General features: G+C 74.5%; 52 protein-coding genes and 1 pseudogene (1 of these 53 only partly in view). 31 read left to right on the forward strand and 22 right to left on the reverse strand.

Features of this window, described 5'->3' with window-relative positions; genetic code table 11:
• Window positions 1-187, reverse strand: a pseudogene (locus ACFYU0_RS05435) (cytochrome ubiquinol oxidase subunit I); the annotation flags it as partial.
• Window positions 188-293: 106 nt separating this feature from the next.
• On the opposite strand from ACFYU0_RS05435, the gene ACFYU0_RS05440 reads away from it, so the two are divergent.
• Both ACFYU0_RS05440 and ACFYU0_RS05445 read left to right on the forward strand, forming a co-directional pair.
• Complete coding sequence (locus tag ACFYU0_RS05440) at window positions 294-857, forward strand: RNA polymerase sigma factor (RefSeq protein WP_389298008.1); 564 nt, start codon at window positions 294-296, stop codon at window positions 855-857.
• Window positions 850-1872, forward strand: a complete 1023-nt coding sequence (locus tag ACFYU0_RS05445) for a CU044_5270 family protein (RefSeq protein WP_389298010.1) — start codon at window positions 850-852, stop codon at window positions 1870-1872. Before ACFYU0_RS05440 ends, ACFYU0_RS05445 begins: the two co-directional genes overlap by 8 nt.
• A gap of 282 nt (window positions 1873-2154) precedes the next feature.
• On the opposite strand, the gene ACFYU0_RS05450 is transcribed toward ACFYU0_RS05445, so the two are convergent.
• Window positions 2155-2520 carry a nuclear transport factor 2 family protein gene (locus ACFYU0_RS05450; protein ID WP_389298011.1) on the reverse strand — a complete coding sequence of 122 codons (366 nt, stop codon included), beginning with the start codon at window positions 2518-2520 and terminating at the stop codon, window positions 2155-2157.
• A gap of 173 nt (window positions 2521-2693) precedes the next feature.
• Here ACFYU0_RS05450 and ACFYU0_RS05455 point away from each other — a divergent pair, with 173 nt between their 5' ends.
• The 6 genes from ACFYU0_RS05455 to ACFYU0_RS05480 all read left to right on the forward strand — a co-directional run bounded on the left by ACFYU0_RS05455 (window position 2694) and on the right by ACFYU0_RS05480 (window position 7146).
• Entirely contained in the window at window positions 2694-2987 is a 294-nt protein-coding gene (locus tag ACFYU0_RS05455) for a hypothetical protein (protein WP_351673224.1), read from the forward strand.
• Between the two features lie 158 nt (window positions 2988-3145).
• Window positions 3146-4234, forward strand: coding sequence for an S-(hydroxymethyl)mycothiol dehydrogenase (locus tag ACFYU0_RS05460; protein ID WP_389298013.1), 1089 nt, complete (start codon window positions 3146-3148; stop codon window positions 4232-4234).
• Window positions 4234-4863: an MBL fold metallo-hydrolase gene (locus tag ACFYU0_RS05465; protein ID WP_389298015.1), complete on the forward strand. Its 630-nt coding sequence runs from the start codon at window positions 4234-4236 to the stop codon at window positions 4861-4863. The genes ACFYU0_RS05460 and ACFYU0_RS05465 overlap by 1 nt, the downstream gene beginning before the upstream one ends.
• 100 nt (window positions 4864-4963) lie before the next feature.
• Complete coding sequence (locus tag ACFYU0_RS05470; RefSeq protein WP_389298016.1) at window positions 4964-5878, forward strand: SDR family oxidoreductase; 915 nt, start codon at window positions 4964-4966, stop codon at window positions 5876-5878.
• A gap of 205 nt (window positions 5879-6083) precedes the next feature.
• Window positions 6084-6779, forward strand: a complete 696-nt coding sequence (locus tag ACFYU0_RS05475) for a L,D-transpeptidase (protein ID WP_351673216.1) — start codon at window positions 6084-6086, stop codon at window positions 6777-6779.
• 181 nt (window positions 6780-6960) lie between these two features.
• Window positions 6961-7146, forward strand: a complete 186-nt coding sequence (locus ACFYU0_RS05480) for a hypothetical protein (protein ID WP_351673214.1) — start codon at window positions 6961-6963, stop codon at window positions 7144-7146.
• 109 nt (window positions 7147-7255) lie between these two features.
• Here the strand turns inward: ACFYU0_RS05480 and ACFYU0_RS05485 are convergent, their stop codons facing one another.
• The gene (locus tag ACFYU0_RS05485; protein WP_389298018.1) at window positions 7256-8641 is read right to left on the reverse strand and encodes a S1 family peptidase; all 1386 of its coding nucleotides are present in this window, start codon (window positions 8639-8641) and stop codon (window positions 7256-7258) included.
• A gap of 141 nt (window positions 8642-8782) precedes the next feature.
• The gene (locus tag ACFYU0_RS05490) at window positions 8783-9613 is read right to left on the reverse strand and encodes an SAM-dependent methyltransferase (protein WP_351673211.1); all 831 of its coding nucleotides are present in this window, start codon (window positions 9611-9613) and stop codon (window positions 8783-8785) included.
• Between the two features lie 202 nt (window positions 9614-9815).
• Here ACFYU0_RS05490 and ACFYU0_RS05495 point away from each other — a divergent pair, with 202 nt between their 5' ends.
• Window positions 9816-10994: an aminotransferase class I/II-fold pyridoxal phosphate-dependent enzyme gene (locus ACFYU0_RS05495; RefSeq protein WP_351673209.1), complete on the forward strand. Its 1179-nt coding sequence runs from the start codon at window positions 9816-9818 to the stop codon at window positions 10992-10994.
• A 58-nt stretch (window positions 10995-11052) separates the two neighbouring features.
• Window positions 11053-11436, forward strand: a complete 384-nt coding sequence (locus ACFYU0_RS05500) for a PPOX class F420-dependent oxidoreductase (protein ID WP_351673207.1) — start codon at window positions 11053-11055, stop codon at window positions 11434-11436.
• 77 nt (window positions 11437-11513) lie between these two features.
• Here the strand turns inward: ACFYU0_RS05500 and ACFYU0_RS05505 are convergent, their stop codons facing one another.
• A complete protein-coding gene (locus tag ACFYU0_RS05505; protein WP_351673205.1) occupies window positions 11514-11930 on the reverse strand; it encodes a zinc ribbon domain-containing protein in 417 nt (138 codons plus the stop codon).
• 183 nt (window positions 11931-12113) lie between these two features.
• The gene (locus ACFYU0_RS05510; protein ID WP_389298022.1) at window positions 12114-12836 is read right to left on the reverse strand and encodes a TetR family transcriptional regulator; all 723 of its coding nucleotides are present in this window, start codon (window positions 12834-12836) and stop codon (window positions 12114-12116) included.
• 161 nt (window positions 12837-12997) lie between these two features.
• Between ACFYU0_RS05510 and ACFYU0_RS05515 the strand changes: the two genes are divergently transcribed.
• The 3 genes from ACFYU0_RS05515 to ACFYU0_RS05525 all read left to right on the forward strand — a co-directional run bounded on the left by ACFYU0_RS05515 (window position 12998) and on the right by ACFYU0_RS05525 (window position 15278).
• Window positions 12998-13840 carry a hypothetical protein gene (locus tag ACFYU0_RS05515; RefSeq protein ID WP_389298024.1) on the forward strand — a complete coding sequence of 281 codons (843 nt, stop codon included), beginning with the start codon at window positions 12998-13000 and terminating at the stop codon, window positions 13838-13840.
• 72 nt (window positions 13841-13912) lie between these two features.
• On the forward strand, window positions 13913-14656 hold the full coding sequence (locus tag ACFYU0_RS05520) for a peptidoglycan-binding protein (protein ID WP_389298025.1): 744 nt from the start codon (window positions 13913-13915) through the stop codon (window positions 14654-14656).
• A 139-nt stretch (window positions 14657-14795) separates the two neighbouring features.
• Window positions 14796-15278, forward strand: coding sequence for a flavin reductase family protein (locus ACFYU0_RS05525; protein ID WP_389298027.1), 483 nt, complete (start codon window positions 14796-14798; stop codon window positions 15276-15278).
• Window positions 15279-15318: 40 nt separating this feature from the next.
• Here the strand turns inward: ACFYU0_RS05525 and ACFYU0_RS05530 are convergent, their stop codons facing one another.
• The 5 genes from ACFYU0_RS05530 to ACFYU0_RS05550 form a co-directional block, all read right to left on the reverse strand.
• Window positions 15319-17706, reverse strand: a complete 2388-nt coding sequence (locus ACFYU0_RS05530) for a SpoIIE family protein phosphatase (protein WP_389298882.1) — start codon at window positions 17704-17706, stop codon at window positions 15319-15321.
• Between the two features lie 116 nt (window positions 17707-17822).
• Window positions 17823-18197, reverse strand: coding sequence for a hypothetical protein (locus tag ACFYU0_RS05535; RefSeq protein WP_351673195.1), 375 nt, complete (start codon window positions 18195-18197; stop codon window positions 17823-17825).
• Window positions 18198-18654: 457 nt separating this feature from the next.
• Window positions 18655-19572: a MurR/RpiR family transcriptional regulator gene (locus ACFYU0_RS05540; RefSeq protein WP_351673238.1), complete on the reverse strand. Its 918-nt coding sequence runs from the start codon at window positions 19570-19572 to the stop codon at window positions 18655-18657.
• An 81-nt stretch (window positions 19573-19653) separates the two neighbouring features.
• Window positions 19654-21360, reverse strand: coding sequence for an ArnT family glycosyltransferase (locus tag ACFYU0_RS05545; RefSeq protein ID WP_389298029.1), 1707 nt, complete (start codon window positions 21358-21360; stop codon window positions 19654-19656).
• 354 nt (window positions 21361-21714) lie between these two features.
• Window positions 21715-22362, reverse strand: coding sequence for a nucleoside/nucleotide kinase family protein (locus ACFYU0_RS05550; RefSeq protein ID WP_389298031.1), 648 nt, complete (start codon window positions 22360-22362; stop codon window positions 21715-21717).
• Between the two features lie 119 nt (window positions 22363-22481).
• Here ACFYU0_RS05550 and ACFYU0_RS05555 point away from each other — a divergent pair, with 119 nt between their 5' ends.
• Entirely contained in the window at window positions 22482-23222 is a 741-nt protein-coding gene (locus ACFYU0_RS05555) for a beta-phosphoglucomutase family hydrolase (RefSeq protein WP_351673191.1), read from the forward strand.
• A complete protein-coding gene (locus ACFYU0_RS05560; RefSeq protein WP_351673189.1) occupies window positions 23219-25561 on the forward strand; it encodes a glycosyl hydrolase family 65 protein in 2343 nt (780 codons plus the stop codon). The genes ACFYU0_RS05555 and ACFYU0_RS05560 overlap by 4 nt, the downstream gene beginning before the upstream one ends.
• Before the next feature lie 31 nt (window positions 25562-25592).
• Here ACFYU0_RS05560 and ACFYU0_RS05565 read toward each other — a convergent pair whose 3' ends face one another.
• Entirely contained in the window at window positions 25593-25976 is a 384-nt protein-coding gene (locus ACFYU0_RS05565) for a BlaI/MecI/CopY family transcriptional regulator (protein WP_351673187.1), read from the reverse strand.
• A 108-nt stretch (window positions 25977-26084) separates the two neighbouring features.
• Between ACFYU0_RS05565 and ACFYU0_RS05570 the strand changes: the two genes are divergently transcribed.
• Entirely contained in the window at window positions 26085-27590 is a 1506-nt protein-coding gene (locus ACFYU0_RS05570) for a hypothetical protein (RefSeq protein WP_389298033.1), read from the forward strand.
• Between the two features lie 101 nt (window positions 27591-27691).
• The gene (locus tag ACFYU0_RS05575) at window positions 27692-28171 is read left to right on the forward strand and encodes a DUF5709 domain-containing protein (RefSeq protein ID WP_389298034.1); all 480 of its coding nucleotides are present in this window, start codon (window positions 27692-27694) and stop codon (window positions 28169-28171) included.
• A gap of 172 nt (window positions 28172-28343) precedes the next feature.
• Here the strand turns inward: ACFYU0_RS05575 and ACFYU0_RS05580 are convergent, their stop codons facing one another.
• Window positions 28344-28550 carry a hypothetical protein gene (locus ACFYU0_RS05580; protein WP_351666221.1) on the reverse strand — a complete coding sequence of 69 codons (207 nt, stop codon included), beginning with the start codon at window positions 28548-28550 and terminating at the stop codon, window positions 28344-28346.
• Between the two features lie 219 nt (window positions 28551-28769).
• Between ACFYU0_RS05580 and ACFYU0_RS05585 the strand changes: the two genes are divergently transcribed.
• Both ACFYU0_RS05585 and ACFYU0_RS05590 read left to right on the forward strand, forming a co-directional pair.
• Entirely contained in the window at window positions 28770-30611 is a 1842-nt protein-coding gene (locus tag ACFYU0_RS05585; protein WP_351666223.1) for a glycoside hydrolase family 15 protein, read from the forward strand.
• Between the two features lie 119 nt (window positions 30612-30730).
• Entirely contained in the window at window positions 30731-30964 is a 234-nt protein-coding gene (locus ACFYU0_RS05590) for a hypothetical protein (protein ID WP_351666225.1), read from the forward strand.
• 75 nt (window positions 30965-31039) lie between these two features.
• Here ACFYU0_RS05590 and ACFYU0_RS05595 read toward each other — a convergent pair whose 3' ends face one another.
• From ACFYU0_RS05595 to ACFYU0_RS05615, 5 genes are all read right to left on the reverse strand, one after another.
• Window positions 31040-33766 carry a SpoIIE family protein phosphatase gene (locus tag ACFYU0_RS05595; RefSeq protein WP_389298035.1) on the reverse strand — a complete coding sequence of 909 codons (2727 nt, stop codon included), beginning with the start codon at window positions 33764-33766 and terminating at the stop codon, window positions 31040-31042.
• Between the two features lie 275 nt (window positions 33767-34041).
• Window positions 34042-34365, reverse strand: coding sequence for a YkvA family protein (locus tag ACFYU0_RS05600; RefSeq protein WP_351666229.1), 324 nt, complete (start codon window positions 34363-34365; stop codon window positions 34042-34044).
• Window positions 34366-34414: 49 nt separating this feature from the next.
• A complete protein-coding gene (locus tag ACFYU0_RS05605; RefSeq protein WP_389298037.1) occupies window positions 34415-35719 on the reverse strand; it encodes a hypothetical protein in 1305 nt (434 codons plus the stop codon).
• 410 nt (window positions 35720-36129) lie between these two features.
• Window positions 36130-37494, reverse strand: coding sequence for an FAD-dependent oxidoreductase (locus ACFYU0_RS05610; protein WP_389298039.1), 1365 nt, complete (start codon window positions 37492-37494; stop codon window positions 36130-36132).
• A gap of 189 nt (window positions 37495-37683) precedes the next feature.
• Entirely contained in the window at window positions 37684-39189 is a 1506-nt protein-coding gene (locus ACFYU0_RS05615) for an NlpC/P60 family protein (protein ID WP_389298041.1), read from the reverse strand.
• A gap of 460 nt (window positions 39190-39649) precedes the next feature.
• On the opposite strand from ACFYU0_RS05615, the gene ACFYU0_RS05620 reads away from it, so the two are divergent.
• Complete coding sequence (locus ACFYU0_RS05620) at window positions 39650-41662, forward strand: DUF1996 domain-containing protein (RefSeq protein ID WP_389298883.1); 2013 nt, start codon at window positions 39650-39652, stop codon at window positions 41660-41662.
• Between the two features lie 121 nt (window positions 41663-41783).
• On the forward strand, window positions 41784-42416 hold the full coding sequence (locus ACFYU0_RS05625; RefSeq protein WP_351666237.1) for a GNAT family N-acetyltransferase: 633 nt from the start codon (window positions 41784-41786) through the stop codon (window positions 42414-42416).
• 49 nt (window positions 42417-42465) lie between these two features.
• On the opposite strand, the gene ACFYU0_RS05630 is transcribed toward ACFYU0_RS05625, so the two are convergent.
• Window positions 42466-43176 carry a lipoprotein gene (locus ACFYU0_RS05630; protein ID WP_389298042.1) on the reverse strand — a complete coding sequence of 237 codons (711 nt, stop codon included), beginning with the start codon at window positions 43174-43176 and terminating at the stop codon, window positions 42466-42468.
• A gap of 202 nt (window positions 43177-43378) precedes the next feature.
• Between ACFYU0_RS05630 and ACFYU0_RS05635 the strand changes: the two genes are divergently transcribed.
• Window positions 43379-44704: a lipase family protein gene (locus ACFYU0_RS05635; protein WP_389298044.1), complete on the forward strand. Its 1326-nt coding sequence runs from the start codon at window positions 43379-43381 to the stop codon at window positions 44702-44704.
• Window positions 44705-44719: 15 nt separating this feature from the next.
• Here the strand turns inward: ACFYU0_RS05635 and ACFYU0_RS05640 are convergent, their stop codons facing one another.
• Window positions 44720-45361 (reverse strand): class I SAM-dependent methyltransferase, encoded by a 642-nt coding sequence (locus tag ACFYU0_RS05640; protein ID WP_389298046.1) that lies wholly within the window; start codon window positions 45359-45361, stop codon window positions 44720-44722.
• A 123-nt stretch (window positions 45362-45484) separates the two neighbouring features.
• Between ACFYU0_RS05640 and ACFYU0_RS05645 the strand changes: the two genes are divergently transcribed.
• The 8 genes from ACFYU0_RS05645 (at window position 45485) to ACFYU0_RS05680 (ending at window position 51547) form a co-directional block, all read left to right on the forward strand.
• A complete protein-coding gene (locus ACFYU0_RS05645) occupies window positions 45485-45943 on the forward strand; it encodes a flavodoxin family protein (protein WP_389298048.1) in 459 nt (152 codons plus the stop codon).
• A 208-nt stretch (window positions 45944-46151) separates the two neighbouring features.
• Window positions 46152-48359, forward strand: a complete 2208-nt coding sequence (locus ACFYU0_RS05650; protein WP_389298050.1) for an acetoacetate decarboxylase family protein — start codon at window positions 46152-46154, stop codon at window positions 48357-48359.
• Between the two features lie 34 nt (window positions 48360-48393).
• A complete protein-coding gene (locus tag ACFYU0_RS05655; RefSeq protein ID WP_389298052.1) occupies window positions 48394-48735 on the forward strand; it encodes a hypothetical protein in 342 nt (113 codons plus the stop codon).
• Window positions 48732-49037 (forward strand): acylphosphatase, encoded by a 306-nt coding sequence (locus tag ACFYU0_RS05660; protein WP_351666249.1) that lies wholly within the window; start codon window positions 48732-48734, stop codon window positions 49035-49037. The genes ACFYU0_RS05655 and ACFYU0_RS05660 overlap by 4 nt, the downstream gene beginning before the upstream one ends.
• Before the next feature lie 113 nt (window positions 49038-49150).
• Complete coding sequence (locus ACFYU0_RS05665) at window positions 49151-49648, forward strand: hypothetical protein (RefSeq protein ID WP_351666251.1); 498 nt, start codon at window positions 49151-49153, stop codon at window positions 49646-49648.
• Between the two features lie 191 nt (window positions 49649-49839).
• Window positions 49840-50526, forward strand: a complete 687-nt coding sequence (locus ACFYU0_RS05670; RefSeq protein WP_389298055.1) for a hypothetical protein — start codon at window positions 49840-49842, stop codon at window positions 50524-50526.
• On the forward strand, window positions 50523-50810 hold the full coding sequence (locus tag ACFYU0_RS05675; protein WP_389298057.1) for a BON domain-containing protein: 288 nt from the start codon (window positions 50523-50525) through the stop codon (window positions 50808-50810). Before ACFYU0_RS05670 ends, ACFYU0_RS05675 begins: the two co-directional genes overlap by 4 nt.
• The gene (locus tag ACFYU0_RS05680; protein ID WP_389298059.1) at window positions 50807-51547 is read left to right on the forward strand and encodes a metallophosphoesterase; all 741 of its coding nucleotides are present in this window, start codon (window positions 50807-50809) and stop codon (window positions 51545-51547) included. Before ACFYU0_RS05675 ends, ACFYU0_RS05680 begins: the two co-directional genes overlap by 4 nt.
• A 19-nt stretch (window positions 51548-51566) precedes the next feature.
• On the opposite strand, the gene ACFYU0_RS05685 is transcribed toward ACFYU0_RS05680, so the two are convergent.
• A complete protein-coding gene (locus ACFYU0_RS05685) occupies window positions 51567-52925 on the reverse strand; it encodes an MFS transporter (protein WP_389298061.1) in 1359 nt (452 codons plus the stop codon).
• 313 nt (window positions 52926-53238) lie between these two features.
• Here ACFYU0_RS05685 and ACFYU0_RS05690 point away from each other — a divergent pair, with 313 nt between their 5' ends.
• Entirely contained in the window at window positions 53239-53619 is a 381-nt protein-coding gene (locus ACFYU0_RS05690) for a DUF6343 family protein (RefSeq protein WP_351666257.1), read from the forward strand.
• Between the two features lie 292 nt (window positions 53620-53911).
• Here ACFYU0_RS05690 and ACFYU0_RS05695 read toward each other — a convergent pair whose 3' ends face one another.
• A protein-coding gene (locus tag ACFYU0_RS05695; protein ID WP_389298063.1) for an aldo/keto reductase crosses the window boundary here: on the reverse strand, window positions 53912-54879 show its 3' portion. The gene runs 22 nt beyond the window's last position; the window shows 968 of its 990 coding nt (coding positions 23-990); its start codon lies off the right edge, out of view — the gene reads right to left on this strand; the stop codon is at window positions 53912-53914.

The following is a 54879-nucleotide window of genomic DNA, read 5'->3' on the forward strand; positions in this document are numbered from 1 at the left end:
CCTGGTTGAACTGCTCGTTCGACATGATCTGCAGGCCCGGACGGGCCAGCTCGGCGCGCATCAGCAGCGCCATCACGCCGCCGATCAGGAAGAACCCGAACGCGGTGACCAGGTAGAGCGTCCCGATCGTCTTGTGGTCGGTGGTCGTCAGCCACCGCACGGCCCTGATGTCTCTGATCCTCTTCACGTCCCGCCTGTGTCGGCGGGCGCCCCGTCGGTCACACTCGGACGGCGCGAGAAGGATCACGGAAGAGGGGTGTGACGATCCGGCCGGTGCCGGACAAGAACCGGACATGAGCAACGACGAGATCTTCGCCGCTGCCTATCGCGAGCACTACTGGGCGGTCAGCCGCTATGTCGCGAGGCGGCTGCGGGGGCGGGCCGACGAGGTGGAGGAAGTGGTGGCGGAGGTGTTCACGGTCGCCTGGCGCCGCCGGACCGACCTGCCCGCGACGCCGCTGCCCTGGCTGTACGGGGTGGCCCGGAACTGCCTGGCGAACGCGGTACGCGGCCAGGGGCGCCGGCGCCGGCTGGTGGACCGGATCGGCAACGACGAGGCCGCGCACGCCCGGCACGTCGCGGCCGGCCCCGACGCGGACGCCCCGGGCGCCTGGGTGCACGAGGCCCTGGACCGGCTGTCCCCGGCGGACCAGGAGGTGCTGCGCCTGGCGGCGTGGGAGGAGCTCGGCGCCGAGGAGATCGCGGTCGCCCTCGGCTGCGGCAGCCGGGCCGCCGCCATGCGGCTGCATCGGGCCAGGAACCGGCTGAGGGCCGAGATCGACCGGCTGCGGCCCCCGGTCGCGGCCGCGACCGCCCCAGCCGACGCGACCCCCCGCGAGGACGAACGACATGGCTGACGAACTCGAACTCCTGCGCCGCGCCGACCCGGTGCCGCACGACGGCCCCCGCTTCGCGGACGGCCCGCTGGACGAGCGCGCGGAGCAGGACCTCCAGCGGCTGCTGCGCGAACCCCGGCCAGGGCGCCGCGTCCGGCCGCTCCGGGCGCTGCCCGTCCGCGCCGGGCGAGCCCGGCTGGTCTGGGGACTCGCCGCCACCGTCGTCGTCCTGGGGATCGCCGTCAACGCCGTGCTCGGCGACCCGGGCGCCCCGCGGGCCGTGGCCGCGCCGCGGCCGCTGACGGTCCACTCCGGCGCCGCGCCCGTACCCCTGCGCGACATGGCCGCCCTGGCCGACGCGGCCGCGGCGGCGGGCTCCCCAACCCTGCGCAGGGGCACGCATGTGCAGACGTGGAGCCTCGGCATGAGCGACGGCGAGCCGCCCGTCACCCTCCCCGAGGAGCGGGTGGTGCGCTGGCGGGCGGACGCGAGCCGCACCGAACTGGTCGTGGCGACCGACCCGCGCCGGCCCGGCCGCCCCGTCGTCACCGACGAGGGCGACGAGCCGCACCTGGTGGCGGACGGCCAGGTGATCAGCCGGACCACGTACCCGCCGACGTGGAGCGACGCCCCGCCCGACGCGCCCCCGCCGCACGCCGCCGCGCGCCTGCGCGTCTACCTCACCGAGATCGCCCGGCCTCAGGCCGACCGCGGCACGGACGCGCTGACCACCGCCGAACTGCTCGACGCGGTCGCGGAACTGCTCGACCACTGGACCCTCGGCGCCCGCGAGTCGGCGGCCGTCGTGCGGCTGTTCGCGCAGACCGGGGGGCTCAGGCCGGCCGGCGAGGTGACCGACCGCCTCGGCCGCCCCGGACGCGCGTACGTCCACGACACCGAGGGCGTCCGGCGCATGCTGATCCTGGAACCGCGCACCGGGGCCGTCCTCGGCATGGAGGACACCTTCACCGAGGACGTCCCGGAGTACGGCGTGAAGGCCGGTGCGGTCATGGACTACAGCGCCTGGATGCGCTGACCGCGTCCCCGGCCCGCCCCCGCGGCGCAACGGTCGCCGGCGGCCCGCACCGCCCGGGTCACCGGAGCCGGATCCGCCGCCGGGTGCGGGCCGGGCGCGGCAGCGCGGGGCGGGGACCGGGGCGCACGGCCCGCAGGAGCGACCGGACGACGGCGGCGGACAGGTGAACACCCGCGGCGGACACCGGCGCCGACCGTCGCGGGCGGGCCCGCCCCAGTGCCGCCCGGGCCGAGAAGGTCCAGGTCAGCCGCGCGCCGACCTGGACCCTCGCGGTCTTCCTCCCTACTCGTCCCACGCCTGAATCAGAATCTGCTCGGCGATCTTGCCATCGCGCAGGGTGATCATCGACTCCGCGAGGACCCGGGTACCGTCGCCGTACTCGCAGGACTCGCAGTAGGCGGCGTGGTCGCCCTGGACGACGCACCGGTCCAGCCGGTGCGTCATGTCGCGGCTGTAGACGTCGTCGAGCATCGCCGCGATCTCGCCCCTGCCGCGCAGGATCTTGGGGTGGCTCGGCTGGGTGTTGCGGTCGATGATGCGGATCTGCGCGTCGTCCGCGTAGAGGGACAGCAGGGTGTTCCCCGTCGTCCCCTCTATGCCCCGGCGCAGTGTCTCGGTGTCGAAGCTGGAGCCTGTCGCGGTGCCCATGGTGTGACCTCCTTCAGGCGCCCGCGGCCCGGCGGAGAAGGGCGGCGCGAGCCCCATCTCCGAGGCTCCTCCGCCCCGGCGGGCTCGGCAAGCGCAGCGGGCCCGGTCCGCCTGACGAGTGAGCGCCGCCGCACACCCGTGTCCGGCCGGGGCCCGGCGCCGTTGCTGAGGACATGATCTCAACACGACGTATCGTCGCCGCCGTCGGTCTCGCCGCCGGGTTCGCGGGCCTCGCCGCGCCCATGGCCAGTGCGGCCGACAAGAGCGCCCCGGAGCGGATCAGCCCGCTGTCCGCGGTGGACTCGCTCGCCACCACCGGCATCCCCGACGACCAGCAGGGCCAGCTCCCGAAGGTCTCCGAGCAACTGGGCGGGCTGAACCAGCTCGGCTCGTCCGACGGACTGGGACAGCTGGGCCGGCTCACGGACCTGGTCGCCCCCGCGACCGGTCTGCTCCCCGGCCTCTAGGCCCGCCCCGCGGTCCGGGGGCGTCCCGCCGGGCGGCCCCGGACCGGCCCGGCGGACCGCCGGGCCGAAAGATCCACTCTTCCGGTCGTGGTCCGTGCCGCCACCCGAGGTTCGCGCGTAGGGTCGCACCGAACGCACTACGAGGAAGGGGCCGGACCATGGCGCAGGAAGTACGCGGCGTGATCGCACCGGGGAAGGACGAACCCGTACGGATCGAGACGATCGTGGTCCCGGACCCGGGGCCCGGCGAAGCCGTCGTACGCGTCCAGGCCTGCGGCGTCTGCCACACCGATATGCACTACAAACAGGGTGGCATTTCGGACGACTTCCCCTTCCTGCTCGGCCATGAGGCCGCCGGTGTCGTGGAGTCGGTCGGCGAGGGCGTCACGGACGTGGCCCCGGGCGACTTCGTCATTCTCAACTGGCGTGCCGTGTGCGGGAACTGCCGGGCCTGTCTGCGCGGCCGGCCCTGGTACTGCTTCAACACCCACAACGCCGAGCAGAAGATGACGCTGGCCGGCACCGGGCAGGAACTGTCGCCGGCGCTGGGCATCGGTGCGTTCGCCGAGAAGACCCTGGTCGCCGCCGGGCAGTGCACCAAGGTGGACCCGGCCGTCTCGCCGGCCGTCGCCGGACTGCTCGGCTGCGGTGTCATGGCCGGCATCGGCGCCGCGATCAACACCGGCAACGTGGGCCGCGGCGACTCCGTCGCCGTCATCGGCTGCGGCGGCGTCGGCGACGCGGCGATCGCCGGGTCGAACCTCGCCGGCGCGGTGCGGATCATCGCCGTCGACATCGACGACCGCAAGCTGGAGAAGGCCCGCACACTGGGCGCCACCCACACCGTCAACTCCAAGGAGAGCGACCCGGTCGAGGCGATCCGCGAGCTGACCGGGGGCTTCGGCGCCGACGTCGTGATCGAGGCGGTCGGCCGTCCCGAGACCTACCGGCAGGCCTTCTACGCCCGCGACCTGGCCGGCACCGTCGTCCTCGTCGGCGTGCCCACCCCGGAGATGAAGCTCGAACTGCCGCTGCTGGACGTCTTCGGCCGCGGCGGCTCCCTGAAGTCCTCCTGGTACGGCGACTGCCTGCCCTCCCGCGACTTCCCCATGCTCGTCGACCTGCACCTCCAGGGCCGGCTGCCGCTGGACGCGTTCGTCACCGAGACGATCCAACTCGACGAGGTGGAGCAGGCGTTCGAGCGCATGCACCACGGCGACGTGCTGCGCTCGGTGGTGGTCCTCTGATGACCGTGCGCATCGAACGCCTGGTGACCTCGGGCCAGTTCAGCCTCGACGGCGGCACCTGGGACGTCGAGAACAACGTGTGGATCGTCGGCGACGAGCGGGAGGTGATCGTCATCGACGCCGCCCACGACGCCGAGGCGATCGCCCGGGCCGTCGACGACCGGCGCCTGACCGCCATCGTGTGCACCCACGCCCACAACGACCACATCGACGCCGCCCCCGCGCTCGCCGAGCTGACCGGCGCCACCATCTGGCTGCACGCCGACGACATGCCGCTGTGGCGGCTCACCCACCCGGAGCGCGAGCCCGACCGGCACCTCGTCGACGGACAGGTCATCGAGACCGCGGGCGCCGATCTGACCGTCCTGCACACCCCCGGTCACGCGCCCGGCGCCGTCTGCCTGTACGACCCCGGACTCGGGGTCGTCTTCACCGGCGACACCCTCTTCCAGGGAGGTCCCGGCGCCACCGGGCGCTCGTACTCCCACTTCCCGACGATCATCGGCTCCATCCGGGACCGGCTCCTCACCCTCCCGCCGGAGACCAAGGTCCTCACCGGGCACGGCGAGTCCACGACCATCGGGGCCGAGGCGCCCCACCTGGAGGAGTGGATCAAGCGCGGCCACTGACGCCCCACCGCCGAGAGGTGGCGGAAAGGTGACAGGAGATGTCCGGCTTCCCGGTGAGAGTGGACGGCGACAGCAGTCGTACACGAACAGGAGGCCGGACATGTCAGGTCCGCTGCGGGGCAGGGTCGCACTGGTGGCAGGGGCGACCCGGGGCGCGGGACGGGGCATCGCCACGGAACTCGGCGCGGCCGGGGCGACCGTCTACGTCACCGGACGCAGCACCCGCGCCCGCCGCTCCGAGTACGACCGCCCCGAGACCATCGAGGACACCGCCGACCTGGTCACCGAGGCCGGCGGACACGGTGTCGCCGTGCCGGTCGACCACCTCGACCCGGCCGCGGTGCGGGCCCTGGTGGAACGCGTCGACCGCGAGCAGGGCCGCCTGGACCTGCTGGTGAACGACATCTGGGGCGGCGAGAAGCTCTTCGAGTGGAACACCCCGGTGTGGGAGCACGACCTGGACAACGGGCTCCGGCTGCTCCGCCTCGCCGTCGAGACGCACGCGATCACCAGCCACTTCGCGCTGCCGCTGCTGCTGCGCCGGCCCGGCGGCCTGGTGGTCGAGCTCACCGACGGCACCGCCGACTACAACCGCGAGACCTACCGCGTGAACCTCTTCTACGACCTCGCGAAGGCCTCCGTGCTGCGCATGGCCTTCGCCCTGGGCCACGAGCTGGGCCCGCGCGGCGCGAGCGCGGTGGCGCTCACCCCCGGCTGGATGCGCTCGGAGATCATGCTGGAGGCCTTTGGCGTGCGGGAGGAGAACTGGCGCGACGCCCTCGACCGCGAACCGCACTTCGCCATCTCCGAGACCCCGCGCTACACCGGCCGCGCCGTGGCCGCCCTGGCCGCCGACCCCGGGGTGTCCCGCTTCAACGGGCGGTCCCTGTCCAGCGGCGGGCTCGCCCGGGAGTACGGCTTCACCGACCTGGACGGCAGCCGGCCCGACGCCTGGCGGTACCTCGCCGAGGTGCAGGACCCGGGGCGGCCGGCCGACACCACCGGATACCGCTGATTCCGGGGGGCCGCCCCCGGCAGGGCCCGTGGCCCCTGGAACGCCGCTCCCCGAAGCCCCCCTGTTTCACCGTTTCGTCACAGCCTGGCCGGAACCACAACCCTCCGGCGTCCCGGCAGGTCTAGTAAACGGAAACCGCGGGAATCGCGATGGGAACCACCCGGGGACACTTCCGGGCGCAAGGGGACAAGGGGAAGAGGCCGACATGGGGGACATGCGCAGACGCGGTGTCGTCGCACTGGGCGTCACCGGGCTGGTGGCGCCGCTCACACTCGCCTTCACCGCGGCGCCGGCCCAGGCCGCGAGCTGCACCACACAGGCGGGGCCGTACCAGAAGCAGGTGGAGAAGTTCCTCGGCCGCCCGGTCGACGGCAAGCAGTCCACCACCGACTGCAAGGCCATACAGGCCTTCCAGAACAAGCACGGCATCACGCCCAACATCGGCTACGCCGGTCCCGTCACCTGGGGCGTGATGGATCTCATGAACAAGCAGAAGGCCGTCGGGAACAACCCGAACAAGGCCGGCAAGTGCCCGGTGAACAAGGGCCGGATCGCCTGCGTGAACCTCACGCTCCAGCTCAGCTGGATCCAGGACGGCAGCCGGCTGGTCTACGGGCCGGTGCCGGTGCGCACCGGCCGCAACGGCTACGAGACCCGCACCGGTCTGAAGAAGATCTACTGGCGGGACATCGACCACGTCTCCACCATCTACAACGTGTCGATGCCCTACAGCCAGTTCTTCGACGGCGGCCAGGCCTTCCACTCGGTGGGCCTGAGCATGTGGAACCCGCCCGGTTCGCACGGCTGCGTCAACATGACCACCGCCACCGCCAAGAAGTACTGGTCGCTGCTGAAGAACGGCGACGACGTCTACGTGTACGGCCGCAAGCCGGGCACCTGAGCCACCGGGGTGGGCGGCGCTGTGATCCCGATCACTGCGCCGCCGGCCGCGGGAGCACCGGGCCCGGTGGCCCGGCGCGGCAACTCGCGTGTCCGCCCCGCTCATTGACGTGATGAGTAACACGGTCCGATATGTCCACATCGAGGGTGCTTGCTCACAGCGCCTTCACGTCGAGCGGCATATGCTTCACAACATGTCCACCACTGTTGCAACCGCCTCCGAGCGATCGGCCGCGGAGGTCAACGAGGAGATCAGGGCCCTGTGGCGCCGGTCGGGCGGGACACTGACCACCGAGCAGCGCGCGGAGTACCAGCGCCTCGTGATGGAGTGGGCCCTGGCGGCCCCGCAGTCAGACCAGGCTGCCTGAACCGACCCGGCGGCCTCCCGGCCGTACCGCCAAGGGCACCCGTGAGCGTACGGGTGCCCTTCTCGTCGTACCTCCCGGAGCCGAGCGGCTCCCGTCCACCGCCCTCCGGTCAGCCCCACGTCGCCGAGTAGTGCCGCTGGTACGCCTTGCGGTCCTGCTCGGACCGGATGTACCGGGTCGCGACGAGGGCGATCACGCTGCCCGCGACGACCAGCAGCCCGGGTCCGACGTTCCGGGTGTCCGTGATCCGCGCCAGCAGGGTCCGGCCCTCGGAGCCGCCCGTGACCGGCGCCGAGGAACCCGGTGAGGCGGCACTCGGCGCGGCACCGCCCCCCGCGGCCGGGGCGGACGGAGCGGGGGAGGCCGCCGCGCCCTGGCCGCCGGCGGTGTTCCCCGCAGAGACCAGGAGCTTGACGTTCAGCGCGGTCAGCGCCCTGGTCACGGGCTGGAAGAAGGTCGTACCGCCCGTGGTGCAGTCGCCGCTGCCGCCCGAGGTGACGCCCAGCGCGACGCCCTCGGAGAACATCGGACCGCCGCTGTCGCCGGGCTCGGCGCACACATCGGTCTCGATGAGCCCGGTGACGGTGCCCTCCGGGTAGTTCACGGTCGCGTTCAGGGCGGTCACCTGGCCGTCGTGCAGCCCGCTGGTGCTGCCGCTGCGGAACACCCGCTGGCCCACCGACGGATCGGCCGCCCCGGTGATCCGCACACCCTTGCCGCCGCCGACCGCGACCACGTCCGCACCGGGACCGGCCCGGCCGGAGTCGTACTGGACGAGCGAGAAGTCACTGCCGGGGAAGTCGCTGCTCACCGTGCTGCCCAGGCGCCGGTCGCCCTGGTCGTCGGCGAACCAGGTGGACCCGGAGGGCCCGCAGTGGCCGGCGGTGAGGATGTAGTCGCGCCGCCCGTCGGTGACGTTGAACCCCGCCGAGCAGCGGCCGCCCGTGGACAGGATCGGCTGCGCCCCGTTCAGCCGCGCGGTGAAGGCGCCCGGGGTGCGCTCCATGTGCACGAAGCCCCCGATCCCGGCGGCCACCCGGCTCATCCGGGACCAGTCGCCCGCCGACACCGTGCGGTCGGCCCGCACCACGACCCGGTTGGTGCGGTAGTCCACCGCCCACGCGGTGCCGCTGACCCGGGGCGCCGAACGCAGCGTGCCGGTGGCCGACCTGAGCTCGTCCATGCTGTGCCGCACGACCTTCGCCTCGGCCCCGGCCCCGCGCACCGTCCGCGCCGCGTCCGCGTCGGTCACCGCCACGACCGGGCGGCCGTCGGGGCCGATCCAGTTCCCCGCGGTCCGCGCCGTGCCGAGCCGCGCCACCAGCGCGGCCCCGGGGTCACCGGCCGTGCCCGTGGCGGCGAGCGGACGGACGGACGCCGGGGGAGTCTCGCTCGCCATGGCGGCCTGTGCGACCATCGCGCCTCCCAGCAGGAGTCCGCCGACCGCCGCCAGCCGTGTCACCCGCCTCACGACCCGTCGTCGTGCGTGCCTCATGCATGGCTCCCGAACACCGGACGCGCGATGCCCGTACCGGCACCGCGAGGGCCCCGACCGGCGTGGGGCGCCCGGCGTTCAGTACGCGGCCCGGCCCGGCGGCGTTCACCGGCGGCGGCGATCCACCCGGTCCGGGCCCGCTCAGCCCTTGCGCGCCACCCCGCCGAACATGGCCACCTCCTCCGGCTCCGGGCCGGCGTCGTCGTCCGGGCGCCAGCGCGAGCACGACACCACGCCCGGCTCCAGCAGCTCCAGACCGTCGAAGAACCGGACCACGTCCTCCGGCCTGCGCTGGGTCAGCTTCGGAGTGCCGTGCTCGTTCCAGAACCTGACGGCCTCGTCCACGTCCGGCATCGCCGGGCTGGTGACGGTGTGCGACAGCACCAGGTGGCTGCCGGCCGGCAGCCGGTCGGTCAACTGCCGCACCAGGCCGTACGGGTCCTCCTCGTCGCCGATGAAGATGACCACGCCGAGCAGCATCAGCGCCACCGGCTTGCTGAAGTCCAGCGTTTTGGAGGCGTGTTCGAGGATCGCGTCGACATTGCGCAGATCCTCGTCCAGGTAGTCGGTGCGGCCCTCCGGCGTGCTGGTGAGCAGCGCCCGGGCGTGCGCGAGCACCAGGGGATCGTTGTCGACGTACACGATCCGCGCGTCCGGCGCGATCCGCTGGGCGACCTCGTGCGTGTTGTCGGCGGTGGGCAGCCCGGTGCCGATGTCCAGGAACTGCCGGATGCCCGCCGCGCCGACCAGGTGCCGTACCGCCCGGCCCAGGAACAGCCGGTCGGCGCGCGCGTAGTCGCCGATGCCCGGGTGGAGCCCGCGGATCTGGTCGCCGGCCGCGCGGTCGACCTCGTAGTTGTCCTTGCCGCCGAGCCAGTAGTTCCAGATCCGGGCCGTGTGCGGCTGTCCCGTGTTGATGCGGGCGCGCAGCGACACGGCCACGTCGTTGGTGGCTGCCGGGTTGTCGGTCACGTGGGTCAGCTCCTGGTCGCCTGATGAATGAGGTGCACCGGTCAAGACGCAATCTAGACGCCCGAGTTGGCCCACGCGGCGACACCCGGGTATTCCGCGGGGCCCCGCACCGGGGCGGCCGCCCGCGCTCCCCGCACCACGCGCCCCACCTGTCCGGCCTGCCCCGTTTCCGCACCGACCGCGGCCGCCTATGTTGAGCCCCATGACCAGCATCCCGCACGGCACACCAGGCGAACCCGACCCGCTGCGCGCCCTCGGCCTCGAACGGCTGCGCCGTCGTACGAGCATGAAGTGGCGCACCTACCCGGAGGACGTGCTGCCGCTGTGGGTGGCGGAGATGGACGTTCCGCTCGCCGGGCCCGTGGTGCGCGCCCTCACCGACGCGCTCGCCCTGGGGGACACCGGCTACCCCGTGGGCACCGCCTACGCCGAGGCGCTGGCCCGCTTCGCCGCCGAGCGCTGGAACTGGGACGGCATCGACGTCGGGCGCACCGCGATCGTCCCGGACGTGATGCTCGGCGTGGTCGAGATGCTGAAGCTGGTCACCGGCCCCGGTGATCCGGTCGTCGTCAACTCGCCGGTGTACCCGCCGTTCTACCAGTTCGTCACCCACCTGGACCGCCGCGTGGTCGAGTCCCCGCTGGGCCCCGGCGGGCGCATCGACATCGACCGGCTGGAGCGGACGTTCCGGGCGGCGGCCGCGGGCGGCGGCCGGTCCGCGTTCCTGCTGTGCAGCCCGCACAACCCCACCGGCACGGTGCACACGGCCGCCGAGCTCGCCGCCGTCGCGGACCTCGCCGAGCGGTACGGGGTCCGGGTCGTCGCGGACGAGATCCACGCGCCGCTCGTCGCCCCCGGCGCCACCTTCGTGCCGTACCTGAGCGTGCCCGGCGCCGAGCGCGGCCTGGCGCTGATGTCCGCGTCCAAGGGCTGGAACCTGGCCGGTCTGAAGGCCGCGCTCGCCCTCGCCGGACCCGGCGCCGCCGGGGACCTGGCGAGCATGCCCGAGGAGGTGAGCCACGGCCCCAGCCACCTCGGCGTGATCGCCCACACCGCCGCGCTCGACGAGGGCGGCGCCTGGCTCGACGCCCTGCTCACCGGGCTCGACGGCAACCGGCGGCTGCTCGCCGGACTGCTGGCCGAACACCTCCCGGCGATCCGCTACGACCCGGCCGAGGCGACCTATCTGGCCTGGCTCGACTGCCGTGCCCTCGGCCTCGGCGACGACCCCGCCGCGGTGTTCCTGGAGCGCGGCCGGGTCGCGCTCAGCTCCGGCCTGCCGTTCGGCACCGGCGGCGCGGGGCACGCCCGGCTCAACCTGGCGACCTCGCCGGAGATCCTCACCGAGGGGGTGCGCCGGATGGCCGCCGCCGCGGCCTGAGGCCACCGGCCGGACGCACATGTGCCCGAACGGCCCGTGGGCTCCTAGACTGCCGGGCATGGACGACTCACGGACGGACCGCCTCGCCGCCGGCAAGTACCTGCTGGTCACCAGCTACCGCAAGGACGGCACCCCGGTCGCCACCCCCGTATGGGTGGTCCGGGACGGGGACGGCCTCGGCGTGTGGACGACCGCCGACAGCTGGAAGGTCAAGCGGATCCGCCGGCGCGCCGACGTCCTCGTGGGTCCCTGCGACGTGCGGGGCCGTCCCACCGGCGGGCAGGTCCCGGCCACCGCCGAGATCACCGACGCGGCCACCACCGCCCGCTACCGCGCCCTCATCGCGCGCAAGTACGGCATCGTCGGCCGGCTCACCCTGCTGGGCAGCCGGCTGCGGCGCGGCACGGACGGCACGGTCGGCATCCGGGTGACCTTCGGGTGACCCTCGGGTCCTGAGCGGGCCGCCGTCCCCGGCTGCCGGGGCGGCCGTCCCGCGGACGCGGGGAAGCCGCCGGGGCGTCAGCTCCAGGCGCGGTAGGGCTCGTCGACCAACTGGAAGACCGGCTCGCCGCGCACCGGGTCCTTGGCCGTGGACAGCCGCACCCGGTCCCCGCTGTGTATGCCGATCGGCGGGCCCATGACCCGGCCCCGTACGACGAACCCCTCGCTCATCTCGATCAGCGACACGTTGCGCGCCGCGGGGGTGTTCCGGTGCACCACCGTGGAGTGGCGCACCGTGCCGGTGCCCTCGCTGCGCTCGGTGCGCAGTTCGCTGCCCTGGCACACCGGACACAGCAGCCGGTGGTACATCGCGGTGCCGCACCAGGTGCAGCGCTGGAAGGTGATGGCGTCCTTGGAGTCCGCGGCGACGGGTTCGAGGAGGCCCGTCGCGGAGCCGGCCACCGGAATGGAGGTGCTTGCTGAGTGGTGGTACACGCTGGTCAACTCCCTGCGCTCGGCCGGAATCCCGCATGCCCGGCCTGAGCCGCGCACGTCTGCGCACGGCCGCGGTGCCACCGTGCACGCCCACAGGCTATGGCACTCAGTGTCACTCGTAAAGGCACTCCGTACCCCGAATCTGTAAAGGTCCGGTGTGCCGCGGCGGTGCGCCCCGGAGGGTCAGGCGCGTCCGGCCAGCGCCTCGAACTCCTGCACGACGCGCCACAGCGGGGCGGCCCGGCGGGCCACCAGCACCACCACGTCGTCGGGCCGTTCGCCGCCCGGCAGCCCGGCGGGGCCGACCCGCACCGGCTCGGCGAACGCGGCCTGCACATGGCCGAGGGCGTGGTCCACCTCGGCGCCCGCGTCGCCCCTGCCGTCCGAACGCAGCCAGGAGCGCAGGGCGTTGTTGTGCGCGGCGACCACGGCGGCCGCGACCACGTCGGCGTGCAGCGTGCCGTCCGGCCGCCCGGCGAAACGGCGCCGCAGGTACTCGGCGAGCGCGCGCTCGTAGCGCCACACCACCGACAGCTCGTAGGCGCGCAGCCCGGGCACCTGCTTGGTGAGCCGGTAGCGCTGCACGGAGAAGGTCGGGTTCTCCGCGTACATCCCGAGCACCAGGCGGGCCGCGTCGCACACCCGCCGCACCGGTTCCGCGTCGGCCGCGCTCGCGGCGAGGAACGCGGTCATGTCGGCCAGGCAGCGCTCGTGGTCGGGGAAGACCACGTCCTCCTTGGACGGGAAGTAGCGGAAGAACGAACGCCGGCCGACCCCGGCCAGCGCCACGATGTCGTCCACGGTGGTCTGTTCGTACCCGCGTTCCAGGAAGAGCTGGAAGGCCGCCGCGACCAGGGCGTCCCGCATCGGCGGCTTCGCGGCCGGCGCCGCGCTGCTGGAACTCATGAACGGGAACGTAGCACCAGAATCCGATCGGTGACACTCAGTGCAGTCGAGAGCCCCGAATGAGGGAACTGAGTGCTGTACAGGACCGGTCAGGACAAGGCGTAACCTTTCCGCAGCCGCCGCCGGCCCCCGTCGCACGTCCCGTTCCGCCAGGAGACCTCATGCCCGCCGCCCGCCCCCGCATCCTCTACGTCACCGATCTGGCGTACCCGGCCCGCGGGCGCCGCTACTGCGACGAGGACATCCTCCTCACCTCCCGGCTGCGCGAGCACTTCGACCTCGCCCTGTGCCACCCGCTGGACGCGGCGGCGCTCATGGACGGCCACGACGCCGTCGTCGTCCGCAACAGCGGGCCCGTCCTCGGCTACCAGAGGGAGTACGAGGCCTTCCGCGAGCGGGCCCTGAACACCGGCGCCCGGGTCTACAACCCGCTCACCGGCAAGGCGGACATGAGGGGCAAGCAGTACCTGCTCGACCTGAGCGCCGCCGGCTTCCCGGTCATCCCGACGGTCGACCGCGTCGCGGACCTGCACCGGCTGCCCGCCGCCGAACGCTACGTCGTCAAGCCCAAGCTCGGCGCGGACTCCCTGGGCCTCAGGACCCTGCCCGCCGGCCGGCTGACCGGACTCGCCGACGGCACGGTCCTCATCCAGCCCTGCGTCGACTTCGCCTACGAGGTGTCCTTCTACTTCGTGGACGACGACTTCCAGTACGCCCTCTACGCCCCCGACCCGGAGCGCCGCTGGGAGCTCGTCCCGTACCAGGCCACCGCCGCCGACCTGGAGTTCGCCCGGCGCTTCATCGACTGGAACGGACTCGGCCACGGCATCCAGCGCGTCGACGCCTGCCGCGCGCCGGACGGCGAGCTGCTGCTGGTCGAACTGGAGGACCTCAACCCCTACCTGTCCCTGGACGCGCTTCCCGAGGAGGCCCGGGACGCCTTCGTCGGCGCGCTGACCTCGTCCCTGGGCCGGTTCGTCCAGCAGGCGCCCGTCCCGGCCTGAACGGGGCCGCCGCCTCCGCCGTATCTCACGCCGGGGGGACGTGCGTACGCACGGGACGGAAGGAGAGCCGAGGTGCCGACACCGCCCGACCCTGAACCGCCGCACGGGGGACCGCCCCTGGAGCCGGTCCGCGTACTGCGCCCGCGCCGCTTCGACGCCCTCGCCGAACTGATGCGGGAGCTGCACCCGGAGCCGGGTCCGGGCGGGCCGGGACAGGGCGGCCCGCGGCGGAACGCGCCCGGGCCGGCGCCCACCGGGCAGGCGGGGTACGAGTCCTTCGGGACGGCGTCCGGGCCGGGCCGCACCGCGTCCGGGCCACCCCGCGCCGCCGAGGAGGAGACCCAGGAACTGCCGCCCGTCCCGGCCGCCCCGCGGCCCGCAGGCCCCGGCGCCGGACAGCGCCGTGCCGCCGTCGCCCTGGCGGTCGGCGCGGCCGCGCTCGCCGGCTTCGGCTGCGCCCTGCTGCTCCCCGCCCACCATGGGGCCACCGCGGCCCCGCGGCCCTCCCACCCCGCCGTGTCGGCCCCGCCCTCCCCGGCACCGGACGCCCCAGGGGACAGGTCCGCGACCGACCCGGACGGCCCCGGCACCCTCCGGCAGGGCGACACCGGCCCCGAGGTCACCGCACTGCAGCAGCGTCTGCTGCGCGTCCCCGACGTCTACCGCGACGGCTCGGCCAGCGGCACCTACGACGCCGTGCTCACCGCGGCCGTGGCCCGGTTCCAGCTCTGGTACGGCATCAGGGGCGACGAGACCGGCGTGTACGGCGACGACACCCGCCGGGCGCTGGAGTCCCGGACGGCCGCCGGCGGCTGAACCGGCCGCGCCGGGCCCGCTCGCGCCCGCCCGTGGTTCGGCCCCGGGCGCCCGGGGCACTCTCACCGCACCCCTGGCCTGCGGCGGGCGTCCGCGACGGGGGAGGGCAGGGCGACGACGCGGACGAGAGCTGGATGGCATGACGGACGTGAAGGGCTTCTTCCGGCGGCTGGACCCGGACCTGTGCGTGGTGACGGCCGCGGCGGGCGGCGAGCGGGCCGGCTGTCTGGTCGGCTTCGCCTCGCAGTGCTCCATGCGGCCGCAGCGGTTCGCGGTGTGGCTGTCCAAGGCCAACCGCACCTACCGGGTCGCCCGCGCCGCCCGCTGCCTCGCCGTGCACCTGCTCACCCGCGACCAGCGGGAGCTCCTGGAGATCTTCGGCGGCGAGACCGGAGACGAGGTCGACAAGTTCGCCCGGGTGCCCTGGCGGGAGGGGCCCGACGGCGCCGTGCTGCTGCGGGACGCGGCGGCCTGGCTCACCGGCACCGTCCTGCACCGCACCGACGGCGGCGACCACGTCGGCTTCGTCCTCGATCCCGTGCACGGGGGCGAGGGCCCCGGCGGGCCTCTGCTCCGGCTGTCCGACGCCAAACGCGTCGAGCCGGGGCACCCGGCGGGCTGAACCGTCGGCACGCCGGGACGGCCGGTGACGACGAAGCCCGCTACTCCTCCCGCGGCATCCGGATGTCCAGCACGCACACGTCGTCCCGCCGCTCGCCCGGCAGCATCGCGGCGAGCAGCGCCTCCAGCGACCCGCCGGCCCCGCGCTCGTGCGCGAGCACCGCCTCGGCCATCCGGGCGAGGCCCGCGTCGATCCCCTCGCCGGGGCGCTCCACCAGGCCGTCGGTGTACAGCAGCAGGCGGTCCCCGGGCTCCAGGCGGATCCGGGCCGACTCGTAGACGGGGGACGTGCTCGCACCGAGCAGCATGCCGCGGGGGCGGTCGAGGTAGCGGATCTCGCCGTCCCGCACGAGCAGCGGAGGCGGATGGCCGGCCTGGGTCCAGGACAGCACCCTGCTCGCCCGGTCGTACCGGGCGAGCACCATGGTGGCCGTGTTCCGGGTGTCCCGGGACTGCAGCAGGAGCTGGTTCAGCCGCGCGAGCGCCCCGGTCAGCGAGGAGCCCGTGCTGACCATGCCCTTGGCGGTGAACCGGAGCTGGGCCATCGTCGCCACCGCGCCGACGCCGTGACCGGCCACGTCGCCGACCACGAACAGCGCGGCGTCCTCGGGCAGTTCTATGGCGCTGAACCAGTCACCGCCGACGTGGACGCCGGACTGGGCGGGCAGGTAGGCGACCTCTATGCGCAGTCCGGCCAGCCGGACCGGCTTGCTGGGCAGCGGCAGCAGCGCGTGCTGCAGCCGGGTGGCCAGCGCCCGTTCGGCCTGCAGGACCCCGCGCTGCAGCAGCATCGCGCGTTCGCTCTCGGCGAGTGCGAGTTCGGCGCTGCGCTGCGCGGTGAGGTCCTGGACGAAGCCGTGCACCTCGGCGAGGGTGCCGTCCGGTTCCGTCACGGCCTCCGCGACCATCCGCAGGTGCCGCACGCCGAGCGGGCCCTGGATGCGGAACGGCACGTCGAACGGCTCGGCCCGTCCGGTGAGTCCGGTGATCGCCTGCCGCAGGACGGTCGCGTCCTCGGGCAGCGCGAGGCCGGGCAGCCCCTCCAGCGCGACCGGTCCGCGCACCCGGTCCCGGCCGAGCACGGCGAAGGTCTGCGCGGACCAGGCGGTCTCCCCGGTCACCAGGTTCCAGCTCGCCCAGCCGAGGTTGCCGAGCCGCTGGACGTCCGACAGCCGCTGCTCCTGGAGCTCCGCGGGGTCGTGCCGCAGCCAGGACACCAGGAGCCCGTCGCCGAGCGGCGCCGCCCGTACCGAGTAGGTGCCGGTCACGGGCATCGCGTCGGTGATGTCCTGGTAGGCGAACGGCTCGCTCTCGAACGCGACCCCGGTGGCGAGGGCGTCCAGGTAGCCGCGCCACAGCGGCTCGCCGGCGACGGACGGGTAGCTCTCCAGGATGTGCCTGCCGACCAGGTCCCGGCCCGTCCGGCCGAACACGTCGACCGCGCCGGGGGTGGCCGCGTCGATCCGGTAGTCCTCCACCTCGCCGGACGCGGCGCGCAGCGGGGTCAGCAGGATCACCGCCCCGGGCAGGGCGTCCAGCACCGTCTGCACGGTCCGGGCGGCGTCGTCGGGGCGTCCCGGCGGGGCGTCGAAGACCCGCAGCCGGCCCGCGCACAGCCGGGCCACGGCCCGGAGCAGTTCGCGCTCACCCGCCTCGAAGGGGCCGTCGTGCCGGCGCAGCACGCCGAGGGCGACGCCGGCCGTCTCCCCGCCCGGCACCGGCAGCCAGGCCCGCGACGGCCAGCGCTCCGGCGGGTCGCCGATCAGCAGGTACCGCTTGCGGTCCGCGACCGGATCCTCCAGCCAGCACGGCTCGCCGGACCGCAGGGCGTCGAGCGGGGCGAGTCCGGACACGGGCGGTACGTGGTGCCACTGCGTGGCGAGGGTCGGCTCGATGCCCGCGTGACCTAGCAGTTCGAGTCCGTCCTCGGGCAGCCGCGCGTAGAGCAGCACCGCGTCGGCGCCCGCCTCCTGCGCCAGGTGCTCCAGCAGGCACGCGGCCAGCTCCTGCGGCGAGCCGACCTGGACCAGGGCCCGGCCGACGCGGGCCAGCACGTCGGCGAAGTCGCCGGTGCCGGCGGCCGGGGGGTCCCAGCGGCCGGCGGCCGGGGGCCGGCCCGCGCCCGGGGCGGCCCGCTCGGCCGGCAGCAGGGCGCCCAGGGTGATCCAGCACTCCTCGAGCAGCGTGCGGCCGCCGGCCTTGGCGCCGTGCAGCAGCTTGTCGTGGGCGGCGTCGGGGGAGCAGCCGGTCGACGCCATCAGGGCGCCTGTGGCCCGCTCCAGCAGGGCCGACGTCGCGGCCTGGTCCCGCAGCCGCTCCAGTTCGGCGCGCTGCCGGGCCACGACTCTGGCCAGCGCCGCCACATCGGCGCGCGGGCCGGGGTCCACGGGGGGCACGGGCTCGCTCGTCACGCGTTGAGCATCGCACATCCGGGCCCGTTCGATCACTCGTCTGCCGTACCCGTTTTCCCGCTCGCCGGGGTGGACGTACCAGCCCGAACCGGGCGGTCCGGCGGAGCCGGGACGGTGCGCCGGGCGGCACCCGGTCAGCGGCCGGTGCCGCGTCCGGCCAGTGCCTCGCTGACCGCGCGGACACTGCGCGCGATGTGCTGGAGCTGCAGGACCTCGGCGGCGTACAGCTTGATCGTGTGCTCGATGACCGATTCCGGCAGACCGAGGACGGGCAGTTCGGCCCGGGCCGTCTGCAGCGCGGTCCGCGCCACCCGGATCTCCTGCTGCACCTGGATCTGCGCGTGCCGGGCGAGCAGGACGGGATGCCGGATCATCGCCGGGTAGCTGCCGTAGCGCGCCGGGATCAGCTCGCGCAGCCACCTGGCCGCCGAGCGTTCCCAGTCGTAGGTGCCCGGCGTCTTGACCTGACAGGGCCAGTCGGGGCTGATGCGCGTGGTGGTCAGGGGCATGGGTCTTCGCTTCCGGAGTGCGGCGTCTTGAGGGTGGTCCGCCGGTTGGGGCGGCCCCGGCCTAGGGGATGGCCGGGGCCGCCACGCGGCGCGCCGCCTGGGCGGTGCGCCACCGGACATCCCGGGCGCCGACGTGGGTAGGGAACGGCGGCTTGGGATGCCCGAGCGGGAGCCCCGGACGACGGGAACCGGCGCGGCGGGCGGACTTGCATGCGCATGCGGTACGTCGTCCTTCTCGGGGCGGTGCCGCGGGCGGTGGGCCCGCGGGGGCGAGACCGTCCCGGAGTGCGCCGGGTGCGATCCGTGAGCAGTATTTATATATGCCGTCGGCTTGGCAAGACGTATGAAAACATTCATGCGCGGTATGCGGTGAATGATCCCCTGCGGCGAAGGATTTCCTGGCCGCCGGGCTGCGGCGGGAAGAACCGGCGCGAAGTGTGCCGCGTGGCCGCAGGTTTCAGTCCTTCAGGAAGAAGTGGTGCTGATCGGCGCCCTGTTCGTACTTCTCCAGCCGGGCCTGGGTGCGCTCGGGGTCGGCGTCGGTCATGGCCTGCAGGATCGCCGAGGCCAGCACGCCGGGCGCCGCGTAGGAGTCGAACACCAGGCGGGAGCCGGTGCCGGTCGCGAAGACGATGTCGGCCTCCTCGGCCAGCGGCCCCAGCGCCAGGTCGGTGATCAGCGCGACCTTCAGCCCCGCCTCCCGGGCCACCCGGAGCGCGGTGAGGGTCTCCTGCGCGTGCCGCGGCATGGAGAAGGCCAGCACCCAGGCCCCGCCCGCCTCGCGGGCCTGCAGCAGGGTGTCGTAGGCCACGCTGCCGCCGCGCGTCACCAGCCGCACGTCCGGATGGATGCGGCGGGCCGCGTAGCCGAAGTACTCGGCCAGCGACACCGAGATGCGCAGGCCGAGGACGGTCAGCGGGGTGGACCGGGACAGCTCCCGGCCGACGCGGATCACCCGGTCGGGGTCGGCGACGTCGCGGCGCAGGTTCTCCAGGTTCTGGATCTCGGCGTCCACGGCGGCCTGCAGCTCGTTGGCCCGGTTCTCCTCGCCGGGTCCGCCGGCCAGGCTGCTCAGCGCGATCGACTGGAGCTTCTCCCGCAGCGCCGGGTAGCCGCTGAACCCGACGGCCGCGGCGAAGCGGGTGACCGAGGGCTGGCTGACGCCGACCCGGTCCGCCAGCTCGGTGATCGACAGGAACGCGGCCTCGGTGATGTGCTCGATCAGGTACTGGGCGACCCGGCGCTGCCCGGGCGAGAGCTGCGGGCCGTCGAAGAGTTCCCTGAGCTGGGAGGTCGGTGCCGCCTCGGCCTCCGGCACGGCCTTGCCCGAGGTGATCGCTGATGCCTGGGCGCGTGCCTGCTGCGGCGAGGGCACCGGTCCGCCTCCATTGTCTCCCACGACCACTCAACATAGCTCACCGGCAGTCATGAGCAGGGGGTTTACGGGGCGGCCGACTCACCGCCGGTACAGGGTGACCGAGTGCCCTACCTCGCCGACCGGGTGGCTCGAGGCGATCAGTTCCGCCAGCCCGCCGCGCGCCTTGGCGGCCGCCGAGTCGGACACGGCCAGCAGCCCGTGCACCCGCTCCGGCGCCACCCCGCGCGGATCACGGGCGTCGATCCCGTAGTACGACGGCACCCCGCTGCCCTTGTAGACCAGCCACACCCGCTCGCCCGGGTACCGCTCCCGCAGCCGGTCGGCGAGCCGGCCCAGGTCCTGGCCCCAGTCCACGTTGGAGTCGTGCAGCAGCCGGTGCGTGTGCGCCGGGCCGCCGAACGCCTCGTTGGCGTACGGCAGGTAGTACGGGAAGGTCCGCAGCGAACTCACCGCCACCAGCAGCACCAGCAGCCCCACCGGCACCCGCGTGCGGTGCCGGCGCACCGTGAGCACGCACGCCCCCGCCACCGCGAGGAACACCGGCACGAACACCGCGTACCGGGTGCCGAGGTCGCGTGCGCCCGTCATCGCCGCCGCCAGCAGGACCCCGGGCGGCAGCAGCAGGTACGGCGCCACGGGCCGCAGCCGCCGCAACCCCACGGCCAGGACGGCGCCGGCCGCGCCCAGCGCCAGCAGCCCGAGCGGCGTCTTCACCAGCAGCGCGGCCGGCAGGTAGTACCAGCGCGCCCCCGTGTACAGGTGCCCGAACAGGAAGCCCTGCCAGTGCTGGTTCTCGAACCCGAACTGCACCCGCATCCCCGCCCGGTACGCGGGCGGCAGCGGCAGCAGCTCCGTGACCCGCCCGCGCAGCCCGTGCACGGCAGGCACCGGCGCGGCGGGGTCGAACCGCAGCCGCGGATCGACCGCCAGGTACGCCGCCCAGACCACGGCGACCGCCGCCCCCGCGACGACCGCCGCGGCCGCCGCCGCCCGCGGCAGCCGCCCGCGACGGTCCGCGCCCCACACCGACAGCACCGCCAGCAGCATCACCACCGGGACGGCCGGCAGCGCGCTCATCTTGGTCGCCACCGCCGCCCCCAGTGCCACGCCGGACAACGGCAGACACAGCCGGGGCCGCAGGCGCGCCCGCCACACCAGCCACGCCGACGTCAGTACGAACCCCGCCGCCGGCACGTCCAGCGTGGCCAGCGAGCCGTGCGCGATCACATCGGGGGAGAAGGCGTACAGCGCCAGGCCCGCCAAGCCGCCCCCGTCGCCCGCCAGGTCCCGCGCGAACGCGAACACCACCAGGCCGAACAGCAGGGTCAGGACGATCACCGGCAGCCGCGCCCACCGCATCAGCCGCCAGGGGTCGTTGCCCGACTCGTACAGCAGGTGCCGGCCCACCTCGCCCTGGGTGCCGGAGTACGCGGCGTCGTAGCGCGGGTCCGCCACCGCCACCCCGGCCGCGATCAGCAGCTTGCCGAGCGGCGGGTGCTCGGGGTTGTAGCGCACCCGGTGCTCGTGCAGGTAGTCGGTGGCCGTGGCCACGTACACGGGCTCGTCGACGGTGGGCGTCTGCTGGACGGCCGTGGTGACCATCGCGGCCGCCATCTGGGCCAGCAGCAGCGCCGCGAGCAGCGGCACCAGCCATCGCCGGTGCCGCGAGAGTCCGGCCAGGCCGCCCGGCCGCGCCGGGGCCGGCCCGGGGCCGCCGTCGCCGGGGACCTCCAGGGCCGGGCCCGCACCGCCCGTGCGGGCGCCCTGCTGCTCGCGCGCCGTCATCCGCACCGCTCCCGCCACCGGGACGCCACCGCTGCCCGAGCCGCACCGGCCGACCCTCCGCCCCGCACACCGGTACGGCCCGCGGCCTGCTGGGGTTCAACCGCCCCGGCCGCGAATGTCCAACCGCCACGGCGCCAGTGTCCAACCGCCACGGCTGCCGGGGTCGAAACGTTCACGCAGGCCGGAGCCGAATCGCCACCCCGTCGGAGCCGTACCGCCACGCCCGCCGAGTCCAACCGCCACGGCCACTGGAGTCGAACCGCCACGGCCGCCGGGATTCCACCGCCACGCCCGTCGAAGTGGGTCCGCCACTGCCAACGGAGCCCCACCACCGCGCCCGCCCGCGGCACCGGGCTAAGGCGTGGGCACCGCGTCGGCCGGTACCAGCAGGTCCGCCCGGTCCCGCGTCGTCGCGATCAGGTCGGCGTTGCGCTGGTCCGTGCCCAGCACCCAGGCGACCGCCGCCGCGCGCTCCTTGCCGAACTGCACGTGCCGGTCGACCAGCCGCCGGATCCGCTCCTCCTCGTCGACCTCGCAGAACCACACCTCGTCCAGGCACAGCCGCACCCGCGCCCACGAACCCTCGTCCAGCAGAAGGTAGTTGCCCTCCGTCACCACCAGCCGCGCGCTCGGCGGCACCGGGATCGAGCCCGCGACCGGCTGCTCCAGCACCCGCTCGAACCCGGGCGCGTACACCACCTCGCCGGTCTCCTCGCGCAGCCGCCGCAGCAGGGCCGCGTACCCGGCCGCGTCGAACGTGTCCGGCGCGCCCTTGCGGTCCCGGCGGCCCAGCCGGTCCAGTTCCGCGTCGGCCAGATGGAAGCCGTCCATCGGGACGTGCGCCCCCCAGGGCGGCCCGCCCGCGTTCAGGGCCCGCACCAGGTGCTCGGCCAGCGTCGTCTTGCCGGCGCCCGGGCCGCCCGTGACACCGAGGACGGCGCGCCGCCCCTCACGGGTGAGGGTGCGGGCGCGGACGAGGAGGTCGTCGAAGGTCAGCGGCACACCACAGAGTGTGTCACCCGCGGCCCGGCCGGTGAGACCCCGGTGAGAAGGTGCGAAAGTATCGGCCGTGTGGTGCGCGACACCCACTGGACCGCGCCTCTTGGGGAAGAGTGCTGAGTATGACTCAGCTCGGTCTGCCCGATTCCATCCAGGCCTGCCTCTTCGACCTCGACGGGGTCGTCACCAGGACGGCCGTCGTGCACGCGGCCGCCTGGAAGGAGACCTTCGACGCCTTCCTCAGCGACTACGAGGGCGAGCGGGGACGGCCGTTCGACCCGGTCGCCGACTACGACGAGTACGTCGACGGACGCCCGCGCGCCGACGGGGTCCGCGCCTTCCTGGAGTCGCGCGGCATCCACCTGCCCGAGGGCGGCCCCGACGATCCGCCGGACGCCGGCACCGTGCACGGCCTCGGCAACCGCAAGAACGTCCTGCTGCTGGACAAGATCCGCACCGGCGGCGTCGAGGCCTACGAGGGCACCCTGCGCTATCTGGAGGCGGTCCGCGCCGCGGGCCTGCGCACCGCGATCGTGTCCTCCAGCGCCAACTGCCGTGACGTGCTGCGGTCCGTGGGCGCCGAGCACTTCTTCGACGTGCGCATCGACGGGGTCGTCGCCGCCGAGCGGAAACTGCCGGGCAAGCCCCGCCCCGACACGTTCCTCGCCGCCGCCCGCGACCTGGGCGTCGAGGCGGACCGGGCGGCCGTCTTCGAGGACGCCCTGGCCGGCATGGACGCGGGCCGGGCGGGCGGCTTCGGCTACGTCGTCGGCGTCGACCGGACCGGACAGGGCGACGCGCTGTACGCGCACGGCGCGAGCGTCGTCGTCAAGGACCTCGCCGAGCTGGGAGGCAAGCGGTGATCACCCACCGGTCGTACACGGTCGAGCCGTGGGCCGTGCGCGAGACGGACCTGAACCTCGACGTCCTCGCGCAGAGCGAGTCGGTGTTCGCGCTGTCCAACGGGCACGTCGGCTGGCGCGGCAACTTGGACGAGGGCGAGCCCCACGGCCTGCCCGGCAGCTACCTCAACGGGGTGCACGAGCTGCACCCGCTGCCGTACGCCGAGGCAGGCTACGGCTATCCCGAGTCCGGGCAGACGGTCATCAACGTCACCAACGGCAAGGTGATCAGGCTGCTCGTCGACGACGAGCCGTTCGACCTGCGCTACGGCCGGCTGGTGCGGCACGAGCGGGTGCTGGACCTGCGCCGCGGGGTGCTGGAGCGCACCTGTGAGTGGACGTCCCCGGCCGGCTCCACGGTCCGGGTGCGCTCGACCCGGCTGGTGTCGCTGACCCAGCGGGCGGTCGCCGCGGTGGCGTACGAGGTGGAGGCGGTCGGCAGCCGCAGCCGGGTGGTGATCCAGTCGGAGCTGGTCGCCAACGAGCAGCTGCCCGGGGCGAACGGCGACCCGCGCGCGGCGATCGCCCTGCAGTCGCCGCTGGAGCAGGAGGACGGCTTCGCCTCCGGCGACCGGCTGCGCCTGGTGCACCGCACCCGGCGCAGCGGCCTGCGGGTGGCGGTGGCCGCCGACCACGTGGTCACCGGTCCCGAGCGCACCACGACCCGCAGCGAGGCCGACATCGACGTGGCCCGGCTGACCGTCACCTCCGTCCTGGAACCCGGCCAGACGCTCAGGGTGGAGAAGCTGGTCGCCCACGGCTGGTCCGGCGCCCGCTCGCTGCCCGCGATGGCCGACCAGGTGGACGCCGCCCTCGCCGCCGCCGCGCACGACGGCTGGCAGGGGCTGCTGGACGACCAGCGGGCCCACCTGGACGACTTCTGGGACCGCGCGGACGTCGAGGTGGACGGCGACGAGGAGATCCAGCAGGCCGTGCGGTTCGCGCTCTTCCACGTGCTGCAGGCCGGGGCGCGCGCCGAGCGGCGGGCGATACCCGCCAAGGGCCTCACCGGCTCCGGCTACGACGGGCACGCCTTCTGGGACACCGAGATGTTCGTGCTGCCCGTCCTCACCCACACCGCCCCCGAGGCCGTCGCCGAGGCGCTGCGCTGGCGGCACAGCACCTTGGACGAGGCCCGCGAGCGCGCCGCCCAACTCGGCCTCGGCGGGGCCGCGTTCCCCTGGCGGACCATCCAGGGCGCGGAGGGCTCGGCCTACTGGCCCGCCGGCACCGCGGCCTTCCATGTGAACGCCGGCATAGCCGACGCCGTCCTGCGCTACGTCGAGGCCACCGGCGACCTGGACTTCGAGCGCGAGGCGGGCGTGGAGCTGCTGGTGGAGACGGCCCGGCTGTGGCGCTCGCTGGGCCACCACGACCACCACGGCGTCTTCCACATCGACGGCGTCACCGGCCCCGACGAGTACAGCGCGGTCGCCGACGACAACACGTACACCAACCTGATGGCACGTCAGAACCTGCTGGCGGCGGCGGACTCCGTCGAGCGGCACGCACGCGAGGCGGAGCGCCTCGGTGTGGACGAGGAGGAGAGCGCGGCCTGGCGGGACGCGGCCGAGGCCATCCACATCCCGTACAACGAGGAACTCGGCGTGCACGAGCAGCACGCCGGCTTCACCCGCTACCAGCGCTGGGACTTCGCCGGCACCCGCCCCGACCAGTACCCGCTGCTGCTGAACTTCCCCTACTTCGACCTCTACCGCAAACAGGTCGTGAAGCAGGCCGACCTGGTGCTGGCGATGTACACCTGCGACGCCGCCTTCGACGAGGAGCAGGTCGCCCGCAACTTCGCCTACTACGAGCCGCTGACCGTGCGCGACTCCTCCCTGTCCGCCTGCGTCCAGGCCGTCGTCGCCGCCCAGGCCGGGCACCTGCGGCTCGCCTACGACTACACGGCCGAGGCGGCGCTGATGGACCTCGCGGACCTGGAGCACAACACCCGGGACGGGCTGCACATCGCCTCGCTGGCCGGCACGTGGATGGCGCTGGTCGCGGGGTTCGGCGGGATGCGCCGGGACGGCGAGGGCCTGCGGTTCGCGCCCCGCCTCCCGGAGCGGCTGCGCCGGGTGGCCTTCCACCTGCAGTACCGCACCCGCCGTCTGCGTGTGGAGATCGGCGCCGACAAGGCCACCTACACGCTCCTCGCCGGGCCCCCGCTCAGGCTCCGCCACCACGGGGAGGCGCTGACGGTCAGCACCGACGAGCCGGCCGTCCGCGCCGTGCCTCCGGTCCGTCCCCGCTCCGCCCCGGCGCAGCCCGCCCACCGGGCGCCGCACGCCCGCTGAGCCCCGGTCCGGCGGGCCCGGCCCGCCGGACTCAGCCGCCGTCCGCGACGAGCAGTTCGCGCAGCGCCCGTGCCTCGTCGGCGCTCAGACCGGTCACGAACCGCCGGAGCGCGCCGATCGGGTCCGGCCCCCGGTCCAGCGCCTCGTGCATGGCCTCGGCGGTCAGCTCCGCCGCGTCCTTCGCCGCCCGGTACGCGCCGCGGCGGCCGCCGGCGTCCCGCAGCACCAGGCCCTTGTCGTACAGGCGCTTGAGGATGGTGTGCACCGTGTTGTAGGCCAGCTCCCCGTCGACCGCCGCCTGCACCTCCGCCGGGGTCAGCGGCCGGCCGGCGGCCCACAGCGCGGCCAGTACCTCGTGCTCCAGCTCCCCGGCGCTGCGCCGCTCCGCCCGGTCGCGGGACCCTCTGCCAGCCATGGCCCAACCTTACAGCGCGTAGTGCCGTCGGCCGGACGGCCCGTCCGCCGGGCACGGTGCGGTGGTACGCGTTAGTTTGGCCGTGTTTTGCCCCAGGGAGAGGTGGCCATGGCCGACAGCGCACACGCGACCCGCGAGGCGGCCCGGCGCGCCCGGGCGCGCCGCGAGTCCGCCGGAACCCCGGGGACCCGGCCCGCCCGGCACCCCGGCCTCGCCCCGCCGCTCGCCGCCGTCGCCGTGGCCTTCAGCCTGGCCCAACTGCTGCTCGTCCGGCTCGGCATGGGCCTCGGCTGGGACGAGACGGTGTACGTCAGCCAGGTCTCCGGACACGCTCCCGCGGCCTTCTTCAGCGCGCCCCGCGCACGGGGCGTCTCCCTGCTCGTGGCGCCCGTGGCGGCCTGGTCCTCGTCCACCGCCCTGCTGCGGATCTACCTCGCCCTCCTGTCCGGCCTCGCGCTGTACCTGGCCCTGCGGACCTGGCGCGGCCTCTTCCCGGACCGCGTCCTCGCCCTGGCCGGCGTCCTGTTCGCCTCCCTGTGGGTGACCCTGTTCTACGGCCCCCAGGCCATGCCCAACTACTGGGTGGCCGTCGGCGCCCTCGCCGCCGTCGCCTGCTTCCTGCGGGCCCGGGCGGACCGCCGGGACCGGGCCGCGCTGTGGGGCCTGGCCGCGAGCGGCGCGCTGATGGCCTGGATGCGGCCCATGGACGCCGTGTGGGCCGCCCTGCCCCTGCTCGCGCTCGGCCTGCCGCGCCGCCGCTGGCGGTCCCTGCTGGCCCTCCTCGCGGGACTCGCCGCCGGGGCCCTCGAATGGGTGATCGAGGCGTACGCCGGCTACGGCGGGCTCGCCCGGCGCCTGGCGGACGGCTCGGCGATCCAGGGCGGCCTGGGGCTGCACATGGCCGTCGTCGACCAGCTCCGCAGTCTCGGCGGGCGGGCCCTGTGCCGGCCCTGCACGGGCGCGCTGCCCCACCCGCTGGTCACCGCCTGGTGGTTCGCGCTGCCCCTGGCCGCCGGGACCGGCCTGGCGATCGCGGTCCGGGCCCGGCGGCCCGCGCCCACGCTGCTGCCGCTCGCCTGCGCGGCGACGGCCGCCTTCCCCTACCTCTTCATGATCGGTTACGCCGCCCCCCGCTTCCTGCTCCCGGCGTACGCCCTGCTCGCCATCCCCGTCGCCGACGCGCTGCTCGGTCCGCTGACCTTGCGGCCGGGGACCCGGCGGACGGTGGCCGCGACCCTGGTGACCCTGGGCCTCGCCACCCACCTCGCCGTCCAGCTCGCCGTGCTCACCGCCGTGGTCAGCCGCACGACCGCCGCCCACCGCGACTGGTCCCGCACCGCCGCCGCCCTGCACCGGCTCGGCGTCCGCCCGCCCTGTCTGCTGACCGGACACGAGGCCATCCCGGTCGCGTACTACGCCGGCTGCTCCTCGGCGGCCACGGCCGGGCACAACGCGAACAGCACGGCCTCGGCGATCGCCCGCACCGCCCGCAGCACCCCCGTGGCCACCCTGGTGCCGGCCGGCTCCCGCCCACCCGGGTACGCCCGCGCCTGGCCCTCCGTCCCCCTCACCGGGCAGCGCCTCTACTACGCCGTGCCGACGGCCGGTCCCTGAACGCCGCCGCGCCCGGGCCCGCCGGACCGACGAGCGAGATTGAGTGCGCGACCTGCGGGAACGCGGACCGGGACCGAGCGCGTGCCGAGACGGAGGCGACGATGAGCGATCAGCAGGCAGGCGGGAACCCGATGGCGGACGACGCCTACCAGCCCACCGGGACCAACGAGGAGCAGGAGGACGCCGCGCCCCTGGACCTGCAGGACGCGGTGGACGAACGCGGCTACGACGACATCCTCGACGAGGGCTACTCGCCGCCCGAGCGGCCCCTGGGCGTCACCAAGTACGGCACCACCGCCGCCGAGCAGCACGAGGGCGAGACGCTCGACGAGCGGCTCCGCCAGGAGGTTCCGGACGTGGAGCCGCCGCCGGGCGACGCCACCGGCGACCTCCCCGACGGCGAGGGCGAGCCGGTCGACCCGGAGGTGGGCGACGCCCGGGCGGGCCGCCTGGTCGCCCCGGACGAGGGCGCCCACACCGACACCACCAAGGAGGAGGTCGCCTCCGACGTGGGGATCGACGGGGGAGCGGCCGGCGCGGAGGAGGCGGCCATGCACATCACCGAGGAACCGGGACGCTGAGACGCCCAGGGGAACGCGGCCCCGGCCGGCCCTCCGCGGCCGGCCGGGGCCGTCCGCGCCGCGAGCCGGTGACGCGGGCACGACTCGGCGCCGGGCGGGCGCGCCCCCTGACGAGGGCGTGCCCGCCCGGCGCCTCCCCGTTGGTGTCCTTACCGCTTCCCGGACCGCCCTGTCAGGGCAGCAGCTTCTCGATGGCCGACGGACCCTCGGTCTCCAGCTTGCGGCGCGCCCAGTCGAGGGTCGCCGGGGTGACGTCCCTGCCCGTCGCCATCACCAGGTCCTCCGGGGTCAGATCCCGCGAAGGAGCGGAGTGGAGCAGGGCGTCCGGGGTGCAGTGGTCGTCGGACGACCGGGACCCTTCGGGTGTGGATGTCGACATGATGCCTCCTCCTCGGTCCGGATGACCGCATCCGTGCCGGTGCCGCCGAACGGGGCACACTCTCACCATTCACCGCCGCGGCGGACCCTGCATCCGGAAGGGGCCGCACAGCGGCGTGAGGAGTGCGTGCCCAGCCCGCGCCGAGTCACTCGCCCGTAAGCTGGAAATCCGCCCATACCCTGGAAAACAGCAGCGTCCCGCACTGGGGAGGCCTCCACGATGGCCGAGATGCCCTTCCAGCAGGAGTCGTCCCGAAGCCCCCGCTACCTGCCGATCGCCGAGCACGGTCTCATCGGCGACCTGCGCAGTGTCGCGCTGGTCGGCGCCAACGGCACGATCGACTGGTACTGCTCACCGTCCTTCGACTCCCCGAGCGTCTTCGCGTCCATCCTGGACGCCGAGCGCGGCGGCAGCTTCGAACTGGCCGCCGCGGTACCGGGCCGGACCAAGCAGTTCTACTTCCCCGACACCAACGTGCTGATCACCCGCTTCTTCACCGAGGACGGCGCCGGCGAGGTGCAGGACTTCATGCCGGTCACCGGGGACGGGCACGCCACCGAGTCGGCCCGGCACCGGCTGATCCGGCGCGTGGTGTGCGTGCGCGGCACCGTCCCCTTCCGGGCCAGGGTCGCGCCCCGCTTCGACTACGGCGCCCAACCGCACACCGTGCGCCGGGTGAACGGCCTGCTCTTCTTCGAGTCCGCCGAGCGGGCCCTGGCGCTCACCTCCACCGTCGCCATGGAGTGCGACGGCCGGGACGCCTGGGCCGACTTCAAGCTCGGCGAGGGCGAGACCGCGGTGTTCGCGCTGGACCTGGCCGGCGAGGAGGTGCCGCCGCGCGGCTGCCCCCACATGGAGGCCGAGCACGAGTTCAACGCCACCGTCGCCTACTGGCGGCGCTGGCTGCACCAGTCCCGCTACCGGGGCCGCTGGCGCGAGATGGTCCACCGCTCCGCGCTCACCCTCAAGCTCCTCACCTACGCCCCCACCGGCGCCATCGTCGCCGCGCCCACCACCAGCCTGCCCGAGCAGCTCGGCGGAGAGCGCAACTGGGACTACCGCTACGTGTGGGTGCGCGACGCCGCCTTCGCCGTCTACGCGCTGCTGCGGCTCGGCTTCACCGGCGAGGCCGAGGCGTTCATGCGCTTCCTGACCACGCACATCAGCCCCGGCTGCGGCGACCACTCCGGACCGCTGCAGATCATGTACGGCATCGACGGCCGCACCGAACTGCCCGAACGCGAACTCACCTACCTGGAGGGCCATCTCGGCTCCGCCCCGGTCCGGATCGGCAACGCCGCCGCCGACCAGCTCCAGCTCGACATCTACGGCGCCCTGATCGACTCCATCTACCTCTACGACAAGTGGGCCCAGCCCATCTCCAGCGGCCAGTGGGACGACGTGTGCCACCTCGTGGACTGGGTGTGCGACCACTGGGACCAGCCCGACGAGGGCGTGTGGGAGACCCGGGGCGGCCGCCGCAACTTCCTGTACTCGCGGCTGATGTGCTGGGTCGCGGTGGAACGGGCCATCCGCCTCGCCAACCGGCGCGGACTCCCCGCCGACCTGCCCCGCTGGCGCCGGTCCCGCGACACCATCTACCGGTGGATCATGGACCGCGGCTGGTCCGAGCGGCGCGGCGCCTTCGTCCAGCACGAGGACAGCGAGGTGCTCGACGCGGCCGTGCTGATGATGCCGCTCGCCAAGTTCATCGCCCCCACCGACCCCAAGTGGCTGTCCACCCTGGACGCCCTCACCGAGGACCTGGTCTCCGACTCCCTCGTCTACCGCTACGACCCGCAGGCCAGCCCCGACGGACTCCGCGGCGACGAGGGCACCTTCTCCATCTGCTCGTTCTGGTACGTCGAGGCCATGGTCCGGGCCGGACGGCTCGACGAGGCCCGCCTCGCCTTCGAGAAGATGCTCACCTACGCCAACCACCTCGGTCTGTACGCGGAGGAGATCGGCCGCACCGGCGAGCAGCAGGGCAACTTCCCGCAGGCCTTCACCCATCTGTCCCTGATCAGCGCCGCCTTCAACCTCGACCGCGCCCTCGGCTGAGCGACCCGGCCGGCGCGCGTACGGGCGGCGCGGGATGCCGTGTGCGCGTGGGCCGCACGGGTACCCGGGGGTCTCCGACAGGCAAGGGACACAGGGTCCGCGCAAGGAGGAGACCCCGTATGACCAGCACCAGTGAGACCGGCGACGTCACCGGGACCCGTGACAAGGACTACAACCTCATCTGGTACGTCGAGGCGTGCCTGAGCAACGCCCTGCGCCTGGAGCAGTACATCCAGGACGCCGACCGCGAGAAGGACAACGAGGTCGTGGAGCTGTTCCGCAAGGCCCAGTCGGACAGCCGCAAGGGCGCCGAAATGGGCAAGCAGCTGCTGCGCTCGCGGCTCGGCGGCTGACCGGGCCCCCGCCGGGTCCGCGCCGCACCCGCCCCGCGTGCCCGGCGGACGCACTGGCCGGGACCGGCCCGGCCGTCAGGGCAGGGGCTGCTCCGCCCAGATGATCTTTCCGTTGGGGGTGTACCGCGTGCCCCAGCGCTCGGCGAGCTGCGCGACCAGGAAGAGCCCCCGGCCGCCCTCGTCGGTGCTCGCGGCGTAGCGCAGGTGCGGGGAGGTCGTGCTGCCGTCGGACACCTCGCAGATCAGCGTCCGCTCGCGCAGCAGCCGTACCCCGATCGGGCCGCGCCCGTAGCGGATGGCGTTGGTCACCAGCTCGCTGAGGATCAGCTCCGTGGTGAACGACAGCTCCTCGAGCCCCCACTCCCCGAGCCGCCTGACCACCGACGCCCGCACCTCGCCGACGGCCGCCGGATCGGAGGGCACCTGCCACTCGGCGACCCGGTCCGCGCCGAGCACCCGGGTGCGCGCCACGATCAGCGCCACGTCGTCGCTGGGCCGGGCCGGAAGGCGGTCCAGCACGGTCCGGCAGGTGTCCTCGGGCGAGGCGCCGGGCGCCCGGCGCAGCGCGTCGCGCAGCAGTTCGAGACCGACGTCGATGTCCCGGTCCCGGTCCTCCACCAGGCCGTCGGTGTAGAGGACCAGACTGCTGCCCTCCGGCAGCTCCAGGTCGACCGTCTCGAACGGCAGTCCGCCCAGCCCCAGCGGGGGACCCGCGGGCACCTCCGGGAACTCCACCTCGCCGTCCGGGCGCACCAGCACCGGCGGCGGGTGCCCGGCCCGGGCGACGGTGCAGCGCCGGGACACCGGGTCGTACACCGCGTACAGACAGGTCGCGCCGGTGACCGCGGCGCCGTCGGCCGGGGTCTCGTCCTGGTCGATGCGGCCCACCAGCTCGTCCAGCAGGCCGAGCAGCTCGTCGGGCGGCAGGTCGAGCGCGGAGAAGTTGTGCACCGCCGTGCGCAGCCGGCCCATCGTCGCCGCCGCGTGCAGCCCGTGCCCCACCACGTCGCCCACCACCAGGGCCACCCGGGCGCCGGACAGCGGCAGCACGTCGAACCAGTCGCCGCCGACCCCGGCCTGCGCCGGCAGATAGCGGTAGGCGATCTCCAGGGCGCCCTGCTCGGGCAGGGAGCGCGGCAGCAGGCTGCGCTGGAGGGCCACCGCCATGCTGTGCTCGCGGGTGTAGCGGCGGGCGTTGTCGATGGACACGGCGGCCCGCGCCACCAGTTCCTCGGCGAGAGCCAGCTCCTCCGTGTCGAACGGCTGCGGCTTCTCCGAACGCCAGAAGTTGGCCAGGCCCAGGACCAGGGTGCCCGCCCGCAGCGGCACGGTGATCAGCGAGTGGATCCCGTACCGCAGGATGCGGCCGGTGCGCTCGGCGTCCTGCGCCAGCCAGCCGGGCGCCTCGCGGAGCACCGGCTCCACCACGGCCTGCCCCGTCGTCAGGCTCCGGGCCTGCGGAGACGTCGACACGAACCGGATGCGCTCACCCAGCGGATACAGCGGGGCGTCCTTGCGCAGGCCGCTGAACGCCGCCCGGCGCAGCGCGGTCCCCGGCTTCGGTTCCTCGCCCTTCAGCACCGCGTCGAACAGGTCCACGGTGACGAAGTCCGCGAACCGGGGCACGGCCACCTCGGCCAGCTCCTCCGCCGTCCGGACCACGTCCAGGCTGGTGCCGATGCCCACCCCGGCGTCGTACAGCATGTTCAGCCGCTCGCGCGCCACCTCCGCACGGCCGGACAGGGCGCGCAGCTCGGTGGAGTCGCGGAGCGTGGTGACGCTGCCCGGGGGCCCGCCGCGCAGGTCGGTGGGGCGCTGGTTGATGGCCAGCAGACGGTCCTTGACCAGGTGCACCTCGTCGGTCGCGACCCGCCCGGAGGCCAGCAGCCCGGCCGTCTCGTCGTCCAGCCCCAGCTCCAGCACGTGCCGCTGTTCGGCGTCCTCGGGCAGGTCCAGCAGCCGCTGCGCCTCGTCGTTGGCGAGCAGCAGCCGGCCGCCGCCGCCGACGATGAGGACGCCCTCCCGGACGGAGTGCAGCACCGCGTCGTGGTGCTCGTACATCCGGGTCATCTCGTACGGGCCGAGGCCGTGGGTCTGGCGCAGCAGCCGTCTGCTGACCAGGGCGGTGCCCGCGGTGGCCAGCGCGAGCGCCGCCGCGGCCGCCGCGAGCAGCAGGGGGAGCTGCTGGTCGGCGGTACCGCCAACGTGCGCGGTGGTGATCCCGGCCGAGACCAGGCCCACCACCTTGCCGGACTTGTCCTTCACCGGCACCACGACCTGCACCAGCGGGCCGATCGTCCCGTTGACCTCCTCGACGACCGTGCCGCCCGCCACGGCGGGGGCGATCGTCCCGACGAAGGTCTTGCCGATCCGGTCGGCATTGGGATGGGTGTACCGCTTGCCGTCGGTCGACATGACGACGACGAAGTCCACACCGGTCGCCTTGCGGGTGGCCTCGGCGCGCGGCTGCAGGACGGCCGTCGGGTCCGGGGCGCGCAGCGCGGCGGCCGTGCCGGGCGCGTTGGCGAACGACTCGGCGACGGCGAGCGAGCGGTTGCGGGCCTCCTGGTCGCTGTCGTGCCGCACCTGGAGCACCTGCGCCACCACGGCCGACACGACCAGCAGCAGCACGATCACCACCTGCAGCAGGAACACCTGTCCGGCGACGCTGCGTCCGGTCACCGCCGACCGCAGCACGCCCGGCGGCGCGCCGTCGGCGCCCGGCGCCTGCCGCTCCGGTGCGCGCGGACGCCCGAACGATCGGGGCGGCCGAGTCTCGGGCCGGCCGGGCAGTCGGACCATGAGCCCATGTCTACACTGCGCGGCCCCGGGTGGCGAGAGCGTCGGCCGAGGCGACTGCCGTCGCCCCCGGCCACGTGCCCGGGCCACCGTGCAGGTTGCCCGGGCGGCTTCCGGGGGCGTGCACGGGCGCCTGGTTCGGCGTGCCGGCCGTGCGCTCGTCGCTTGCAGCCGCCGGTGGCTGCCTCCCGAACGCCGCCGGGCGGACGACGCGGCGGAAGTGCGCCACCCGGGCGGCTCCCCCATAAGGCAGGGGACCGGCCTGGGGCGGGGCCGGGTCAGGACTCCTTGGTCTTCGGGGGCAGGACGTGGCCGGAACGCGGCCCGGTGCCGTCCGGCAGGACGCGGCCGGCCCGCATGCTGCGCAGGGCGAGGAGCAGGACGGCGATGTCGTCCAGGTAGACCGGGTCGGGCAGCAGATCGGTGGGCAGGACCAGGTACGCGACCGCGCCCCAGAACACCCACCGCGGTCCCGTGGGCAGCCCGGCGCGCCGCAGGTCGCGCCGGGCGCGTACCAGGCGCACCAGCAGGCCGACGGCGACGGCGAGCAGCACCGCGGCGACGACGGCGCCGATCACCAGCCAGGTCGCGGTGGAATCCATGCGGCCTCCAGTCCCTCGTGTCGGACGGGGCGGGCCGGTGCGGCCCCGTTCAGTTCCCCTTCTCTTCCCTCTGCCCGGTCCCGGCCGCCGTACCGCCCCGCCCGCCGGCCACTACCGCCGCGCCGGCGCCGTCGACGCTAGCGGCACCGGGGGCTGCGGGCAGCGCGGGGCGTTCGGGAAGCGCGGTGACGCCGGGAGCCTCCGCCGCTTCGGACGGGCCGTCCGCGGCCGGCGCCGTCCGCGGGGCCTTGGCGGTGAACCGCAGTCGTTCGAAGGTCCGCGTCAGCTGCTGGAGCGCGGCGGGCGTCCGGGCGCCGGACCGCTGCTGCTGGGGCAGCGCGGCCGGGGCGGGCGCGTCGCGGAGGGCGGCCAGCGCCTGGTGGGCCTGCTCGGCGGCCTCCCGGTACAGGTCCCGGGACCTCGTCATCGCCTCCAGCGCGTCGGCGTACATGGCGACCAGCTCCCGCTGCCGGTCCAGCTCCTCCTGGAGCGTCGTCAGGGTCCAGTTCTCGCGCAGGTCCGCCAGCGCCTCCCCGAGGCCACGGGGCAGGGGGCGGGGGAGGGCCGTGAAGTGGCGCAGCGCCGCCACGAGCCCGGCCGGCTCGGAGCCGTCCAGGAAGACGGTGCGCACGCTGTGCTCACGGCTGTCGTAGTCGGCGGGCGCCGGGTCAGGCGGCAGCAGCACGGCACCGCCGCGCGGCACCTCGACGCCGAGGTCCTTCAGCGCCCAGTTGACGGCGCGGAACTGCTGGGGCGTGGCCCGGTGCTCCAGCACGCGGTGCCGGAGGCCGGGCGGCAGCAGCCGGGTCAACGGCAGCCGGCCCTCCGCGTTGGGGGTCATCGCCTCGTGCACGACGACGTGCGCGCACCAGGAGTCGCGGGCCGCGTCCTTCAGCCGGCGCCGGGTCTCCTTGTCGTCGTCGGGCAGCGGGTTGACCTCGCGGAAGCGCAGGCCCGGGACGGTGGGGTGGTGGTCCCAGTCGCCGTCGGCGCCCTCCGCGGCTCCGGCCTCGGGCCAGAACAGGGTCGCGGGGGAGGGCCATGTCTCGTCCCACGGACGCTCCGCCTCGGCGACGAGCGTCCACTCCTGCCCCTCGGGGCGGGCGGCCCGCGGTACGAGGGTGAGCCGGGCCCGCACGGTCACGGCGCCGCCGGCCCGCCAGCGGGCCTCGAAGATCCGTCCGGGGGATTCGTCGAGCACGGGCGGCTCGGCGAAGTCGTCGATGTCCCCGCTCTCCTTGCGGCGTCCGAGGGTGCGGCGGACGACGTCCTCGGCGGCGGGGCCGGGGTGGCGGCCGCGGGCCGCCCAGAGGGTCGGCGGGATGGTGGCGTGGTCGGCGGCGGAGTTCGACATGGGCCAATCTGCTGATGGGGGCAGGTGCGGTACCCAGTATCACCGCCGGAGGCCGGAACCCGGCGACGGGGCCCTGTGCGGCGCGCCGCGCCACCGGTGACAGCGGTGCGGGCGCGTCGGGGAAGCGCCCGCCGTGGTGCGCCCGCGCGCCCCGGCGTGCGGGTCACGCTCCCGCGCACGGGTCGCGCGCCGGCAGCCCGGGACGCATACCAGTCACGCGGAACGCGCCGGTGACCGTGACGCGCGCCGGTCACCCGAGGGATGCGCCGATCACCCGGGGTGTGCGCCGCACACGTGGGACGACCGCCGTTCACACGTCCCCCGGGCTGTGGCGACAAGCCCAGAATGGGCGGTCGGACGGGGCCCGCCCACCCATCCGCTAGGGGCGGGCCCCGTCCACCGGCGAGGAGTTACGCGCCGCTCTCCCGCAGCATGTCCTCACGCTCGACGAGCTTCACGCGCGCACGGCCCTGCGGCTCGCCCAGCGCGCGCTCGGCGGCGTCCAGCTTGTACCAGCCCTCCCAGGTGGTGAAGCGGACCTCGCGCTCGGCGAGGAAGGCGTCCACGGCCTCCGGCGCCGGCGAGGCGGGGGTGTGCAGGCGGCCGTTCGCGTGGTCGTCGAGCAGGTTGGCCACGGTCTCGTTGGCGTCGCCCTTGGTGTGGCCGATGAGGCCGATGGGGCCGCGCCGGATCCATCCGGTGACGTACGTCGACTGCAGGTGGCCGCCGCTCTCCTCCAGGACCCGGCCGCCCCGGTCCGGGACGGTGCCGGAGTCCAGGTCCCAGGGGAGCTTGGGCAGCTTGTCGGAGAGGTAGCCGACGGCGCGGTACACGGCGCTGACGTCCCAGTCCTTGAACTCGCCGGTGCCCTTGACGTTGCCGGTGCCGTCCAGGGCGGTGCGCTCGGTGCGCAGGCCGACGACCCTGCCGTCCTCGCCGAGGATCTCGGCGGGGGACTCGAAGAAGTGCAGGAACAGCTTGTGCGGCCGGTCGCCGGCGTCGCGGATCGCCCAGTTCTCCAGGGTCTTGGCGACCATGTCGGCCTGCTTGTTGCCGCGCCGGGTCTCGATGGAGCCCGCGTCGTAGTCGATGTCCTCGGGGTCGACGATGACCTCGATGTTCGGGGAGTGGTCCAGCTCGCGCAGCTCCATCGGGCTGAACTTCGCCTGCGCCGGGCCGCGGCGGCCGAAGACGTGGATCTCCTTGGCCCGGTTCGCCTTCAGACCGTCGTACACGTTCGGCGGGATCTCGGTGGGCAGCAGCTCGTCGGCCGTCTTGGCGAGGACGCGGGCCACGTCGAGCGCCACGTTGCCGACGCCGAGCACGGCGACCTTCTCGGCCTCCAGCGGCCAGGTGCGCGGCACGTCCGGGTGGCCGTCGTACCAGGAGACGAAGTCCGCGGCGCCGTAGGAGCCGTCCAGCTCGACGCCGGGTATGGACAGCTCGCGGTCGGCTGTGGCGCCGGTCGAGAAAATCACCGCGTCGTAGAAGGCGCGGAGGTCGTCCAGGCTGATGTCGGTGGGGTAGTCGACGTTGCCGAAGAGGCGGATCTGCGGCTTGTCGAGCACCTGGTGCAGGGCGGTGATGATGCCCTTGATGCGCGGGTGGTCGGGCGCCACGCCGTAGCGGATCAGGCCGAACGGGGCGGGCATCCGCTCGAAGAGGTCGATGGAGACACCGGGCTCGGCGGCCACCTCGGACTTGAGCAGGGCGTCGGCGGCGTAGATCCCGGCCGGGCCGGCTCCGACGATGGCTACCCGCAGGGGGCGCGGCATGATCAGTTCCCTTCGAGCGTGAACATTCGAGCCTGAACAGGAGACTCGCTCGATCGGGAAGCCTAAGCTAAGGCAGCCCTAAGTTAGTACTCGGGTCCGGTCTATGACCTCATAAGCGGATCTTATGAGGCTTCAAGGAGCCGCTTATGCCCCGCCCCGGGCCCGCCCCTGGGCGTACGTGCGGCGGGTTCAGGCCGGCCGGACGATCCGGTGGATCGCGGACTCCCCGGCGCCGTAGACCGACTCCTCGCGGATGGTGGATCCGGGGCCCGGCGCATGGATCATCATGCCGTCGCCGATGTGCAGGCCCACGTGCCGGTCGTCGTCGAAGAAGAGCACGAGGTCGCCCGGTTCCAGTCCGGCGAGGGTGACCGGGACGCCGGCCAGGGCCTGCTCGTGCGCGGCGCGCGGCAGGGTGACCCCGGCGGCCTGCCAAGCGGCCCGGGTGAGGCTGGAGCAGTCGTAGGACTCCGGTCCGGTGGCGCCCCATACGCAGGGCTTGCCTAGCTGCGCCCGGGCGAACGCGATGGCCCTGGCGGCGCGTGTCGTGTCGGCCGCGACGGGGGCGGGGGGCGGCGTGAAGGAGCCGGTGTCGCCGAGGGCGGGGGGCGGCGTGAAGGAGCCGGTGTCGCCGAGGGCGGGCTGCGGAAACTCGGTGAGGGCGGCCTGCGGGAACGTCCCGGTGTCCGTGCGGGCGCCGGTCACGGGCAGCGCGAAGGAGCCCGTGCCTCCGAGGGGGTCGTAGAGGTCGGGGAGCGCTGCCGGGGCGGGCGCGTCCGGGACGGCCGTGGTGCCGGGCGCCGTCCACCCTGGCTGCTCCCACTGTCCGGTGGGCGGCTGGAAGGGCGTCGAGGGCGACTGGAACGGTATGGAGGGGGAGGGGAGCCGGGCGGCGTGCCGGGTCAGCAGGTCGCGGGCCGCGATGAGTTTGCGGAGGTGGCTCGTCTTGGCGTCGGCGGGGGAGGGGTGCGGGGGCACGGTCCCGGAAACGGGCAGTTCCCTCGGTGCCGGTGCCGGTGCCGGTGCCGGTGCCGGTGCCGGGGCGGTGGCGGTCTGCGGTGCGGGGAGGGCGGCGACGGGCAGTACGGCCGTCTCCACGTGGACGAGGCCGCTCGTCTCCGGTGCGCCGAAGGGGGCCGGTTCGGCCGCACCCCATGCGGCCGGCGGGAGTGCCGTCGGAGTGGACAACTCGGTTGGTGCGGGGAGGAGTTCGGCGTTGCGCACGGCCGGCAGCTCCGGGCGGACGCCCGTCGGGCCGGACGTGCCCGCCTCCAGGGCGGCCCGGGGCCGGCCGTCCGGCGCGGCGGAGGGGCCGGCCGTCAGCTCGGCGACCGCGCGGCCGGCGGAGCCGGGAGCCAGTTCGGGCAGCGCGACACTCGGGGCGTCCCGGTCGCCGCTGCCCCCGCGGTCCCAGGAACGGGCCGTGGCGGACGGAAGTTCGGGCAGGCGGTCTGCGGGGAGCACCGCCGGGACCGTCGGGCCGAGGTTGGCCCGCACCGCGTCGAACCACTGCCGGGCCACGGCGTCGAGACCCGGGTCCGGCCGCGGTCCGTACCTCTTGGACAGCGCGACCCCCCGGTTCCGGCCGGCCGCCGACCTGGCCCGGGTCGCGTTGAAGTTCCCGGTCGCGTTCTCGGCGTGTTCGTAGAGGAAGTCGATCCGCTGCCGAACCTCGTCGCGGCCCTCCGGCACCATGGAAGACGTGCTCCTTCCTTGCCCCGCGGGGCAGTTGGGCCGGTCCCGGGGTCGGTCGAGCCCCGGCCCCGTGACACCGCGGCGCGTTCGCCTGCGGCCCGGCGGCCTGGCGGTCAACCTAGCCAACTTGTGTGCTCGGTGTGAAGGTTGCAGGGCGTAATGTCCGATACGTATTTGTGATGTTCGCGGCGCTGTCCGAGTGGGAAGGTTTCTCGCCTTTTTGCATGGCCCTGCCACCCGCCGGGTGTTGCCGTACGCTGCCGCCGCCGGTGTGACCACGGTTTCCTGTGAGATCCCGGTGAATCACCGATCCGGTTGAACGCTGTGGGTCCGCCCTCCGTATGGGATGCGGGAACTCCATGCCCGACCGACCGCTCCACCCAAGGGGACCACCGTGGTACGCAACAGGCGCAGACGCCCGACCGGCGCACGACGCGCGACCTTCGCAGCAGTCGCCCTGATGCTGGGCGGGGGCGGCCTCGCCGCCGTCAACGTCTACGCCTCGGCCACGGAGGGCGGTTGGGGCGGCGGGTCCGGCCAGGACGCCACCGGGCAGGTGAGGTCCGCCGGTATGGCCACGATCGACTGCCCGGACGTGGGGAGCCGCCTGACCTCGGTCCCGGACGGCGCCCGGGCCGACGTCGACCGCGAACTCGCCCAGCTGGACCAGCAGACGGCCGGCGCCTACCGGCAACTCCAGGCGTCCGCGGAGGAGATCAACCGGAATCCGGACGCCGTCGACGGCTCCATCATGAACCCCCTGAAGGAGAAGCGGGCGGCGACGATCGAGCGCATCGCGGTCGCCATCGACCGGGTCGGTGACCGGCCGGAGGGGCTGGAGTCCCTGGCGGCCTGCACCCTGCGCCCCGGCCAGGACGGCGGCGCCGACGGCGCCGGCCAGGCCACCGCCTCGCCCAGCGCGGGCGGTCAGCAGGAGGGCGGACAGGGGCAGGGCGGCGCCGGGCAGGCGGGCACCGGCCAGGGCGGCAACGGGCCCGTCGCCTCGGACTACGCGGACATCACCGCTGTACAGCCGAACGCGCCGAAGCCGCCGCAGGGGGACGGCGCCTCCAGCGGCACCTTCACCACCGAGTGCGGTGTCAACGCGAACGGCCTGTTCAACTCCGACAACGTCATCGTGGCCCCCGGCGTCTCCAACGGCGCCCACCACTTCCACGACTACGTGGGCAACCAGTCCAACACCGCCTTCGCCAGCGACGACGACCTGGCCAAGGCCGACACGAGCTGCGTGGACAAGGGCGACAGGTCGACGTACTACTGGCCGGTGGTGCGTCTGCAGAACGGCAAGCAGGAGCGGGACGCCGGTGCGCCCGGCGGCGGCACGGAGGGCAACGCGGGCCAGATCGTCACGCCCAAGGACGTCACGCTGACCTTCGTCGGCAGCCCCCAGGGCAAGGTGACCGCCATGCCGCGGCTGCTGCGCATCATCACCGGTGACGCCAAGGCGTTCGTCAACGGACCCGCCAACGCCAACGCCTCCTGGAGCTGCACCGGGTTCGAGGACCGGCAGCTCAAGGACAAGTACCCGCTGTGCCCGTCCGGCAGCGACGTCGTGCGCACCTTCCGCTTCCAGAGCTGCTGGGACGGCCGCAACATCGACAGCGCCAACCACCGTACGCACGTGGCGTTCGCGACGCCCGACGGCGCCTGCCCCGCCGGCTTCCAGGCGATCCCGCAACTGGTGCAGCGCATCGTCTACGACGTCAAGGCGCCCAGCCTGAACGACGGCGGGCGGACGGTGCCGCTGTTCGCCGTGGACTCCTTCCCGGAGCAGCTGCACAAGCCGGTCACCGACCACGGCGACTTCATCAACGTCTTCGACGAGGGCCTGATGCGCGAGATGGTCGACTGCATCAACTCCGGCCGCACCTGCGGTCCGCGCGGCGGCGACGACTCCGGCGCCACCGCTGCCCCGAGCCAGAGCCAGAGCCCCGGCGACGGTGCGACGGACGCTCCGGGCGACGGCGCCTCCGACGTGCCCGGCACGGGTGCCACGGCCACGGCCGCACCGGCCTCCTCCGCCCCGGCCGAGGAGCCCAGGACCGACGCGACGACCGCACCGGCGAACACCACCAAGCACAGCAAGCCGGCCAAGGACGGCAAGCGCACCGAGCCGCCCACCGACGACAAGCGGACCGAGCCGGCCGCCGGCGGTCAGAAAAGCGAGGACCCCGCTGCGTCCGGCGGCACCGGCGAAGCCGGCACGGCCACCCGGACCGCGCCCGCGGCGGACGGAGGCAACGGCGACCAGTCCCCGGCAGCCGTCCAGTCCCCGGACGCGCAGTCCCGGGCCGCGCAGTCCCAGGTTCCGGTCGCCCAGACGGAGCCGCAGGCGGCCGGGCAGGGCGGGCTCGCCGAGACCGGGGCGAACCTGTGGCCCGCGGGCATCGGGATCCTGCTGGCGCTGGGTGGTCTGTTCATGCTGATCAAGGCCAAGCGACTGACCCACTGATCATCTCCTGACGCGACCCAAGGACGGCGGCCCACCCCTGACGGGTGCGGCCGCCGTCGTGTCGCACGAGGGTCCGGCGAAGGGCTTGTGGGAGCGCTCCCATCGGCGGGAGGATGCCCCCATGCCGACCGACGCCCCGAGCCCGTTCGTCCGCCCCTACCGCCCCGCCGACCATGACGCGGTGGCCGACACCTGCGTCCGCACCGCGCACAACGGCGGCGATTCCCGGGACCTGTATCCCGACCTCCGGCTCATGCCGGCGCTCTTCGCCGAGCCCTACTGCCACTTCGACCCGGACCTCGCCTTCGTCCTGGACGACGGCGCGGGCCGGGCCGTGGGGTACGTGGTCGGCACGGCGGACACCGAGCGCTTCGTGACGGACTTCCGGCGCACCTGGATCCCCCGGATGGCCGGCCGCTACCCGGCCCCGACGGCGCCACCGCGCACGCCGAGCGAGGAGATGATCGGGCTCCTGCACCGCCCGGAGCGCATGCTCGTCCCCGAACTCGCCGCGTACCCCGCCCACTTGCACATCGACCTGCTGCCGGCATGGCAGCGGCGCGGTCACGGCCGCCGGTTGATGGGCGCGCTGCTCAACGCCCTGTCCCAGCAGGGGGTTCCGGCCGTGCATCTCGGCATGGTCACCGTCAACACCGCCGCCCGCGCCTTCTACGACCGGGTCGGCTTCCATGAGATCCCGGTGCGCGACCCCGGCCCGCTCACCTATCTGGGCCGGTCCACGACGGACGGTTGAACCGGACCGTCGGACGGCCGGCCGGCCGGGTCGTGAGCCGGCCGGGCCGTCAGCGAACTCGCAGGGTCCGCTTGGCCAGTTCGTAGGCGGGCCGCATCTCCTCGTGCTCCTCGGTGTCCATGCCGCCGAGGTGCAGCACCACCGGCCCGTCCGGCGTGCCGACCGCGAGCGCGGTCTCCTTCTTGGTCTCCTCGAGGAGCTTGCTCGTGTAGAGGTACTCCACCTCGACGCCGGCCGCGCCGTCGGCCGTCCGGAAGGAGTGGTACTTCTCCCCGCTGACGTTGTCCTCGGCCGCCACGAACTCCCGCAGCGCCGTACGTGCGTCGGCGTCGCCCGGTTTGCCGGTCCACACCCGCAGGAAGCCGATGTTGCCGGCCGGCTTGGCGTCGATCTCGCAGGCCGCCGCGACCGGCCCCTGGCGCAGGAAGGCGTCGGCGAGGTCGCCCGACAGGCCGCCGTCCGAGCCCTTGGACGCCTTCGACGTCTCCGCCTCGGCGTCGATGCCCTTGGCCTTCCAGTCCTCGGCGATGTCGAAGCTGACGGGCAGTTCGCACGCCGAGCCGGCGGCGCCGATCGTGCCTCCGCTCACCGCGCCCGCGGCCGTCGTCCCGGCCGACGCCGCCGCCTTCGGTGACGAACCGGACTGGTCCTCGCCGTCCGTGGACGACTCCGCGCACCCGCTCAGCATCGCCGCCAGAAGTGCCGCTCCGGCCGTCAGGCCTACTGCTCCGCCCCGCACGATCCCCACCTTGACCTGCACCTTCTTCTCCCCAGAGGTCCGGCGGGCCACTGTAGCCGAGGGGGCGGCGGCGTCGTGCGGAATATCGGCGCGAGACCCTCGCTGACAGGTCGTCTCATTACCCAACCGTGACCTTCCGTGGGCTACCGCCGGTAACTTACTCGAAAGTAAGGTCCATCCACCCACTTCGGTACCCCCTGCCCCACCACTCGGGAGGTCCGCCATGCCCGCACAGACCCGTCTCCCGGCGCTCGCCGTCGCCGTCGCCGCCTGCCTGGGCGCACAGACCGCCGCCGCACTCCCCGCCACCGCCTCGGACACCGTCGTGTCCCGGGGCGTCACCATCCCCGCGTTCTACGACCCGCCCGCCACCCTGCCCGCCGCCGACGGCGCGCTCGTCCGCAGCGAGCACCTCCCGCTCGCCCTGAGCCTGCCCGGACTCGACGGCCCCCTGCCCGGCCGGGCCACCCGGCTGATGTACAAGTCGACGGACTCCAACGGGAGTCCGGTCGCCGTGACCGGCGCCTACATCGAGCCGGCGGCCGCCTGGAAACACGGCGGATCGCGCCCCCTGGTCGCCGTCGCGCCCGGCACCATGGGGCAGGGCGACCAGTGTGCCGCCTCGCTCGGTCTGGAACACCCGCTGCGCGTCAACGTTCGGACGCTGTCGGTCGGTTACGAGGACCTGGCGATCTACCGCCTGCTCGCCAGGGGCGTCGCCGTCGTGGTCACCGACTACGCCGGCCTGGGCGCCACCGACCGGCTGCACACCTACGTCAACCGCCTGGACGGCGGGCACGCCGTGCTGGACGCCGTGCGCGCCGCCCGGAACCTGCCGGGCACGTCCGTGACGGCCGCCTCACCGGTCGGCCTGTACGGCTACAGCCAGGGCGGCGGCGCCACCGCCTCCGCCGCCGAACTCCAGCCGTCCTACGCCCCGGACGTCACCCTGGCCGGCACCTACTCCGGTGCGCCGCCCGCCGACCTGACCGCCACCACCAAGGCCATCGACGGCAGCGACCTGGCCGGCGCCCTGGGCTGGGCCGTCAACGGCTTCCTGCAGGCCGACCCCGCCCTGCGGCCGATCGCCGACGAACACCTCGACGCGGCCGGCAAGAGGGCGCTCACCGATCTGTCGACCATGTGCGTCGGAGACGCGATCCTCTCCTACAACTCCGCGCACAGCACGGCCTGGACGACCGACGGCTCCTCTCTCGGCGATGTCATCGAGGCCGAGCCGGCTCTGCGGGACTTCCTCGACCGGCAGCGCATCGGGCGGGCGAAGCCGGCGAGCCCGGTCCGGGTGGCGACCGGCGTCAACGACGACCTCGTCCCGCACGCCCAGGCCCGCACGCTCGCCGTCGACTGGTGCCGAAAGGGCGCCTCCGTCACCTACGCGCCGGTCGTGGTGCCGCCGTTGGGCCGCTCCCTGCTCAACCACTTCACCCCGCTGATCACCGACCAGGGCAGCGCCATCGGCTGGCTGACAGACCGCCTCTCCGGCAAGCCGGCGCGCTCCACCTGCTGGTCGCTGCCCGTCCAGCCCTGACCGCGGCCGGCGCGCTCAGCCGGAAGCGCGCCGGCAGTGCAGGAACAGGTGCGGCTCGGGTACGGCGCCGGGATGTGCCGGGGCGAACACGGCGTGCTCCTCGGCCAGTACGGTCAGGCCCGCCCCGGTCGCGAGCGCGGCGAAGTCCCCGGCGGCGAAGCTGGTCACCCGTACCGGCTGCCCCATGAACCGCCCCTCGACCGCCTCCAGGTCGAGGGGCACGGTGGCCAGCGCGGCGTAGCCGCCGGGCCGCAGCGCCCGCACCAGCCGCGTCACCACGGCCGACTGCTCGGCGCGGGACATCTGCAGCAGGGAGAAGTACACGCACACCGCGTCGAACGCGTCGTTTTCGAGCGGCAGTTCACGGATGTCGCCGAGCCGGAAGACGGCCCCCGGAACCTGCCGGGAGGCGAGGTCGACCATGACCGGGGAGACGTCGACGCCGAGTACCTCGTGCCCCGCGTCGCTGAGCGTCCGCGCGGTCGGCAGCCCCGTTCCGCTGCCCACGTCGAGGATCCTGCTGCCCGGATCCAGCCGGTCCAGCAGCCACCGCAGGGAGTCGCGGTGCGCCTCGGAGGCGGCGAACGCCTTCTCGTAGTCGAGACCCAGCGCGTCGAACAGCACGGCTGCCGGCGCCCGGTGGTCGTCCTCGGCCAAGACGGCTCCTTCCGTCGTCCCCTGCGGGTGCCCGGCATCGTCGCACCCCCGGCCCGCACCCCACAACGCCGCGCGCCGGGCCCGGTTTGCGGGGCACGGCCCGGGCAGGGCAGGGTTCGGGGCGTGCCCACCCTGTTGATCGTGCATCACACCCCGTCGCCCAACTGCCAGGCGCTGTTCGAGGCCGTCGTCGCCGGCGCGACCGCACCGGAGATCGAGGGCGTGCGCGTCGTGCGGCGGGCGGCGCTGTCCGCCACCGCCGGCGACGTCCTCGGGGCCGACGGCTACCTCCTCGGCACCCCGGCCAACCTCGGCTACATGTCCGGCGCCCTGAAGCACTTCTTCGACCAGATCTACTACCCGTGCCTGGACGAGACCCGGGGCCGGCCGTTCGGCTACTACGTGCACGGCGGCAACGACGTCACGGGCGCCGTCCGCGCCGTCGAGTCGGTCACCACCGGCCTCGGCTGGCGCCGTGCCGCCGAGGCGGTGACCGTCACCGGCGCACCCGGCAAGGCCGACGTCGAGGCCTGCTGGGAGCTGGGCGCCACGGTAGCCGCGGGGCTCATGGACGACGCCTGACGACGCCGGCGCACCTGCCGGGCCGCCCCGCCCGCCGATCGGCCGTTCGGGTGCCCCGGCGACCGGCCTTGTCGCCGTCACGCCTGGTCAGGGCGGGGCCGCCCGGTGGGCGAAGGTGCGGGCGCGGTGTCCCTCGCCCACGATGGGACCGCGGCCGGACTCACGGGTCCGGCCGCGCACGCACGTAGTCGAGCCGAGGGAGCGTCGGATGCGAGCGGACGGCCACGCCCCCGGCCAGCCGGACGAGCAGGACGCCGGGGAACTGCTCCGCCGGTGCGCGCAGGACGTCCTGGACGTCGCCGAGGGCATCGGCGCGGTCTCCGCGCGGACCGGCGCCGCGCTGCTCGACCCCCGGCTCGCCGGCCCGGCACACCGCCGGCCGCACACCGCCCTCGCGGCCCGCTGGGCGCTGCTGCGCGCCCTGACCGGCGGGCGCGGCCTGGGCCGCCCGGCGGTCCCGCTCCCGAAGGGCCCGGCGGCCCCGCTCCCGACGGGCCCGACGGCCCCGCTCCCGACGGGCCCGACGGCCCCGCTGCCGAAGGATCCGGCCCGGCTGCCCGGCCGGGCGGGCCTGCCCGCGTGGGTGGCGGTCACCGCCCTGCGGCTGAGGGCCGCCGCCGTGCTGGCCGGTCACCCCGAGTTCGCCCGCGACCCCGGTATGCGGAGGCTGGCGGACGCCCTCGCGACCGACCGCGACCCGGCCGCCGTACGCTCCCTGCGCGCCCTGTTCCGGGACCCGGGAGCACAGCGCGCCCTGTCCGGACTCACCCCCCTGATGGCCGAACTCGCGGCCGTACGAAGGCTGCTGGAGGGGAGCGGCCGGCCCGACGGGGCCGGCTGGGCACTCGCACCCGGACCGCCCGACGGGCAGCCGGCCGGCGGTCCCTTACCCCCGGCCGAGGCCGGGGACGGGGGCGAGGCGGCCGCCGAGGCCGCCGACCTCACCGAGCGGGAGCGGCAGGACATCGCCACCGAGGGATCCTTCCTGGGCTTCCTGCGCAACATCAGGGCGCTGTCCGCCGACGGGCGCATACTGGTGCAGAACGTGCGCGGACCCGACGGCGTCGTCCGCTACGTCCTCCAGGTCCCCGGCGCCTCGCCCGGCCGGCCCCGGGACGACGGCCCGCGCGACTTCGCCGACGCCTGGCACGATCTCTTCGCGGCCGACTCGCCCCACACCCGCTCGATCCGGCTCGCCCTCGCGGACTACGGCATACCGCGCGGTGCGGACCTCGCCCTGATCGGGCACGGCGAGGGCGGCACCGCGCTGCTGAACCTCGCCCGGGATCCGGACTTCTGCCGGGCCTACCGGGTCACCCACGTCGTGACCGTCGGCTCCCCGGCCGCCGTCCGCCGGACCGCCGACCCCCGCACCTGGGTCGCCGCCATCACCGACCAGCACGACATGGTGCCCGACCCCGGCGGCCGGCACGCCGGCCCCGCCTCGGACCCGCACCCCAACCGGTACGAGCTGCACTACCCCGGCCCCGACGGCCCGTACCCGCTGCGCCACACGGTCCGTGACTACATCGAGCACCTCCGGTCCGTGGTGCCCCAAGCCCGCGAGATCGTCGACGACGCGCTGACGCCCTACCGTGGCCCGGTCGTGCGGACCCGGGCCTACCGGCTCCGCGACCGTGCCCACCCGCCCGAGGGCCACCCCTTCCTCACCCTGCCGACCGCCTCCGTCCCCACCGCGGCCGGCCCGGTGGACGTGCCGGTGCGCTACTACGACTCCTCCGCCGCCCACCTGTGCTACCTCGTCGACGCCGAGGCCGCGCAGGGCCTGCTGCCCGCCGGCGCCCGGACGGCGCCGAGCCGGCTGGGCGGCCGGGCGCTGGCGGTGCTGTCGCTGTACGAACACCGCTGCTCGACCATCGGGCCCTACACGGAGGTCGCCCTGACGGTGCCGGTGGCCGACCTGTGGCGGCCGCGCCCGTACGACATCGCCGCCGACCTGCTGCGCCGCGCCGACCTGCGCCGCACCGGCCGGCACGTCCTCTCGCTCGCCGTGAGCAGCGAGGAGGCCCGGTGCGTCGCCCGGGAGATCTGGGGCCAGCCCGCCACCCTCGGCTCGGCCGTGGCCGACCTGATGGACCACCGCCTCCGGTTCGCCGCCATGGAGAGCGGTCTCGTGGTGTCCGGCCGCCTCGGCCCGGGCGTCCGCTGCCCGGAGGCCGACTGGGTGCTGTACGGCCGGCGCGACGAGAGCACGGTCCGCACCCTGGTCCGCGCGCACGGCGCGTCCCGGCTGCACGCCGGCGCCCGGGTGCGGCTGCGCCTGGACACCGCGGCGGCCGAACCCATGGCCGGGCAGCTGCGCCGGCTCGGGATCGACGCGGCCCGGCCGCTCTTCGTCCTGCACAATCCGCGGTTCACGGCCCACCGCAGCGCCGGCGCCGTCCTGCCGCACTGAACCGAACGCACCGATCCATGAGTTGGGAGCCTCCGTGGTCACCGAGCTGCTGCCCCGCACCATGCCGTCACCCGTCGGACTCCTCGACCGGGCGATCGCGTTGCGCGCCGACGCCGATCTGCTGGACGGCTACGCCCGGCGACTGCTGGCCATCGCCGAGGCGCTGACCGGCACCGCGGCGCCCGAGCGGAGCCGCGTCGACCTGGAACGCCAGGCGGCCGCGTGCCGCGCGTCGGCACGGCGGCTGCGCGCCGCCGCCCGGGCGCTGCTCGCGCACCGGCGGGCGACCGCGACCGCCCGGAGCGGAACGCCGGCCCGGGCCGGCCGGACCGTCCTGTGGACGGAGCCGGGCGAGGGCAGGGGTGCGCGGGGATGACCGTCCGGCAGCACGTGCGCGTCAGCGGCCGCGTCCAGGGCGTCTTCTACCGCGACACCTGCCGCCGGCTCGCGGAGGAGCGAGGCGTGGCCGGGTGGGTGCGCAACCTGCACGACGGAGACGTGGAGGCCGTGTTCGAGGGGGCGCCCGACGACGTCGCCCACCTCGCCCGCTGGGCGGCGCAGGGTCCGCCGGCGGCCGCGGTGACGCACTGCACGGGCACCGCCGAGGAGCCCGAGGGGCTGTCCGGCTTCCGCGTACTGCCCGACGCGGCGCCCGGCGACGGCCCCCACGCGGGCTAGCGCGGCGGGAAAGAGAGAGCGGGAAAGGGAACCGGCGGAAGAGATTCGCGGTCTTACGGTCCGTCGACGCCCGGGATCGGCCCGGTCGCGAATAAAACGGGGGAATGAGAAAGATGCCCGTCCGCAGTCGCAGGACCCTCCTGACCGCCGTCGCCGTCACGGCCGGCCTCACCCTGGCCGCCGTCACGCCCGCCCTCGCCGGAACCGGCGCGAGCCACGCCCCTGCCGCCGCCGTGTCGTCCGCCCAGGGCGACCCGCGCAACGCCACCCAGCGCGTCGCCGACTTCTACGGCGCCTACATCGACTCCGTCTGGGCCGCCGACGACCCGGCGGCCGCCGCCAACGCCAAGGCGCTGCGCGCCTTCTACCTGTCCTCGGCCGCCCAGAAGAAGGCCGGCGCCTACGAGCGGAAGAACCATGCCGACGGCATCCTCTTCGCGCAGAACGTGCCGGTGCGGTGGAAGGTCGCCTACACCGGCGCCGGCATGGGCCACTCGACCAGCAGGGTCACGCTGACCTGGAGCGACGGCCGTGACGCGCAGGTCACCAGGATCGACGTCCAGTCCGACCTGAGGACCCTGAAGATCACCGGTCTGAAGCCGGCGGTCTGAAGCCGGCGGTCTGAAGCCGGCGGGCCGACCCCGTGAGCGGGCCCGCGGTCCCGCCCCGCCCCACCCCGGGCGGGCCCGCGCGGCCGTCGGCGGCGGCCAGGACTGAGCGGCACCGGCCCGGGTACCCGGTGTGCCCTCCCGGAGCCGGCCCGGCCGCCGGGAGCGCAGGTCGCGCCGCGAATGGAGAGACCATGACGCAGAACGGGGAGGGAACCACCCCCGCCCGCAGGACGGAGGTACCGGGCCTCCGCCTCGCCGGCGAGGGACCGCTGCCGCCGGTGCCGGCCGCACCGGTCACGGAGCCCCTGCCGCACGACCGCAGCCAGGCGATCCTGGAGGCCGCCAAGCAGATCGGCGCCCTGCTGAAGAAGCAGGGACACCCCTTCGCCCTCGCGGGCAGCGTGGCGGTCTACGCCCACGGCGGGAGTCGCGACCTCCAGCACGACGCCGACTTCGCCGTGCTGCCCGAGGACTCCGAGGCGGTGGCCGCGACCCTGCGCGAGGCCGGTCTCCCGGTCCGCACCCCGCCGGAGGACTGGCTGCTGAAGACGGCCTGCCACGGCCAGGACATCGACATCATCTTCCAGCTCGCGCACGAGCCCGTCACCGAGGACATGCTCGCCCGGGCCACGTGCCTGCCGGTCGACTCCGTGCTCATGCCGGTCCTGTCCCCGACCGATCTGATCCGCAGCCTGATCAGCGCCTTCTCGGAGCACTACTGCGACTTCGGGGCGGTTCTCCCGGTGGCCCGGGCCGTGCGCGAGAAGGTCGACTGGGACGAGGTGCGGCAGACCTGCGGGGACCAGCCGATGCCCGCCGCCTTCCTCTACCTGCTCGAACGGCTGAACGTGATCGCACCGCCGAAGGGGCAGCCATGACCGACCGAGACGCACAGCGGCCGCCGGACCAGCCGGCCGCCGAGAACCTGGACTACCGCGTCGCCCACCTGGCCGAACGGATCGCGGCCGGACCGCACGGCGAGCTGGGCGTACGGCTGGTCCCGCACGGTGACTCCGTGCTGCTGACGGGCACCGTGCCCTCCACCGAGTGCCGGGACGAGATCCTCGGCATGGCCCGCGAGGTGCTGGCGGGGCACCCCGTGCACTGCGACATCCTCGTCGCCGGGACCTCCTCGCCCGATCACGGGGAGGACCTCACATGATCCGCGTCGCCGCCGTGGGGGACATCCACATGGGAGCGGGCAGCCAGGGCACGCTGCGCCCCGCCTTCGAGACCCTGCCGGACTGCGCCGACGTCCTGCTCCTCGCCGGGGACCTCACCCGGCACGGCACGCCCGAGGAGGCGCGGGTCGTCGCCCGGGAGATCAAGGACCTCGCCGTCCCCGTCGTCGCCGTGCTCGGCAACCACGACCACCACGACGACCACCCGGAGGAGGTCGGCGCGATCCTCCGGGACGCCGGCGCGCACGTCCTCGAGGGCGAGGCCGCCGTCGTCACCAGCGACGGGGCGCGCATCGGGGTGGCCGGGACCAAGGGCTTCGGCGGCGGGTTCGTGGGACGCTGCGCCGGGGAGTTCGGCGAGCCGGTCATGAAGGAGTTCGTCCGCTACAGCCGCCGCAGCGCCGACGGACTGCTCACCGCCCTGAAGCAGCTCGACGAGTGGAACTGCGACGTACAGATCGCCCTGACCCACTTCTCACCGGTGCCGGACACCCTGGCCGGGGAGCCGCTGGAGATCTACCCGTTCCTCGGCAGCTACCTCCTCGCCGAGGCGATCGACACCGCCTGCCCCGACCTGGCCGTGCACGGGCACGCCCACGCGGGCACCGAGCACGGGATGACCAGCGGGGGCGTCCGGGTCCGCAACGTGGCCCAGCCGGTGATCGGCCAGGCCTTCCACGTCTACAACCTGCCCGGGCGCGAACCGGCGACGGCCTGACCGGCGCTGGTTCGCGGGCTCAGGCGGCCGTGCCCAGGGCCTCGCGGCCCGCCACGTCGCCGTCCTTCGCGGGCAGCTTCAGCGCGGTGGGCAGGGCGACCCCGCGGCGCAGCAGGCCCGCGCCGATCGCACCGGCGATCAGCAGCCCGCCCGCGACCAGGGCGCCGCGCGCCCCCGCCCACTCCATCAGCAGGCCCAGGGCGGGCGGCCCGCCCAGGCCCCAGACGGTGCCGATGCTGCTCCACACGCCGAGCACCCGGCCCCGCATGTGGGCGGGCGGGTCGGTCTGCAGAACCGCCGTGCCGGCGGTGTCGGAGACCGACTCCACCACGGCCATCGGGAGCACCAGCACCAGCAGGACGGCCAGGGACGGCGAGAGGCCCGCCGCGACCTGGAGCAGCCCGCCGGCCGCAGCGAGCGCCCCCACGGTGCGCACCGAGGGGCTGCGCAGCCGCGCGCCGAGGACCGCGCCGAGGATGCCGCCGACGGCCAGCACCGTGGACACCGTGCCGAACGCCCCCGCGCCGCCCGCGAGCGGCCCGGTGACGAGGACGGCGAGGGTGAGCCCGTAGTTGCGGCCGAAGACCGAGCTGAGACCGGTGACGGCGGCGAGCGCGACCAGCCGGGGCCGGCGGACGAAGAAGGCCAGGCCCTGCCTGATTCCCATCTCCGCCTTGTCCGGTACGGCCCGGTCCGATACGGCGCGCCCGGCGGCCGCCGCCTCCCGGACCGCCCCGGGCGCGGGGCGCAGGAACGGCACGACCGCCGCGACGAACAGGAACGACAGCCCGTTGGCGGCGTACGCGGCGCCGGTGCCGAGGAAGCCGACCGTCACGCCGGCCAGCCCCGTGCCCGCCAGCCGGCCGGCGCTGTGCACGAGGGCGCCCACCCCGATCGCGGAGGGCACGTCCTCCACCGGCACGAGATCGTTGCCGAGCAGCGCGCAGGCCGGTCCGTCGACCGTGGCGATGACACCGGTCACCCCGGCGAGCACCAGCAGGGACGTCATGTCGATCCGGTCCAGCGCCACGAGCAGGGCAGTGGTGAAGGCGATCGCGCCGAGCAGGGCCTGGCTGACGGCGACCGTCAGCTTCCGGGGCCAGCGGTCCACGGCCGCGCCGCCCAGCATGCTCACGAACAGCGCGGGCGCCGCCTGTACCGACATCGACAGACCGGTCGCCGCGGCGGACCCGGTGATCTGCAGCACCAGCAGGTTCTGCACGGTGAGCTGCATCCAGGTGCCGGCGTTGGACACGAGGTTCGCGACCGACCACCAGCGCATGCCGCGGTGACGCAGCGACCGCCACGGCGAACGCGAGGCGCTCGGGCGCGCGGCGGAGGTGGTTCCGGGCGTGGGCAGGGCAGGGGCAGTGGACAAAGCGATTACTCGACATCCGGGGGAGTCGGGAGAGCGACCGGCGGAACGGCTGAACCGGCTGCGCTGCACGGCTGGTCCGCCCGGTCGGGAGGGCGCCGACCATGGTGGCAGACGGTACGGGCGAGGCGCCGCCGCCCCGCTTCCCGACGCGGCACGGAGAGCCCCAAATCCGGTCATCCGTCTCGTACTTGAACCCCGGGTGGGCTTGCTCACAGGCCCCCGTGACGCCCCCGCGCGGCGCGCGTTTGCCCGGCCCCGCGCGGGCTACGCGGAAGGCGGCCGGACCACGCGGTCCTGCCGCTGGAGGTGCGACATGCGTGACCACGACCAGGCCGGGGAGGGCCGTCCCGCGCGCGCGGCGGCGCCGGACACCCGCTCGGGCCTCGACACGCCCGGCCGCGGCCCGTCCCGCACCGGCACCGAACCGGTCACCGCCCGCAGCCCCCTGCGGCTGCGGCGGCTGCTCTCCGCGGTCTTCCTGCCGCTCTTCGCCGCGGCCACCGCCGTTCTCGCGGTCTGGGCCGCGCGCACGGGCCCGGGCGACAGCCCCGGCAGCGCCCCGCTGACCGTCCTCGCCGTGATCTGCGGGGTGCTCGCGCTCGCGGCGGCGCTGGACCTCGCCGTCGTGACCCGCCGCCTGCGGCGGGAACCCGACGAGAGGTCCCGGCGCCCCGCGAGAGGCCCCGGCGCCTGACCAGGGGACCCGGAGCGAGGCGAGAGGTCCCGGCGCCCCGCGAGAGGCCCCGGCGCCTGACCAGGGGCCCCGGAGCGAGGCGAGAGGTCCTGGCGCCCCGCGAGAGGCCCCGGCGCCTGACCAGGGGCCCCGGAGCGAGGCGAGAGGTCCTGGCGCCCCGCGAGAGGCCCCGGCGCCTGACCAGGGACCCACCGGAGCGAGGCGAGAGGTCCCGGCGCCTGACCAGGGGCCCCGGAGCCAGGCGCGAGGCCCCCGCGCCCGACGGGAGGACCCGGCGGGCTGCCGGGCCGCCTCAGCGGTTGACCGCCCGCATCCCCGCCTCGTCGTAGCGCTCACCCGACGCCTGGGGCAGCTCGGCGTCGATGCGGACGAGGTCCTCCTTGCTCAGCTCGATGTCCACCGCGGCCGCGTTCTGCTCCAGGTAGGTGCGGCGCTTGGTGCCCGGGATCGGGACCAGATCCTCGCCCTGGGCCAGCACCCAGGCGATCGCGAGCTGGGCCGGGGTCACGTCCTTCTCCGCGGCGATCTCCTTGACCTTCGCCGCCAGCCGCAGGTTCGCCTCGAGGTGAGCGTCGGTGAACCGCGGGCTGCTGCGACGGTAGTCGTCGGCGTCCAGCTCGTCGGGGGAGGAGAACCGGCCGGCGAGGAAGCCGCGGCCGAGCGGCGAGTACGGCACGAAGCCGATGCCCAGCTCACGGCAGGCCGGCAGCACCTCGGCCTCCACGTCCCTGGTCCACAGCGAGTACTCGCTCTGCACGGCGGTGACCGGGTGGACGGCGTTCGCCCGCCGGATGGTCTCCGCGCTCGCCTCGCTCAGCCCGATGTACCGCACCTTGCCCTCGGCGACCAGCTCCGCCAGGGCGCCCACGGTCTCCTCGATCGGCACCTGCGGATCGACCCGGTGCTGGTAGTAGAGGTCGATGTGGTCGGTGCCGAGGCGCTCCAGCGAGCCGTGCACCGAGCTGCGCACATGCTCGGCGGAGCCGTCCTGGCGGCCCACCGAGCTCATGTCGCCCGGCACCGCGTCGTCCATCCGGTAGTTGAACTTCGTGGCGATCACGTACTCGTCGCGGTGTCCCCTGATCGCCTCGCCGACCAGTGACTCGTTGGTCAGCGGCCCGTACATCTGGGCGGTGTCCAGGAAGTCGACGCCCAGTTCGAGGGCGCGGCGGATGGTCGCGATGCCCTCGGCCTGGTCGGCGGTGCCGTAGAAGGCGGACATTCCCATGCAGCCGAGGCCGATGGCCGATACCTGGAGAT

Origin of the sequence: Streptomyces sp. NPDC003720, from assembly GCF_042875075.1 — a bacterium.
GTDB lineage: Bacteria > Actinomycetota > Actinomycetes > Streptomycetales > Streptomycetaceae > Streptomyces.

What these genes read in the sequence shown, in the direction of transcription:
- ACFYU0_RS05460 (WP_389298013.1), top strand. Translation starts at nt 3,146, where the DNA reads ATGGCGCAGGAAGTACGCGGCGTGATCGCACCGGGGAAGGACGAACCC.
- ACFYU0_RS05600 (WP_351666229.1), bottom strand. Translation starts at nt 34,365, where the DNA reads ATGGATTCCACCGCGACCTGGCTGGTGATCGGCGCCGTCGTCGCCGCG.
- ACFYU0_RS05585 (WP_351666223.1), top strand. Translation starts at nt 28,770, where the DNA reads ATGGCCGAGATGCCCTTCCAGCAGGAGTCGTCCCGAAGCCCCCGCTAC.
- ACFYU0_RS05535 (WP_351673195.1), bottom strand. Translation starts at nt 18,197, where the DNA reads ATGCCCCTGACCACCACGCGCATCAGCCCCGACTGGCCCTGTCAGGTC.
- ACFYU0_RS05455 (WP_351673224.1), top strand. Translation starts at nt 2,694, where the DNA reads ATGATCTCAACACGACGTATCGTCGCCGCCGTCGGTCTCGCCGCCGGG.
- ACFYU0_RS05445 (WP_389298010.1), top strand. Translation starts at nt 850, where the DNA reads ATGGCTGACGAACTCGAACTCCTGCGCCGCGCCGACCCGGTGCCGCAC.
- ACFYU0_RS05555 (WP_351673191.1), top strand. Translation starts at nt 22,482, where the DNA reads ATGACTCAGCTCGGTCTGCCCGATTCCATCCAGGCCTGCCTCTTCGAC.
- ACFYU0_RS05525 (WP_389298027.1), top strand. Translation starts at nt 14,796, where the DNA reads ATGACGGACGTGAAGGGCTTCTTCCGGCGGCTGGACCCGGACCTGTGC.
- ACFYU0_RS05450 (WP_389298011.1), bottom strand. Translation starts at nt 2,520, where the DNA reads ATGGGCACCGCGACAGGCTCCAGCTTCGACACCGAGACACTGCGCCGG.
- ACFYU0_RS05635 (WP_389298044.1), top strand. Translation starts at nt 43,379, where the DNA reads ATGCCCGCACAGACCCGTCTCCCGGCGCTCGCCGTCGCCGTCGCCGCC.
- ACFYU0_RS05615 (WP_389298041.1), bottom strand. Translation starts at nt 39,189, where the DNA reads ATGGTGCCGGAGGGCCGCGACGAGGTTCGGCAGCGGATCGACTTCCTC.
- ACFYU0_RS05670 (WP_389298055.1), top strand. Translation starts at nt 49,840, where the DNA reads ATGACGCAGAACGGGGAGGGAACCACCCCCGCCCGCAGGACGGAGGTA.
- ACFYU0_RS05480 (WP_351673214.1), top strand. Translation starts at nt 6,961, where the DNA reads ATGCTTCACAACATGTCCACCACTGTTGCAACCGCCTCCGAGCGATCG.
- ACFYU0_RS05465 (WP_389298015.1), top strand. Translation starts at nt 4,234, where the DNA reads ATGACCGTGCGCATCGAACGCCTGGTGACCTCGGGCCAGTTCAGCCTC.
- ACFYU0_RS05680 (WP_389298059.1), top strand. Translation starts at nt 50,807, where the DNA reads ATGATCCGCGTCGCCGCCGTGGGGGACATCCACATGGGAGCGGGCAGC.
- ACFYU0_RS05605 (WP_389298037.1), bottom strand. Translation starts at nt 35,719, where the DNA reads ATGTCGAACTCCGCCGCCGACCACGCCACCATCCCGCCGACCCTCTGG.
- ACFYU0_RS05470 (WP_389298016.1), top strand. Translation starts at nt 4,964, where the DNA reads ATGTCAGGTCCGCTGCGGGGCAGGGTCGCACTGGTGGCAGGGGCGACC.
- ACFYU0_RS05565 (WP_351673187.1), bottom strand. Translation starts at nt 25,976, where the DNA reads ATGGCTGGCAGAGGGTCCCGCGACCGGGCGGAGCGGCGCAGCGCCGGG.
- ACFYU0_RS05575 (WP_389298034.1), top strand. Translation starts at nt 27,692, where the DNA reads ATGAGCGATCAGCAGGCAGGCGGGAACCCGATGGCGGACGACGCCTAC.
- ACFYU0_RS05440 (WP_389298008.1), top strand. Translation starts at nt 294, where the DNA reads ATGAGCAACGACGAGATCTTCGCCGCTGCCTATCGCGAGCACTACTGG.
- ACFYU0_RS05475 (WP_351673216.1), top strand. Translation starts at nt 6,084, where the DNA reads ATGGGGGACATGCGCAGACGCGGTGTCGTCGCACTGGGCGTCACCGGG.
- ACFYU0_RS05690 (WP_351666257.1), top strand. Translation starts at nt 53,239, where the DNA reads ATGCGTGACCACGACCAGGCCGGGGAGGGCCGTCCCGCGCGCGCGGCG.
- ACFYU0_RS05665 (WP_351666251.1), top strand. Translation starts at nt 49,151, where the DNA reads ATGCCCGTCCGCAGTCGCAGGACCCTCCTGACCGCCGTCGCCGTCACG.
- ACFYU0_RS05545 (WP_389298029.1), bottom strand. Translation starts at nt 21,360, where the DNA reads ATGACGGCGCGCGAGCAGCAGGGCGCCCGCACGGGCGGTGCGGGCCCG.
- ACFYU0_RS05510 (WP_389298022.1), bottom strand. Translation starts at nt 12,836, where the DNA reads ATGAGTTCCAGCAGCGCGGCGCCGGCCGCGAAGCCGCCGATGCGGGAC.
- ACFYU0_RS05590 (WP_351666225.1), top strand. Translation starts at nt 30,731, where the DNA reads ATGACCAGCACCAGTGAGACCGGCGACGTCACCGGGACCCGTGACAAG.
- ACFYU0_RS05625 (WP_351666237.1), top strand. Translation starts at nt 41,784, where the DNA reads ATGCCGACCGACGCCCCGAGCCCGTTCGTCCGCCCCTACCGCCCCGCC.
- ACFYU0_RS05610 (WP_389298039.1), bottom strand. Translation starts at nt 37,494, where the DNA reads ATGCCGCGCCCCCTGCGGGTAGCCATCGTCGGAGCCGGCCCGGCCGGG.
- ACFYU0_RS05515 (WP_389298024.1), top strand. Translation starts at nt 12,998, where the DNA reads ATGCCCGCCGCCCGCCCCCGCATCCTCTACGTCACCGATCTGGCGTAC.
- ACFYU0_RS05580 (WP_351666221.1), bottom strand. Translation starts at nt 28,550, where the DNA reads ATGTCGACATCCACACCCGAAGGGTCCCGGTCGTCCGACGACCACTGC.
- ACFYU0_RS05570 (WP_389298033.1), top strand. Translation starts at nt 26,085, where the DNA reads ATGGCCGACAGCGCACACGCGACCCGCGAGGCGGCCCGGCGCGCCCGG.
- ACFYU0_RS05620 (WP_389298883.1), top strand. Translation starts at nt 39,650, where the DNA reads ATGCTGGGCGGGGGCGGCCTCGCCGCCGTCAACGTCTACGCCTCGGCC.
- ACFYU0_RS05675 (WP_389298057.1), top strand. Translation starts at nt 50,523, where the DNA reads ATGACCGACCGAGACGCACAGCGGCCGCCGGACCAGCCGGCCGCCGAG.
- ACFYU0_RS05650 (WP_389298050.1), top strand. Translation starts at nt 46,152, where the DNA reads ATGCGAGCGGACGGCCACGCCCCCGGCCAGCCGGACGAGCAGGACGCC.
- ACFYU0_RS05660 (WP_351666249.1), top strand. Translation starts at nt 48,732, where the DNA reads ATGACCGTCCGGCAGCACGTGCGCGTCAGCGGCCGCGTCCAGGGCGTC.
- ACFYU0_RS05495 (WP_351673209.1), top strand. Translation starts at nt 9,816, where the DNA reads ATGACCAGCATCCCGCACGGCACACCAGGCGAACCCGACCCGCTGCGC.
- ACFYU0_RS05500 (WP_351673207.1), top strand. Translation starts at nt 11,053, where the DNA reads ATGGACGACTCACGGACGGACCGCCTCGCCGCCGGCAAGTACCTGCTG.
- ACFYU0_RS05485 (WP_389298018.1), bottom strand. Translation starts at nt 8,641, where the DNA reads ATGAGGCACGCACGACGACGGGTCGTGAGGCGGGTGACACGGCTGGCG.
- ACFYU0_RS05595 (WP_389298035.1), bottom strand. Translation starts at nt 33,766, where the DNA reads ATGGTCCGACTGCCCGGCCGGCCCGAGACTCGGCCGCCCCGATCGTTC.
- ACFYU0_RS05530 (WP_389298882.1), bottom strand. Translation starts at nt 17,706, where the DNA reads ATGTGCGATGCTCAACGCGTGACGAGCGAGCCCGTGCCCCCCGTGGAC.